This window comes from Serinicoccus hydrothermalis (assembly GCF_001685415.1).
Classification (GTDB): domain Bacteria; phylum Actinomycetota; class Actinomycetes; order Actinomycetales; family Dermatophilaceae; genus Ornithinicoccus; species Ornithinicoccus hydrothermalis.
In genome coordinates, this window is sequence record NZ_CP014989.1 from 1,587,636 (window position 1) to 1,643,809 (window position 56,174).

Annotated in this window: 51 protein-coding genes, 1 tRNA gene and 1 pseudogene (2 of these 53 cut by a window edge); 15 read left to right on the forward strand and 38 right to left on the reverse strand. The window is 73.1% G+C overall.

Translation table 11 applies throughout. The features are described from left to right. The 3 genes in view from SGUI_RS07300 to SGUI_RS07310 are tightly spaced (at most 33 nt apart) and all read right to left on the reverse strand, a layout consistent with a single transcriptional unit that may run on beyond the window. A protein-coding gene (locus tag SGUI_RS07300) for a proline dehydrogenase family protein (protein ID WP_066638181.1) crosses the window boundary here: on the reverse strand, positions 1-41 show its start. Its footprint begins 925 nt before the window's first position; the window shows 41 of its 966 coding nt (coding positions 1-41); it begins with the start codon at positions 39-41; its stop codon lies beyond the left edge, outside the window. Positions 42-74: 33 nt separating this feature from the next. Continuing rightward, positions 75-890, reverse strand: a complete 816-nt coding sequence (locus tag SGUI_RS07305) for a sugar phosphate isomerase/epimerase family protein (RefSeq protein ID WP_066638184.1) — start codon at positions 888-890, stop codon at positions 75-77. Continuing rightward, positions 887-1,813 (reverse strand): Ppx/GppA family phosphatase, encoded by a 927-nt coding sequence (locus SGUI_RS07310; protein ID WP_066642984.1) that lies wholly within the window; start codon positions 1,811-1,813, stop codon positions 887-889. The genes SGUI_RS07305 and SGUI_RS07310 overlap by 4 nt, the downstream gene beginning before the upstream one ends. A gap of 81 nt (positions 1,814-1,894) precedes the next feature. Here SGUI_RS07310 and radA point away from each other — a divergent pair, with 81 nt between their 5' ends. The 3 genes from radA to SGUI_RS07325 all read left to right on the forward strand — a co-directional run bounded on the left by radA (position 1,895) and on the right by SGUI_RS07325 (position 5,420). Further along, positions 1,895-3,313: a DNA repair protein RadA gene (gene radA, locus SGUI_RS07315; protein ID WP_066638187.1), complete on the forward strand. Its 1,419-nt coding sequence runs from the start codon at positions 1,895-1,897 to the stop codon at positions 3,311-3,313. 108 nt (positions 3,314-3,421) lie between these two features. After that, a complete protein-coding gene (gene disA, locus SGUI_RS07320; RefSeq protein WP_066638190.1) occupies positions 3,422-4,504 on the forward strand; it encodes a DNA integrity scanning diadenylate cyclase DisA in 1,083 nt (360 codons plus the stop codon). 1 nt (position 4,505) lies between these two features. Further along, positions 4,506-5,420, forward strand: a complete 915-nt coding sequence (locus SGUI_RS07325) for an HhH-GPD family protein (RefSeq protein ID WP_066638193.1) — start codon at positions 4,506-4,508, stop codon at positions 5,418-5,420. Positions 5,421-5,560: 140 nt separating this feature from the next. Here SGUI_RS07325 and SGUI_RS07330 read toward each other — a convergent pair whose 3' ends face one another. Continuing rightward, entirely contained in the window at positions 5,561-5,962 is a 402-nt protein-coding gene (locus SGUI_RS07330; RefSeq protein WP_066638195.1) for a VOC family protein, read from the reverse strand. A gap of 110 nt (positions 5,963-6,072) precedes the next feature. On the opposite strand from SGUI_RS07330, the gene SGUI_RS07335 reads away from it, so the two are divergent. Then, positions 6,073-7,119 carry a lipid II:glycine glycyltransferase FemX gene (locus tag SGUI_RS07335; protein WP_066638197.1) on the forward strand — a complete coding sequence of 349 codons (1,047 nt, stop codon included), beginning with the start codon at positions 6,073-6,075 and terminating at the stop codon, positions 7,117-7,119. Positions 7,120-7,126: 7 nt separating this feature from the next. Here the strand turns inward: SGUI_RS07335 and SGUI_RS07340 are convergent, their stop codons facing one another. From SGUI_RS07340 to ku, 4 genes are all read right to left on the reverse strand, one after another. After that, entirely contained in the window at positions 7,127-8,404 is a 1,278-nt protein-coding gene (locus SGUI_RS07340; RefSeq protein WP_066638200.1) for a carboxylate--amine ligase, read from the reverse strand. 49 nt (positions 8,405-8,453) lie between these two features. Beyond that, positions 8,454-9,932 carry a C40 family peptidase gene (locus SGUI_RS07345; RefSeq protein WP_191090963.1) on the reverse strand — a complete coding sequence of 493 codons (1,479 nt, stop codon included), beginning with the start codon at positions 9,930-9,932 and terminating at the stop codon, positions 8,454-8,456. A gap of 451 nt (positions 9,933-10,383) precedes the next feature. Further along, positions 10,384-12,909, reverse strand: a complete 2,526-nt coding sequence (locus tag SGUI_RS07350) for an ATP-dependent Clp protease ATP-binding subunit (RefSeq protein ID WP_066638206.1) — start codon at positions 12,907-12,909, stop codon at positions 10,384-10,386. A 167-nt stretch (positions 12,910-13,076) separates the two neighbouring features. Next, positions 13,077-14,018, reverse strand: a complete 942-nt coding sequence (gene ku, locus SGUI_RS07355; RefSeq protein ID WP_066638211.1) for a non-homologous end joining protein Ku — start codon at positions 14,016-14,018, stop codon at positions 13,077-13,079. Between the two features lie 18 nt (positions 14,019-14,036). On the opposite strand from ku, the gene ligD (SGUI_RS07360) reads away from it, so the two are divergent. Both ligD (SGUI_RS07360) and ligD (SGUI_RS07365) read left to right on the forward strand, forming a co-directional pair. After that, positions 14,037-15,023 (forward strand): non-homologous end-joining DNA ligase, encoded by a 987-nt coding sequence (ligD, locus tag SGUI_RS07360; RefSeq protein WP_066638218.1) that lies wholly within the window; start codon positions 14,037-14,039, stop codon positions 15,021-15,023. Then, positions 15,020-15,868, forward strand: coding sequence for a non-homologous end-joining DNA ligase (ligD, locus tag SGUI_RS07365; protein ID WP_066638221.1), 849 nt, complete (start codon positions 15,020-15,022; stop codon positions 15,866-15,868). The genes ligD (SGUI_RS07360) and ligD (SGUI_RS07365) overlap by 4 nt, the downstream gene beginning before the upstream one ends. Before the next feature lie 86 nt (positions 15,869-15,954). Here the strand turns inward: ligD (SGUI_RS07365) and SGUI_RS07370 are convergent, their stop codons facing one another. The 9 genes and pseudogenes from SGUI_RS07370 to SGUI_RS18390 all read right to left on the reverse strand — a co-directional run. Further along, positions 15,955-16,287 carry a histone-like nucleoid-structuring protein Lsr2 gene (locus SGUI_RS07370; RefSeq protein WP_066638224.1) on the reverse strand — a complete coding sequence of 111 codons (333 nt, stop codon included), beginning with the start codon at positions 16,285-16,287 and terminating at the stop codon, positions 15,955-15,957. A gap of 148 nt (positions 16,288-16,435) precedes the next feature. Next, positions 16,436-16,648, reverse strand: coding sequence for a hypothetical protein (locus SGUI_RS07375; protein WP_335675531.1), 213 nt, complete (start codon positions 16,646-16,648; stop codon positions 16,436-16,438). Then, a complete protein-coding gene (lysS, locus tag SGUI_RS07380) occupies positions 16,648-18,150 on the reverse strand; it encodes a lysine--tRNA ligase (RefSeq protein ID WP_066638234.1) in 1,503 nt (500 codons plus the stop codon). The genes SGUI_RS07375 and lysS overlap by 1 nt, the downstream gene beginning before the upstream one ends. A 69-nt stretch (positions 18,151-18,219) precedes the next feature. After that, the gene (locus tag SGUI_RS07385; RefSeq protein ID WP_066638242.1) at positions 18,220-18,726 is read right to left on the reverse strand and encodes a methylated-DNA--[protein]-cysteine S-methyltransferase; all 507 of its coding nucleotides are present in this window, start codon (positions 18,724-18,726) and stop codon (positions 18,220-18,222) included. Beyond that, positions 18,723-20,273: a DNA-3-methyladenine glycosylase 2 family protein gene (locus tag SGUI_RS07390; protein ID WP_269465839.1), complete on the reverse strand. Its 1,551-nt coding sequence runs from the start codon at positions 20,271-20,273 to the stop codon at positions 18,723-18,725. The genes SGUI_RS07385 and SGUI_RS07390 overlap by 4 nt, the downstream gene beginning before the upstream one ends. A 49-nt stretch (positions 20,274-20,322) precedes the next feature. Next, positions 20,323-21,447 (reverse strand): calcium/sodium antiporter, encoded by a 1,125-nt coding sequence (locus SGUI_RS07395; RefSeq protein WP_066638245.1) that lies wholly within the window; start codon positions 21,445-21,447, stop codon positions 20,323-20,325. A gap of 61 nt (positions 21,448-21,508) precedes the next feature. After that, positions 21,509-21,865: a hypothetical protein gene (locus tag SGUI_RS07400; protein WP_066638246.1), complete on the reverse strand. Its 357-nt coding sequence runs from the start codon at positions 21,863-21,865 to the stop codon at positions 21,509-21,511. Beyond that, positions 21,862-22,260, reverse strand: a complete 399-nt coding sequence (locus SGUI_RS17985; protein WP_066638249.1) for a DUF4386 family protein — start codon at positions 22,258-22,260, stop codon at positions 21,862-21,864. The genes SGUI_RS07400 and SGUI_RS17985 overlap by 4 nt, the downstream gene beginning before the upstream one ends. 107 nt (positions 22,261-22,367) lie before the next feature. Then, positions 22,368-22,601 (reverse strand): annotated as a pseudogene (locus SGUI_RS18390) (hypothetical protein); the annotation flags it as partial. A 64-nt stretch (positions 22,602-22,665) separates the two neighbouring features. Between SGUI_RS18390 and SGUI_RS07410 the strand changes: the two are divergent. From SGUI_RS07410 to SGUI_RS07420, 3 genes are read left to right on the forward strand one after another with little or no spacing between them, the layout of a single operon-like run. Continuing rightward, complete coding sequence (locus SGUI_RS07410) at positions 22,666-23,394, forward strand: TetR/AcrR family transcriptional regulator C-terminal domain-containing protein (RefSeq protein WP_066638252.1); 729 nt, start codon at positions 22,666-22,668, stop codon at positions 23,392-23,394. Then, entirely contained in the window at positions 23,391-24,458 is a 1,068-nt protein-coding gene (locus tag SGUI_RS07415; RefSeq protein ID WP_066642990.1) for an SAM-dependent methyltransferase, read from the forward strand. Before SGUI_RS07410 ends, SGUI_RS07415 begins: the two co-directional genes overlap by 4 nt. 9 nt (positions 24,459-24,467) lie before the next feature. Next, a complete protein-coding gene (locus SGUI_RS07420; protein ID WP_066638255.1) occupies positions 24,468-25,637 on the forward strand; it encodes an NADH-quinone oxidoreductase subunit D in 1,170 nt (389 codons plus the stop codon). Between the two features lie 11 nt (positions 25,638-25,648). Here the strand turns inward: SGUI_RS07420 and SGUI_RS07425 are convergent, their stop codons facing one another. From SGUI_RS07425 to ftsH, 6 genes are all read right to left on the reverse strand, one after another. Beyond that, a complete protein-coding gene (locus tag SGUI_RS07425) occupies positions 25,649-26,290 on the reverse strand; it encodes a class I SAM-dependent methyltransferase (RefSeq protein WP_083190831.1) in 642 nt (213 codons plus the stop codon). Between the two features lie 125 nt (positions 26,291-26,415). Next, a complete protein-coding gene (locus tag SGUI_RS07430; RefSeq protein WP_083190558.1) occupies positions 26,416-26,910 on the reverse strand; it encodes a DUF3180 family protein in 495 nt (164 codons plus the stop codon). Between the two features lie 5 nt (positions 26,911-26,915). Next, a complete protein-coding gene (folB, locus tag SGUI_RS07435; RefSeq protein WP_066638261.1) occupies positions 26,916-27,818 on the reverse strand; it encodes a dihydroneopterin aldolase in 903 nt (300 codons plus the stop codon). Further along, the gene (gene folP / locus SGUI_RS07440; RefSeq protein WP_066643000.1) at positions 27,815-28,633 is read right to left on the reverse strand and encodes a dihydropteroate synthase; all 819 of its coding nucleotides are present in this window, start codon (positions 28,631-28,633) and stop codon (positions 27,815-27,817) included. The genes folB and folP overlap by 4 nt, the downstream gene beginning before the upstream one ends. A 32-nt stretch (positions 28,634-28,665) precedes the next feature. Next, positions 28,666-29,340: a GTP cyclohydrolase I FolE gene (gene folE, locus SGUI_RS07445; protein ID WP_083190559.1), complete on the reverse strand. Its 675-nt coding sequence runs from the start codon at positions 29,338-29,340 to the stop codon at positions 28,666-28,668. Continuing rightward, positions 29,318-31,369, reverse strand: a complete 2,052-nt coding sequence (gene ftsH, locus SGUI_RS07450) for an ATP-dependent zinc metalloprotease FtsH (protein ID WP_418314012.1) — start codon at positions 31,367-31,369, stop codon at positions 29,318-29,320. Before ftsH ends, folE begins: the two co-directional genes overlap by 23 nt. 212 nt (positions 31,370-31,581) lie before the next feature. Between ftsH and SGUI_RS07455 the strand changes: the two genes are divergently transcribed. Further along, positions 31,582-32,403, forward strand: coding sequence for an LLM class flavin-dependent oxidoreductase (locus SGUI_RS07455; protein ID WP_066638263.1), 822 nt, complete (start codon positions 31,582-31,584; stop codon positions 32,401-32,403). Here SGUI_RS07455 and hpt read toward each other — a convergent pair. The 4 genes from hpt to SGUI_RS07475 form a co-directional block, all read right to left on the reverse strand. Continuing rightward, on the reverse strand, positions 32,394-32,945 hold the full coding sequence (gene hpt, locus SGUI_RS07460; RefSeq protein WP_066638265.1) for a hypoxanthine phosphoribosyltransferase: 552 nt from the start codon (positions 32,943-32,945) through the stop codon (positions 32,394-32,396). The two genes, SGUI_RS07455 and hpt, sit on opposite strands and share 10 nt — an antisense overlap. A 77-nt stretch (positions 32,946-33,022) precedes the next feature. Further along, positions 33,023-34,060: a tRNA lysidine(34) synthetase TilS gene (gene tilS, locus SGUI_RS07465; protein WP_066638267.1), complete on the reverse strand. Its 1,038-nt coding sequence runs from the start codon at positions 34,058-34,060 to the stop codon at positions 33,023-33,025. A 14-nt stretch (positions 34,061-34,074) separates the two neighbouring features. Continuing rightward, the gene (locus SGUI_RS07470; RefSeq protein WP_066638269.1) at positions 34,075-35,217 is read right to left on the reverse strand and encodes a zinc-dependent metalloprotease; all 1,143 of its coding nucleotides are present in this window, start codon (positions 35,215-35,217) and stop codon (positions 34,075-34,077) included. A 76-nt stretch (positions 35,218-35,293) separates the two neighbouring features. Next, positions 35,294-36,799: a D-alanyl-D-alanine carboxypeptidase/D-alanyl-D-alanine-endopeptidase gene (locus SGUI_RS07475; RefSeq protein ID WP_066643004.1), complete on the reverse strand. Its 1,506-nt coding sequence runs from the start codon at positions 36,797-36,799 to the stop codon at positions 35,294-35,296. 94 nt (positions 36,800-36,893) lie between these two features. On the opposite strand from SGUI_RS07475, the gene SGUI_RS07480 reads away from it, so the two are divergent. The 3 genes from SGUI_RS07480 (at position 36,894) to SGUI_RS07490 (ending at position 39,353) form a co-directional block, all read left to right on the forward strand. Continuing rightward, positions 36,894-37,412, forward strand: a complete 519-nt coding sequence (locus tag SGUI_RS07480) for an inorganic diphosphatase (protein ID WP_066643009.1) — start codon at positions 36,894-36,896, stop codon at positions 37,410-37,412. A gap of 183 nt (positions 37,413-37,595) precedes the next feature. Continuing rightward, positions 37,596-39,128 (forward strand): DUF3352 domain-containing protein, encoded by a 1,533-nt coding sequence (locus SGUI_RS07485; RefSeq protein WP_066638272.1) that lies wholly within the window; start codon positions 37,596-37,598, stop codon positions 39,126-39,128. A gap of 148 nt (positions 39,129-39,276) precedes the next feature. Beyond that, positions 39,277-39,353, forward strand: a tRNA-Thr gene (locus SGUI_RS07490). A 50-nt stretch (positions 39,354-39,403) separates the two neighbouring features. Here the strand turns inward: SGUI_RS07490 and SGUI_RS07495 are convergent. From SGUI_RS07495 to SGUI_RS07535, 9 genes are all read right to left on the reverse strand, one after another. Then, positions 39,404-40,984, reverse strand: a complete 1,581-nt coding sequence (locus SGUI_RS07495; protein ID WP_066638275.1) for an alpha/beta hydrolase — start codon at positions 40,982-40,984, stop codon at positions 39,404-39,406. Between the two features lie 16 nt (positions 40,985-41,000). Continuing rightward, positions 41,001-42,164 (reverse strand): DNA polymerase III subunit delta', encoded by a 1,164-nt coding sequence (locus SGUI_RS07500; RefSeq protein WP_066638278.1) that lies wholly within the window; start codon positions 42,162-42,164, stop codon positions 41,001-41,003. Beyond that, complete coding sequence (tmk, locus tag SGUI_RS07505; RefSeq protein WP_066638281.1) at positions 42,161-42,823, reverse strand: dTMP kinase; 663 nt, start codon at positions 42,821-42,823, stop codon at positions 42,161-42,163. Before tmk ends, SGUI_RS07500 begins: the two co-directional genes overlap by 4 nt. Positions 42,824-42,890: 67 nt before the next feature. Next, positions 42,891-43,517 carry a hypothetical protein gene (locus tag SGUI_RS07510; protein WP_066638284.1) on the reverse strand — a complete coding sequence of 209 codons (627 nt, stop codon included), beginning with the start codon at positions 43,515-43,517 and terminating at the stop codon, positions 42,891-42,893. Between the two features lie 112 nt (positions 43,518-43,629). Further along, positions 43,630-44,403: a MerR family transcriptional regulator gene (locus SGUI_RS07515; protein WP_066643011.1), complete on the reverse strand. Its 774-nt coding sequence runs from the start codon at positions 44,401-44,403 to the stop codon at positions 43,630-43,632. A gap of 43 nt (positions 44,404-44,446) precedes the next feature. Then, a complete protein-coding gene (locus tag SGUI_RS07520; RefSeq protein ID WP_066638287.1) occupies positions 44,447-44,956 on the reverse strand; it encodes an Lrp/AsnC family transcriptional regulator in 510 nt (169 codons plus the stop codon). Positions 44,957-45,037: 81 nt separating this feature from the next. Further along, on the reverse strand, positions 45,038-50,161 hold the full coding sequence (locus SGUI_RS07525) for a cell wall-binding repeat-containing protein (RefSeq protein ID WP_066638290.1): 5,124 nt from the start codon (positions 50,159-50,161) through the stop codon (positions 45,038-45,040). Beyond that, a complete protein-coding gene (locus tag SGUI_RS17650) occupies positions 50,134-50,367 on the reverse strand; it encodes a hypothetical protein (protein WP_191090964.1) in 234 nt (77 codons plus the stop codon). Before SGUI_RS17650 ends, SGUI_RS07525 begins: the two co-directional genes overlap by 28 nt. Before the next feature lie 63 nt (positions 50,368-50,430). After that, the gene (locus SGUI_RS07535) at positions 50,431-50,952 is read right to left on the reverse strand and encodes a winged helix-turn-helix domain-containing protein (RefSeq protein WP_083190561.1); all 522 of its coding nucleotides are present in this window, start codon (positions 50,950-50,952) and stop codon (positions 50,431-50,433) included. 168 nt (positions 50,953-51,120) lie between these two features. Between SGUI_RS07535 and SGUI_RS07540 the strand changes: the two genes are divergently transcribed. Next, a complete protein-coding gene (locus SGUI_RS07540) occupies positions 51,121-52,326 on the forward strand; it encodes a trans-sulfuration enzyme family protein (RefSeq protein ID WP_066638301.1) in 1,206 nt (401 codons plus the stop codon). Between the two features lie 27 nt (positions 52,327-52,353). On the opposite strand, the gene topA is transcribed toward SGUI_RS07540, so the two are convergent. Continuing rightward, a complete protein-coding gene (topA, locus tag SGUI_RS07545; RefSeq protein ID WP_066638302.1) occupies positions 52,354-55,056 on the reverse strand; it encodes a type I DNA topoisomerase in 2,703 nt (900 codons plus the stop codon). 140 nt (positions 55,057-55,196) lie between these two features. Here topA and SGUI_RS07550 point away from each other — a divergent pair, with 140 nt between their 5' ends. Then, entirely contained in the window at positions 55,197-55,943 is a 747-nt protein-coding gene (locus tag SGUI_RS07550; protein WP_066638303.1) for a hypothetical protein, read from the forward strand. Between the two features lie 6 nt (positions 55,944-55,949). Here the strand turns inward: SGUI_RS07550 and SGUI_RS07555 are convergent, their stop codons facing one another. After that, on the reverse strand, positions 55,950-56,174 hold the 3' end of the coding sequence (locus SGUI_RS07555; RefSeq protein WP_237141473.1) for a DUF7059 domain-containing protein. It continues 1,179 nt past the right edge of the window; 225 of the gene's 1,404 nt are visible here — the last part of the coding sequence; its start codon lies beyond the right edge, outside the window — the gene reads right to left on this strand; the stop codon is at positions 55,950-55,952.

Sequence of the window (56,174 nt, forward strand, 5' to 3'; positions counted from 1 at the left end):
TGGCGCATGAGGGCGGAGGGGTTGAGGTCGGCGAGCTCCATGGGCGACAGGCTACGCCCGGGAGGCCCCTGCGCTCACGCCGGGCGGGCACCCGGCAGGTCGGTCTGGCCCAGGTGCTGCCGGGCGAAGGCGAGCGACTCGGCCAGCGCCTTCTCCCGGTCCTGCGAGCTCATCTTGCGCGTCCCGACCTCCAGGCTGACCACGCCGCCGAAGCCCGTCTCGACCAGGTGCTCCAGCACCTCCTTGCACCTCTGCTCGCCGCGGCCGGGCACGAGGTGCTCGTCCTTGAAGGACCCGAAGGAGTCACCCAGGTGGACGTGCCGGACCCGGTCGCCGAGGTCGCGGACCATGTCCAGCGCGTCCTCGCCGGCCGTGGCGGCGTGGCTGATGTCGAAGGTGACGTCGGTGTAGGGGAAGTCCCGCGGGTCGGGACCGGGCAGGTAGGCCTGCATGGCCGAGGCGGACGAGCCGGCGCGCCACGGGAACATGTTCTCCACGGCGATGGGGATGCCCCACCGCTCCTGCCGCTGCGCCACCCCCTCGACGAAGCCCTCGGCATACCCCCGCTGCCAGCGGAACGGCGGGTGGACGACGACGCACTGGGCGTCGGTGTCGCGGGCCAGGTCGAGCGCCCGCTCGATCTTGCCCCACGGCTCCCAGCCCCAGAGCCGCTGCGCGAGCAGCAGGGTGGGGGCGTGGATCGCGCCGATGGACAGGCCGTGCAGCCGGGCGAGCGCGCTGAGCGCTCCCGCCTCCTGGGTCACCGGGTCGGTCCAGACCATGATCTCGACGCCGTCGTAGCCCAGCCGCTGCGCCAGGTCGAAGGCGTAGGCGGCGTTCTCCGGGTAGACCGAGGAGGTCGACAGGTGGACCGGGATGTGCCCGCTCATCGGCCCAGCCCGTCCAGGAAGCGCAGGATGAGCCCCTCGCGCAGCGCCCATGGGCTGACCGCCAGCTCGTCCACCCCGCTGAGCTCGAGCACCGCCTCGAGCACGAGCGCGCCGGCCGCGAGCTGGTGGGCGCGGGAGGCCGAGACCCCGGGCAGCCCGGCCCGCTGGGCGGCAGTCATCCGCAGCAGCCGCGGGGTGAGCTCGGCGAGGTCCTCGAAGCGCAGCACCCGCGGGACGTACAGCCCCTCGCCGCGCGGCGCGGCGCCGCAGGCACGGGCGAGGGAGCGCACCGTCTTGCTGCTGCCGGCCACGAGCTGCGGGGTCCCGACCTTGGTCAGCGCCGGCTGGGCGGTGGCGATCTCGGACCGTATGCGCTTGCGCAGCGCCTTGACCTCGGCACGCTCCGGCGGGTCGTGCTCGAGCGCCCGGCTGAGCCGTCCGGCGCCGAGCGGGAGGGAGATCGCGGCGTCCGGCTGCTCGTCGAGGCCGGCGGCCAGCTCCAGCGAGCCACCCCCGATGTCGACGTTGAGCAGGCGCCCCGCGGACCAGCCGAACCAGCGCCGCACGGCGAGGAAGGTCGCGCGGGCCTCCTCCTCGCCGGGCAGGATGTCGAGCTCCACCCCGGAGGTGTCGCGGACCAGGTCGAGCACCGCCTCGGTGTTGCCCGCCTCCCGGATCGCGCTGGTGGCGAAGGGCAGCAGCTCGGTGGCGCCACGGCTCTCGGCGACCTCGACGCAGTCGGCGACGAAGCCGGCCAGCGTGCGCGCGCCCTCGTCGCTGATGTCCCCCTCGGGGGTGAGGTGCTCGGCGAGCCGCAGCTCCACCTTGTGCGAGTAGTCGGGCGTGGGGTGCCCACCGGGCTGCGCGTCGACCACGAGCAGGTGGACCGTGTTCGATCCGACGTCGATGACACCCAGGCGCATGGGCGCCATGATGCCTTACCGCGTCCGCCGCGCCGCCACCGCGAGGGTGGGGCTGTCGGTGCCCGCGCCTACCCTGGCAGCGTGGCGAAGGCGAGCAGAGCGGCATACCGGTGCACCGAGTGCGGCTGGCAGGGGGTGAAGTGGGTGGGGCGCTGCCCCGAGTGCCAGGCGTGGGGCACGGTCTCCGAGGTGGGGGCCCGCACCACCGTGCGCACGAGCGCGGTGTCCCCCAGCCGGCCCGCGGTGCCGATCCGCACGGTGGACGCCGACGCGGCCCAGGCCCGCTCCACCGGGGTGGGCGAGTTCGACCGGGTCCTCGGCGGCGGCATCGTCCCCGGGGCCGTGGTGCTCATGGCCGGCGAGCCCGGGATCGGCAAGTCCACCCTGGCCCTCGACGTGGCGGCGCGGGCGGCCCGGGAGGGGACCTCCGTGCTCTACGTCTCCGGCGAGGAGTCCGCGGCCCAGGTCAAGCTGCGCGCGGAGCGGATCGGCGCGGTCGCGGACACCCTCTTCCTCGCGGCCGAGACCGACCTGGCCACGATCCTGGGCCAGATCGAGCAGACCGACCCCGAGCTGCTCGTGGTCGACTCGGTGCAGACCGTGGCCAGCGCCGACGTCGAGGGCGCGCCGGGCAACGTCGGCCAGGTGCGCGAGGTCGCCTCGGCCCTCATCCAGGCGGCCAAGACACGAGGCACCGCCGCCGTGCTCATCGGGCACGTCACCAAGGACGGCGGGATCGCCGGGCCCCGGGTGCTGGAGCACCTCGTCGATGTCGTGGTGGCCTTCGAGGGCGAGCGGCACAGCCGGCTGCGGCTCGTGCGCGCGGTGAAGAACCGCTTCGGCCCGACCGACGAGGTCGGCTGCTTCGACCTCGGGGACTCCGGCATCGTCGGACTGGCCGACCCCAGCGGGCTCTTCCTCTCCAGCCGCGACCGCCCGGTGCCCGGCACCTGCGTGACGGTCACCCTCGAGGGCCGACGGCCCCTGGTCGCCGAGGTCCAGGCCCTGGTCAGCGAGGCCTCCGCCGGGTCGCCCCGGCGCACCACCAGCGGCCTCGACCCCTCCCGGCTCGCGATGGTGCTGGCCGTGCTCGGGCAGCGCGGGGGCGTCCCGCTCGGCAAGGACGACTGCTACGCCGCCACGGTCGGCGGGGTCCGCCTCTCCGAGCCGGCCGCCGACCTCGCCCTGGCCCTCGCGCTGAGCAGCGCCAAGGCCGACCTCGCCCTGCCGGTAAGCACGATCGCTGTCGGCGAGGTCGGGCTGTCGGGCGACCTGCGCCCGGTCACCGGCGCGCCGCGCCGCCTCACCGAGGCCGCCCGCATCGGCTTCACCGAGGCGGTCATCCCCCTCGGCTCGCTGGCAGAGGGACGTCCGCCGTCGGGCATGCGGGTGCACGAGGTCGCCACCCTCAGCGACGCGGTGGCGCTGGTGCTCGCCGCCGCGAGCGCCACCGCCCGCCAGGGCGGCCGCTCCGACGAGGCGCTGATCAAGAATCTGTAAAGATCTGCACCGGGCAGGGGTGTGCGCCGCCACGGCAAATAGGATCGGCGGCACCGGGCACGCGCAGGGCAGGCGCCGGACGGACGTGGGCCGGTGAGGGAGGCGAGCATGTCGGAACGCAGCGACGAGGAGCTCTTGCGCGCGACCCTCGGCGCCGTCTCCCCGGGGACCGACCTGCGCGACGGGCTGGAGCGCATCCTGCGCGGGCGGACAGGGGCACTCATCGTGCTCGGCAGCGACCGGGTCGTCGACTCGATCAGCACCGGTGGTTTCGAGCTGGACGTGGAGTTCTCCGCCACCCGGCTGCGCGAGCTGGCCAAGATGGACGGCGGGATCGTGCTCACCCGCGACGGCACCCGGATCGTGCGTGCCGCGACCCAGCTCGCCCCGGACCGGACCATCGAGACCCGGGAGAGCGGCACCCGGCACCGCACCGCCGAGCGGACCGCCAAGCAGACCGGCTTCCCGGTCATCTCGGTGAGCCAGTCGATGTCGATCATCGCGCTCTACGTCGGCGACATCCGGCACGTGCTCGAGGAGCGCGGGCAGCTGCAGGCGCAGGCCAACCAGGCGCTGCAGACGCTGGAGCGCTACCGCGCCCGGCTGGACGAGGTGAGCGCCAGCCTGTCCGCGCTGGAGATCGAGGACCTCGTCACCGTCCGCGACCTCGCCCAGGTCCTGCAGCGGCTGGAGATGGTCCGCCGGATCAGCGCCGAGATCGAGCAGTACGTCGTGGAGCTGGGCGTCGACGGCCGCCTCACCGGGCTCCAGCTGGAGGAGATGACCGGCGGGGTCGAGCGCGAGCGCGAGCTCGTCGTGCGCGACTACATCGGGGCGGCCGAGGCGGGCCGCGACCCGGCCCAGGTGCAGGCGGCCCTGGCAGCCCTGGACAGCACCGAGCTGCTCGACCTCGCCGCCGTCGCCCGGTGCCTCGGCATCACCGTCGTCGGCGACGGGATGGACCACCAGCAGCTCAGCCCCTCCGGCTACCGGCTGCTCCACCGCATACCCCGGCTGCCCGGGGCGATCGTCGACCGGCTGGTCACCCACTTCGGCAGCTTCCAGCAGCTGCTCTCCGCCGGGCTCGAGGACCTCATGCAGGTCGACGGCGTCGGTGAGGCGCGCGCCCGCGCGGTGCGCGAGGGACTGTCGAGGCTGGCCGAGAGCTCGATCCTCGAGCGCTACGTCTGACGTGCGGGCGACCGACGTCGCGGCGCTGCACGACAGCGTCCTCACCTGGTATGCCGCGCACCGGCGCGACCTGCCGTGGCGCGCCCCCCACCGGACGCCGTGGGGGGTGCTCGTCTCCGAGGTCATGCTGCAGCAGACCCCGGTGGTCCGCGTGCTGCCCGTCTGGGAGCGGTGGATGGACGCCTGGCCGACCCCGGCCGACCTCGCCGCCGAGCCGAGCGGCACGGCGGTGCGGGAGTGGGGCCGCCTGGGCTACCCCCGGCGGGCGCTGCGCCTGCACGCCGCCGCGACCGCGATCCGCGACCTGCACGGGGGCGAGGTCCCCTCCGACGAGGAGACCCTGCGGACGCTCCCTGGCATCGGCGACTACACCGCCGCGGCGGTCGCCGCCTTCGCCTTCGGGCGTCGGGCCACGGTAGTCGACACCAACGTGCGCCGGGTGCACGCCCGGGCCCTGACCGGCACCGCGCTGCCCGCACCGTCCCTCACCCGGGCGGAGGTCGCCCTCGCGACCAGCCTCCTGCCGCAGGACGACGCCGAGGCCGCGACCTGGAGCGTCGCGGTCATGGAGCTGGGCGCCCTGGTGTGCACCGCCCGCGCCCCGCGCTGCGGCGAGTGCCCCGTCGCCGGACGCTGCGCCTGGCTCCGGGCGGGGTCACCCGCCCACGACGGGCCGGCACGTCGCGGCCAGGCCTGGGCGGGCACCGACCGCCAGTGCCGCGGCACCCTCCTGCAGGTGCTGCGCGAGGTCGACGGGCCGGTGCCGGGTGAGACCCTGCGCGCGGCCTGGCCTGGGCGCGGCGCGGCCCGTGACGCCTCCCATGAGCTGCAGCGCGACCGCTGCCTGGACGCCCTCGTCGCCGAGGGCCTGGTCGAGCCGCTCGCGGGGGACCGCTACCGCCTGCCCGGCACCTGAGCCGATCGGTCCCGGCGACACGCCCGACCCGAACGGCTCCGGCGTTCACGTGAACGCTGCAGCCGTTCGCGTCCGGCCTATCGGCGGGACGCGCGAGGGCCGGCCCGTCGCAGGCAACCTTCCCGGCCGACGGGGGCCGGTCATCTCGGTCGCGGGCCGAAGACACGGAACCGGTTGCCGTCGGGGTCGCGCATCTCGATCCACCGCACCCCGCTCTCCTCCCGGTCGGCCACGCGCTCGGCGCCGAGGGCCTCGGCCCGTTCGGCGACCTCGTGCCAGGCGTCGGCGTCCTCGGCGCCGATGTCCAGCCCCAGCGGGTTGGTCCCGGTGACGGGCTCGTCGGTGCGCTCGAAGATCCAGGTCTGCGGGGCGACCTCGTGGTGCAGGTCGAGCATGACCACCTCGTCGGAGGGCTCCGGTGCCGTGGGCAGCTGCATCAGCCCGGCCCAGAACTCGGCCAGGCGGCGCGGGTCGGTGCTGAAGAAGGAGTACATCCCCACGACGGGGCGCACGCTGTCGGTCGGGTCGTTCGAGATATCCATGAGGGGGTAGACCCTCTCGGCGGCCCGGACTCATCGCCGAGGTCGCCCGGGCTTCCCGGGCACCCGTGTTCCCCCCGGGAGCGGGCAGGGCCAGCCGTTACGATCCCGGTATGACGCTGACCTGGGTGGAACCGCAGTCCAACGCCGCGTGGCGCGAGCGCCTGCTGGCGACGCCGGGCCAGCCCTCGATGTTCCAGACGCCGGAGTTTGCGCAGGTCAAGGCCATGATGGGGTGGACGCCCAGGTATGCCGACATCGACGGCTTCCCGGTCACCGTGCACGAGCGGCGGGCCCTCGGCTTCGGCAAGGTCTGGTACCTCCCCAAGGGCCCGGGCGTGGCCACCCTGGAGCAGCTCGAGCCGCTGCTGCCGCCGTTGCGCGAGGCCGCCCACCGCGAGGGCGTCTTCCTCGTCAAGCTCGAGCCCGAGATCGTCGAGAGCCCGGAGACCCTCGCCGGCCTGGACCGTCTGGGCCTGCTCCCCTCCGGCCGGATCCAGACCAACAAGAACACCGTCTTCGTCGACGTCACCGGCACCCCCGACGACCTCATGGCCCGCTTCCCGTCCAAGACGCGCAACACCATCCGCCGCGGTATCAAGCAGGGCGTGGTCGCCGAGGCCGCCCCGCTGGAGGAGTCGACCTACGAGCGCATGTGGACACTCTGGATGGAGGTGGTGCAGGACCAGGGCATCACCCCGCGGGGGCACGACTACCAGGTCGCCATGTGGCGCACCTTCTGCGACGCCGGCCTGGGCCGCGTCTTCCTCGCCCAGCACGAGGGCCGCGACGTCGCCGGGGCCTTCGTCACCGTGGTCGGCCACGTCGCCTGCTACCGCGACGGCGCCAGCGTGCGCGAGCGCCCGGTCCGCGGTGGCAGCCACGCGCTCCAGTGGGCGGCGATGCAGTGGGCGCAGAGCCAGGGCGCCACGACGTACGACATGGCCGGGACCCCGCACTCCACCAAGGTGGACGACCGCGACGACCCCTACTTCGGCATCGGCGAGTTCAAGCGCAGCTTCGCCAAGGAGGTCACCGACTTCGTCGGCACCTACGACCTCGTGGTCCGACCCCGCCGCTACGACCTCTGGCAGCGCATCGGCCACCGCGTCACCGCGAAGGTCGTCTCCCGCGGCCGCTCCGGCGCGACCTTCTACTGAGCGCCGCTCAGAAGCCGGAGGCCGAGGGGCGGCGGTAGAACGTCGCCAGCTTCTTGGCGTGGTTGAGCCGGTTCGCCGCGACATACGCGCGCCGGCGCCAGTTGCCGCGTTCGTAGAGCAGCGGGTGGACCACCTTGCGACGGGCTGCCGCGAGCACCCGGCGGCGCAGCGCCGGGTCCCGGACGTAGTAGGGCAGCACCAGCGGGCTGACGATGCTGTAGAGCACCTCCTCGGTGCCGCGCACCGGCTCGCGCTCGACGCCCCGGACGACGTCGTCGACCACAGCACCGGCGAGGTCGGCCCCCGCGGCGGTGGCGTAGAAGCTGTTGCGCCCCATCCGCGGGTTGACCTCCATGTAGTAGATCGTCCCGGTCCTGGGGTCACGCTTGGCGTCGATGTTGGCGAAGCCCCAGTAGTCCACCGCGCCCAGGATCCGCTCCGCCGCGTCCATGAGGTCGTGCATCGGGGTGGTGATCATGGCGATCGGGTTGCCGATCGTCGTGGGGTCGTGCTCGCCGAGCAGGACCTGCGCGGTCGCGCACGCGGTCATCCGCCCGGTGCGGTCGACGTAGGCGACGATGGAGAGCTGGTGGGTGTCGTCACCGGGGATGTGCTCCTGCACGAGGAAGTCCTGCCGCACCCCACCGTCCCGCAGCGTCAAGACCAGGTCGTCCCACTCCTCCGGGGTCTGCAGGAACCACACCTTCTGCGCCCCCGGGAAGCGCAGGTGCTCGAAGTGGGCGCTGTTGGCGGGCTTGGCCACGACGGGGAAGGAGATGTCGATCGGGTCCGGCTCCCACGCCGGGTCGTCGGCCTCGGCGAAGGGCACCACGACCGTGCGCGGCGTCGGCAGGCCGAGGCGCTCGCAGATCTGCCCGAAGCTCTGCTTGTCGGCGATCTGCTCCAGGGTCTGCGACGACATCCGCGGGAAGGCGAAGTATGCGCCGAGCTCCTCGGCGTGCTCGGCGATCAGCTCGGTGTGCGAGTCCGAGTTGCAGCCCAGCAGCAGCGCCACGTCCGGCTCCCGCTCCCGGGAGGCCCGCCCCTCGTCCAGCAGCGTCCGGAGCAGCTGCGCCCGGTCCGTGTTCTCCCCCGCCTCGACGTTGTCGAGGATGCGGGAGTACGCGATGGGACCGGTCTGCCCGCGCGAGACGATCGTCGTGCGCACGCCGTACTTCTCGTGCAGCGCCCGCGCGAGCCCGTAGGTGCCGGGGTCGGTGCCCAGGAAGACCGGCCGCAGGGCCACCTCCGGGGCAGGCGAGGAGGAGGGGAGGTCGGTGGGCATACCGAGGATGCTAGTGCACCCCTGGCGCCGTCACCGGCACCGCGGCGGCTCAGCCGACGCCGTTGACGACCCCGTAGCCGGACACGCCGCTGAAGATCGCGCGGTACTGCGTCGGGACGCCCGGGCGGCCGGTGTCGTACATCATCCCGTTCCCGGCGTAGATGCCCACGTGGTAGGCCGGGTAGCCGAAGAAGACCAGGTCGCCCGGCTGCGGGTTGTTCGTGGGCGTCGCCGCCGCCTGCTGGGTGGCCGCGGTCCGCGGGATCGACAGGCCCACCTCGGCGAAGACGTAGGAGGTGTAGCCGGAGCAGTCGAAGCCCTCCTGCGGGTTGTTGCCGCCGTACTTGTACGGGGTGCCGATGTACTGCGCGGCGGTGTTGAGGATCTCCTGGCGGGTGGTCGAGGGGGCCGGGGCGGGAGCCGGCTCGGCGCCGCCGCCACCACCACCGCCACCGCCGGGGTTGCTCGCGGTGAGCACCGAGCCCGCCATGTACTGCGAGCCCGACATCTTCAGCCAGCCGTTGCTGGTGAGCGTGCCGGTGACCTCGGTGCCGCGCGGCATGCTGCCGACGACGGAGTATGACGTCGAGGGGCCGGAGCGGACGTTCGCCGACGCGGCGCTGACCCAGCGGGTCACCTCGTTCGGGGCGGGGTCCGGCTGCTCGCCACCGCCACCACCGCCGCCGCCGGGGTTGGTGCCGGTGAGGATCGAGCCGGCGATGTACTTCCCGCCGCCGATGTTGAGCCAGCCGTTGCTGGTCCAGGTGCCCGTCACCTTCGTGCCCTTGCGCATCGTGGTGACGACCGGGTGACCCAGGCCGGGGCCCGAGCGCACGTTGCCGACCGAGGCCTCCATCCACTGCGTCACGCGCTGGCTCCCGCCACCGCCGCCACCGGGGTCGGAGCCGCCGCCACCGCCGGGGTTGGTGCCGGTGAGGATCGAGCCGGCGATGTACTTCCCGCCGCCGATGTTGAGCCAGCCGTTGCTGGTCCAGGTGCCCGTCACCTTCGTGCCCTTGCGCATCGTGGTGACGACCGGGTTGCCCAGGCCGGGGCCCGAGCGCACGTTGCCGACCGAGGCCTCCATCCACTGCGTGACCCGCTCGGCGCTCCCGCCACCGCCGCCACCGCCGCCGGGGTTGCTGCCGGAGGACCGGGTGAGATTCCAGGCGGCGACGAACTTGTTGTTGCCGACCTTGAGCCAGTTGTTGGACGTGAGCGTGCCGGTGAGCTTGGCCCCGTTGCGGTAGCCGCCCACGATGCCGTAGGAGGTCGACGGACCGCTGCGGGCGTTGACGCCGGCAGCGGCGTTGACAGTCATCGTGACGGTCGAGATCGGGGCGGGGGTCGGGAGGACCCGGGGGGTCGCGACGGGCGTGGTCGGCGTGGCCGGCAGCAGCGGCTGCTGCGGCAGCTGCGGGGTGCCGGAGGGCGCGGCGTGGGCCGCGGGCGCGAGCGACACCACCGGGGCGGCGGCGGCGGTCACGGCGATCATGGTTCGCGACAGGCGACGGGTGCTCAGGGTCATCAGTGATCCGTACGTGTGTGGCGGGGCAGGACGCAGAGGTATCCGGCAGGGTGCGGAGACCGGTGTTTCTGGGACGACCCTCAGGTGGGCCAGGAGCAATGAAACCCACCCCTGACCTGCGGCGCAACCCCACCCCCACCCCAGTGAGTGCATTTCCCGGGGGCATGACAAGCGTGTAGTTCGTGATGTTGCTCACACACTCTCAGGGTTGATGCAGGTCAGCCCGGATATCACAAGGGTGTAGTTCGCTGACCAGCACTTTTCTCGATTTTCACACCTTTCTCGGGCGCCCCTCCGAGCACGTGATCTGAGTGAACTCGGCGTGTCTGAGTGGCACCTGTGAAATGCGTCAGGAGAGGGTCATCGGCCTACCTTTCCCAGACGCAGAACGGGCGGGACGCGGCGCACGTCGTGCACCACGTCCCGCCCGTGCGGGTGGGTCAGCTGCGGGTCAGCCGGCCTGCTCCTCCACCGGCACCGTGTCGGGCACCTCGGAGGGCTTGTCCTGCCCGCGGAAGGTGAAGACCTTGTCGCGGTTCTTGTCCTCGCCGACCGGGTCCTCGACGTCCACGATGACGATCTGACCGGTGCCGAGCTCGCCGAACAGGATCTTCTCCGAGAGCTGGTCCTCGATCTCGCGCTGGATGGCCCTGCGCAGCGGCCGGGCGCCGAGCACGGGGTCGTAGCCGCGCTTGGCCAGGAGCTCCTTGGCGGCCGAGGTGAGCTCGATCGCCATGTCCTTGTCCTTGAGGCGCTCGTCGAGACGGGCGACCATGAGGTCGACGATCGCCACGATCTCCTCCTGCGTGAGCTGCGGGAAGACGATGGTGTCGTCGACACGGTTGAGGAACTCGGGACGGAAGTGCTGCTTGAGCTCGTCCGTGACCTTGTTCTTCATCCGGTCGTAGTCGCTGCGGGTCTCCGGCCCGGCGGAGAAGCCGAGCGAGACACCCTTGGCGATGTCGCGGGTCCCGAGGTTGGTCGTCATGATGATGACGGTGTTCTTGAAGTCGACCACCCGGCCCTGGGAGTCGGTCAGGCGACCGTCCTCCAGGATCTGCAGCAGGCTGTTGAAGATGTCCGGGTGCGCCTTCTCGATCTCGTCGAAGAGCACCACGGAGAACGGCTTGCGCCGCACCTTCTCGGTCAGCTGGCCACCCTCTTCGTACCCGACGTAGCCGGGGGGCGAGCCGAACATCCGCGAGACGGTGTGCTTCTCGGAGTACTCCGACATGTCGAGCGTGATGAGGCTGTCCTCGTCACCGAAGAGGAACTCGGCGAGCGTCTTGGCCAGCTCGGTCTTGCCGACACCGGTCGGTCCGGCGAAGATGAACGACCCACCGGGGCGGCGGGGGTCCTTGAGGCCGGCGCGGGTGCGGCGGATGGCCTGGGACAGCGCCTTGATGGCGTCGTTCATGCCGATGATCCGCTTGTGCAGCTCGTCCTCCATGTTGAGCAGCCTGGAGGACTCCTCCTCGCTCAGCTTGAAGACCGGGATGCCGGTCGCCGCGGCCAGCACCTCGGCGATGAGCTCCTCGTCGACCTCGGCGACGACGTCCATGTCACCGTTCTTCCACTCCTTCTCCCGCTCGGCACGCGCCTGGGTGAGCTTGTGCTCCTCGTCGCGCAGCCGGGCGGCCTTCTCGAAGTCCTGGCCGTCGATGGCCGACTCCTTCTCGCGCTTGGCGTGCGCGATCTTCTCGTCGAAGTCGCGCAGGTCCGGCGGCGCGGTCATCCGACGGATGCGCAACCGGGCCCCGGCCTCGTCGATCAGGTCGATCGCCTTGTCCGGCAGGAAGCGGTCGTTGATGTAGCGGTCGGCCATGGACGCGGCCGCGACGAGGGCGCTGTCGGTGATGGTCACCCGGTGGTGCGCCTCGTAGCGGTCGCGCAGACCCTTGAGGATCTCGACGGCGTGCTTGAGCGTGGGCTCGGACACCTGGATGGGCTGGAAGCGACGCTCCAGCGCGGCGTCCTTCTCGATGTGCTTGCGGTACTCGTCCAGGGTGGTCGCACCGATGGTCTGCAGCTCGCCGCGGGCCAGCATCGGCTTGAGGATGCTGGCGGCGTCGATCGCGCCCTCGGCGGCACCCGCACCGACGAGGGTGTGGATCTCGTCGATGAACAGGATGATGTCGCCGCGGGTGCGGATCTCCTTGAGCACCTTCTTGAGGCGCTCCTCGAAGTCACCGCGGTAGCGCGAGCCGGCGACCAGGGCACCGAGGTCGAGCGTGTAGAGCTGCTTCTCCTTGAGCGTCTCCGGCACGTCGCCCCGGACGATGTCCTGGGCCAGGCCCTCGACGACGGCGGTCTTGCCGACGCCGGGCTCGCCGATGAGGACGGGGTTGTTCTTGGTGCGGCGGGACAGCACCTGCATGACCCGCTCGATCTCCTGCTCGCGCCCGATGACCGGGTCGAGCTTGCCCTCGCGGGCGGCCTGGGTGAGGTTGCGGCCGAACTGGTCCAGGACCAGGGAGCCGGACTGCTGGCCCTCCTGCTGGCTGCCGGCGCCGACGCCGGCGGTCGCCGACTCCTTGCCCTGGTAGCCCGAGAGCAGGGTGATGACCTGCTGGCGGACCCGGTTGAGGTCGGCGCCCAGCTTGACCAGCACCTGGGCGGCCACGCCCTCTCCCTCGCGGATGAGGCCGAGCAGCAGGTGCTCGGTGCCGATGTAGTTGTGGCCCAGCTGCAGGCCCTCGCGCAGCGAGAGCTCGAGGACCTTCTTGGCGCGCGGGGTGAACGGGATGTGCCCGGTCGGGCTGTTCTGCCCCTGGCCGATGATCTCCTGCACCTGCTGGCGCACCGCGTCCAGCGAGATGTCCAGCGACTCCAGCGCCTTGGCGGCCACGCCCTCACCCTCGTGGATCAGGCCCAGCAGCAGGTGCTCGGTGCCGATGTAGTTGTGGTTGAGCATGCGCGCCTCTTCCTGCGCGAGCACCACCACACGTCGAGCCCGGTCGGTGAACCGTTCGAACATGCTCTTCTCCTCCACTGTGGGCGTCCGCCCACTCTACGTGCGTCTGATCCAGATCAACGCCGAGATCCGCCACCGATGTTCCGTGTTCGCCCCCGGCGGAATGCGGGCCGCGCGCCCCGCTGCGCGGTCACCACCGGCGTGCGCGCCGGGCAGGACGAGGTATGCGCTCAGCCGGCCTTCTTGGTCGTCGACCGCTTGGAGGAGCTCGACTTCTTCGCGGCGGGCTTCTTCGCCGAGGACTTCTTGGACGTCGAACCGGAGGACTTCTTCTTCGTCCCCGAGCCGCTCGAGCCACCCTCGTCGGCGTCGCCCTCGCCGCGGCCCTTCTTGGCCCGGTCCACCGAGCGCTGCAGCGCGGCGAGCAGGTCGACCACCTCCCCGGAGTCGGCCTCGTCCTCCTCGTCCGGGCTCTCGGTGACCTCGCCGCCGCTGATCTTCTTCTCGACCAGGGCGTCCACGGCCTCCTTGAAGTCGTCGACGTGCCCCTCCGGCTCGAAGTCCCCGGACATCGAGTCGACGAGCATCCGCGCCATCGCGACCTCGTCCTTCTTGGGCTCGCTCACCTCGTCGAGGTGGTCCAGCTGGTCCGAGGCCCGGATCTCGTCCGGCCACAGCAGCGTCTGCATGACGATCGCGTCGTCGTCCTCGCGCACCCGCAGCACCGCCATGGTCATCCGGGTGCGCACCGAGACCGTCACCACCGCGACCCGGTCGGACTCCCGCAGCGCCTCCCGCAGCAGGCCGTAGGCCTTGGCGCCCATCGCGTCCGGCTCCAGGAAGTAGGCCTTGTCGAACAGGATCGGGTCGATCTGCTCGCGCGGGACGAAGCGCTCGACCGAGATCTCCTTGCTGCTGCGGTTGGGCAGGCTCGCGAGGTCCTCGTCGGTGAGCACCACGGTCTTGCCGTCGTCGGTCTCGTAGGCCTTGGCGATGTCCTTGTAGGCGACCTCCTCGCCGTCGGCCTGCGCCACCCGCTTGTAGCGGATCCGGCTGCCGTCGCTGCCCCGCACCTGGTGGAAGCTGAGGTCGTGGTTCTCGGTCGCCGAGTAGAGCCGCACGGGCACGTTGACCAGCCCGAACGACACGGCACCCTTCCAGATCGCTCTCACGCACCCCAGGATGGACCCATGCGCCCCATGCTCGCCACCCCGGGACCCGTACCGGAGGGGCCTCCTGCCGGCCCGGGGTGGGTGCACGAGATCAAGTGGGACGGGATCCGCCTCCTCGCCGACGTCCGCGAGGGCACGCTGCGGCTGACCACCCGCGGCGAGCGGGACATCGCGGTCGCCTTCCCCGAGCTCACCGCGCTGGCCGGGGTGGCCGACGACCTGCTGCTCGACGGCGAGGCGGTGGTGCTCGTGGACGGGCTGCCCTCGTTCGGGCACGTCGTGGAGCGGGTGCACACCTCGACCGCCGCCGCGGCCCGGCGGCTCGCGAGCGCCTCGCCGGCCACCTACGTCGCCTTCGACCTGCTCCGCCTCGACGGGCTGGACCTCACGCCGCTGCCCTGGACCGCGCGCCGGGAGGCGCTGGAGGAGCTGCTCGACGGGGTCCCGCAGACCCAGCTCTCCCCGGTCTACGACGACGGCGCGATGCTGCTGGCCGCGACCCGGGAGCAGCACCTGGAGGGGGTCGTCAGCAAGCGGCGGTCGGCGGCATACCGGGCCGGGCAGCGCAGCGCGGACTGGCTGAAGTTCCCGCACCGTGCGCAGCGCTCGGTGGTGGTGGGCGGCTGGCGTCCCGAGACCGGTCGCCCGGGGCGCATCGGGGCCGTGCACGTCGGCCTGCCCGTCCCCGACGCCGACGGTATGCCCGTGCGCACCGACGACGGCACCCTGCTCCTGCGCTACCGGGGTCGGGTCGGCAGCGGGCTGGCCGGGCGCGCCGGCGAGCAGCTGCAGCGGCTGCTCGCGCAGGTGCCGCGGGCGGCATACCCCTTCGACGCGCCGATCCCCGCGGTGGAGGCGCGCGGGTCGACCTGGCTGGAGCCGCAGGTGGTGGTCGAGGTGGCCTCCCTGGGGCTCGGCGCGCAGGGACGGCTGCGGCAGCCCTCCTTCCAGGGGGTCCGCGCCGACCTGGCGCCGACGGACCTGCTGCACGAGGACCTGGCGTGAGCAGCCAGCAGGTCAGCGTCGCCGGGCGCACGCTCAAGGTGAGCAACCTGGACAAGGTGCTCTACCCCGCCACCGGCACGACCAAGGGCGAGATCCTCACCTACTACGTCACCCACGCCGAGCAGATCCTGCCCGAGCTGGCCGACCGGCCGGTCACCCGGATCCGGTGGCCGGAAGGCGTCGCGCAGGCGCACTTCTTCGAGAAGAACCTCCCCTCCGGAGCACCCGACTGGCTGCCCCGGGTCGTCGTCCCCACGCCCGGGTCCTCGCGCGGGCACACCCACCTGACGTTCCCGCTGGTCACCGATCTGGCGGACCTGGTCTACCTCGTCAACCTCGGCAGCCTCGAGCTGCACGTGCCGCAGTGGCGGATCGACGGCGACGGCGTCCCGCAGGACCCGGACCGGCTGGTGGTCGACCTCGACCCGGGTCCCGGCGCCGGGCTCGCCGAGTGCTCCCGGGTGGCGCTGCTGGTGCGCGACCGGCTGGGTGCGGTGGGGCTCGAGGCGCGCCCGGTCACGAGCGGGTCCAAGGGCATGCAGCTGTATGCCGCGCTCGAGGGCACCCGGAGCTCGGACGAGGTGAGCGCTGTCACCAAGGCGCTGGCCGAGAGCCTGGCCGAGCAGCACCCCGACCTGGTGACGGCGCGGATGACCAAGGCGGTGCGGCCCGGGAAGGTCTTCCTCGACTGGAGCCAGAACAACGGGGCGAAGACGACGATCTGCCCGTGGTCCGTGCGGGGCAGGGAGCGGCCGCAGGTGGCCTTCCCGCGCGACTGGGACGAGGTCGAGGGCGCCGCCGAGGGGGACGAGGAGCTCGTGCAGGTGCTCATCGACGAGGTGTAACGCCGTCACGGACGCCCGACGGGACGAGAACGGGGCCGGCACCCTCGTGGGTGCCGGCCCCGTGCGTCACGCCCGGGGGCGTGAGGTCAGTTCGCCGCCGCGTAGGCGTCCTGGAGCTGCTGCGACACGCGGCCGCGCGAGCTCACCTGGAAGCCGTTCTCACGGCCCCACTCACGGACCTTCGCGAGCTCGTCGCTGCGACCGCTCGAGGTGCTCGAGCCCTTGCGCCGGGTCTGACGCCGACCGCCGGAGCGACGGGCCTGACCGATCCACGAGGCGAAGTCCTCACGCAGCTTCGCGGCATTCTCGTCACTGAGGTCGATCTCGTACTGAACCCCGTCCAGGGCGAACTCCACGGTCTGGCTCGCCTCCCCGCCACTGAGGTCATCGACAAGGATGACCTGCACACGCTGTGCCATTTTCTTCTCCTTTTTGAGACCATGCGCCGCCAACAGGATGCGGCGCGAAAGCAGACTAGCGCTTTTCCCTGGGATTGCGAACCCGGTATCCCATCACGAAGGTCACAGGACAATCACAGTGCCCCCGGACAATGGGAACGTCGAGCGGTTAGGACGTCGGTTGCTGGTCCGGCTTCGCCGGGCCGTCGGAACCGTCGGGGTGTGCGTCCCGCTCGGCCTGCTCGGCCGCCCGCAGCGCGGCCCGCTCGCGCCGGTCGCCCTCCACGACGTGCTTCATGACGACGTAGAAGAGATAGAGCAGACCGATCGAGGGCAGCAGCGCCGCCAGGATCATCCAGCCCTCGTAGAGCAGCCCGCTCATCAGGCCTCCGGCTTGAGGAAGGGGAAGAGGATGGTCTCGCGGATCCCCGTCCCGGTGAGCAGCATGAGCACCCGGTCCAGGCCCATGCCCAGACCGCCCATGGGCGGCGCGGCATACTCCAGCGCCCGCAGGAAGTCCTCGTCCAGCTGCATCGCGTCCTCGTCGCCACCCGCGGCCAGCAGGGACTGCTCGGTGAGCCGCGCGCGCTGGACCTCGGGGTCGACGAGCTCGGAGAAGGCGGTGCCGCGCTCCACCCCGCCGATGACGAGGTCCCACGCCTCGACGAGCCCGGGCTCGCTCCGGTGCGGCCGGGCCAGCGGCTGCGCGAGCGCCGGGTAGTCGCAGACGAAGGTCGGCTGGATGAGCGTCGGCTCGACGACGTCGCCGAAGATCTCCATGGCGATCTTGTCGGCGCCCCACTCGGGCTTCACCGGCACCCCGTGCGCGTCGGCGAGACGACGCAGGTCCTCCTCCGAGGAGTCGACGCCGACGCTCTCCCCCATGGCGCTCGAGAGCCCTTCGTAGAACGGCAGCCAGGACCATTCCCCGTCGAGGTCGACCGGCCCGGCCGGGGTCTCGAGCGCTCGTCCTCCGAGCTCGTCCGCCGCCGCGAGGATCATCCGGCGCATGAGATCGGCCATGGTGAACTGGTCGCCGTAGGCCTGATAGCACTCGAGCATCGTGAATTCCGGCGAGTGGGTGGAATCGATCCCCTCGTTGCGAAAGATCCGGCCGATCTCGTAGACGCGTTCCACGCCCCCGACGACGGCCCGCTTGAGATAGAGCTCGAGCGCGATCCGCATCGTCATCGGCAGGTCGAAGGCGTTGAGGTGGGTGTTGAACGGCCGGGCGTTGGCCCCGCCGTGGACCGCCTGCAGCACGGGCGTCTCGACCTCGACGTAGCCGTCCTGCTCGAGGACCCGGCGCACGGCGCGGGTCAGCGCCGCCCGGTCCACGACCATCTGCCGCGCCTCGTCCCGCACGATGAGGTCGACGTAGCGCTGCCGGACCCGCTGCTCCTCCGACAGGTCCTTGTGCAGCACGGGCAGCGGCCGCAGCGCCTTGGCCGCCATCTCCCACCTGCTGGCCATGACGGACAACTCGCCCCGCCGGGAGCGGATGACCCGGCCCTCGACGAAGACGTGGTCGCCCAGGTCGACCCAGGCCTTCCACCGGTCCAGGGACTCCTGGCCGATCTCGGCGAGCGAGAGCATGCCCTGCAGCCGGGTGCCGTCACCGGCCTGCAGCGAGACGAAGCAGAGCTTGCCGGTGTTGCGGACGAAGACGACCCGCCCCGCGACCCCGACGACGTCCTGCGTCTCCTCGCCGGTCTCCAGCCCGTCCCACTGCTCCCGCACCTGGGGGATGGTGTGGGTGAGCGGCAGGTGGACCGGGTAGGGGTCGACCCCCGCGTCGAGCATGGCCGCACGCTTGCCCTGCCGGACCGCGATCTGCTCGGGCAGGTCGGTCTCCGGGACGGGCTGGGGGCTGGGGTCGCTCACTCTCTCAAGAGTAGTCGCCCGCCCGCGCCCTCTCGGCACGGCGTCGGTCGTGCGGGAGCCCGCACCGGTTCAGCCGAAGAGCGCCGGGGTGCCGGCCCTGCTCTCCAGGTCGAGGAGCGCCTGCTTGCGCTCGACCCCGCCGCCGTAGCCGGTGATCGCGCCGGAGGACCCCACGACCCGGTGGCAGGGCACGACGATGGAGATCGGGTTGCGCCCGTTCGCCAGGCCCACGGCCCGGGAGGCGCCGGGCTGGCCGAGCGCGCGGGCGAGGTCGCCGTAGGACCACGTCTGGCCGTAGGGGATGGCGCGCAGCACCGCCCAGACCCGCTGCTGGAAGTCGGTGCCGGCCGCGGCCACGGGGAGGTCGAAGTCGGTGCGCTCGCCGGCGAGGTACTCCCGCAGCTGCCGTGCCGCGGCGAGCAGCACCGCGGGCGCTGCTGCCTCCTCGACCTGGTGCCCGAGGTCCTTCGGCGCGTGCCGGTGCTCGGCGAAGTAGACCCCGGTGAGGTGCTCGCCGTCGCTGGCGAGGCGCAGCGGCCCCAGGGTCGAGTCGATGATCAGGTGCACGGTGGTCATGGTGTCTCCTCAGGGGTGGGGTATGCCGGCAGCCGCGCCGCCGCGTGGTCGGAGGCGGCCCAGAGCAGGGCCGTGGCATAGCTGCGCCAGGGGCGCCACCCCGAGGCGTGCTGCACCAGGGCGCGGCCGCCGGGCAGCCCGTGGGCGCGAGCCGTGACCTGCACGCCGAGATCGGTGGCGGGGAAGGCGTCCGGGTCGCCCATCCCCCGCAGCAGCACCATCTCGGCCGTCCACGGCCCGACACCGGGCAGGGCCAGCATCGCCTCCCGGGCGGCGGACCGGTCGGCGCCGGCGCCGAGGTCGAGCTCGCCGTCCGCGAGCGCGGCCGCCACGGTGCGCAGCGTGCGCTGGCGGGAGGCGGGCGTACCCGGCAGGTCGTCGTCGGCCGCAGCAGCGACCGCCTCGGCCGTGGGGAAGAGGTGGGTCACCGGACCGGCGAGCTGCTCCGGCAGGGGCTCCCCGAGGCTCGCCACCAGCCGACCGGTCAGCGTGCCGGCCGCGACCGTGGACACCTGCTGGCTGAGGACGACGCGCAGCGCGAGCTCGTCGGGGTCGGGGCTGCCGGGCAGGCGCACGCCGGGGTGCGCCGCGACGAGCGGGGCCAACGCGGGGTCGTCGGCGAGGTGCTCGTCGACCGCGACGGGGTCGGCGTCGAGATCGAGCATCCGGCGGCAGCGGCCGATCGCGGCGGCAAGGTCGCTCGTGTCGGTGAGCCGCAGGGTGACGTGGACGTGCCGGTCGCCGGCCGCGCTGGGGCGCAGCTGCGCGACAGCCGGGCCGGCCGGGAGGCGCAGGGACCGGACGAGCGCCCCGTCGGTCCAGGCCTCGATCCCCGGCACCGCGGTGGCGACGAGGTGGCCGAAGAGGCTGGGTGCGTGCAGGGGGCCGCGGAAGGGCAGCCGCAGGGTGAGGGTGGTCGGTGCCCCGGTCACCGGCGCTCGGTCGGGGCCGTGGTGCTCGGCAGCGCGGCGGCGTGCCCCGGCCCGCAGCTGGGAGGGGGTGGCGGCATACACCTCGCGGACGGTGTCGTTGAAGGACCGGATGCTGGAGAAGCCCGCGGCGTGCGCGACATCAGCCATCCGCAGCGTCGTCCCCTCCAGCAGCAGCCGCGCCGCCTGCGCCCGCTGCGCCCGGGCGAGCGCCAGCGGGCCGGCCCCGAGCTCAGCGCTGACCAGCCGCTCCAGCTGCCGGGTCGAGTAGCCCAGCCGCCGGGCGAGACCACCGACCCCCTCGCGGTCCACCACCCCGTCCGCGACGAGCCGCACCGCCCGGGCCACGACATCGCCCCGGACGTGCCAGAGCGGCGATCCCGGGGTGGCGTCCGGCAGGCACCGCTTGCAGGCCCGGAAGCCGGCGCCCTGGGCCGCGGCGGCGCTCGGGTAGAAGCGGAGGTGATGCACCTTCGGGGTGATGGCCGGGCAGCTGGGGCGGCAGTAGATCCTCGTGCTGAGCACCCCGGTGACGAACCACCCGTCGTAGCGGGGGTCCTTGCTGCGCACGACCGCCGCGCAGCGGTCGTGGTCGAGGTGGATGGCCGAGGTGCTCACCCCCCCATGGTGCCGTGCGCCGCGGCGCAGATCTAGCAGAAAAGCGACATCACGGTACGGACTCGCCAGCCTCCACGCGCTCACGCACCCGGCGGCGCTCGGCGAGGACCCCCACCTCGAAGGTCGAGGTGACGAGCAGGGTGATCCCGACGAGCGGCAGCACGAAGAGGACCATGACCAGCTCGAAGCCCTGCAGCGCCTCGTGCCGGGTGGCGTTGAGCACGACGAAGGTCGTGTAGGCGGCGTAGAGGAGGACGAACATGCCGCCCTCCCAGCGCGCGACGGTGAAGCCGGTGAAGACGACAGGGACGAGCGCGACACTCGTGGCGATCATGAACGGGATGTCGAGGGCGATGGCGGGGTGCGGCACCGGCAGCCCACCGGAGGAGATGATCGCCGGCAGGCCGAGGACGAGACCGATGTTGGCGATGCAGCTGCCGACGACATTGCCGACAGCCAGGTCCCTCTGGCCGCGCGCGGCCGCGATGACCGAGGCGGCGAGCTCGGGCAGCGACGTGCCGACAGCGACCACGGTCAGCCCGACGACGAGACCGCTGATGCCCAGCGCCTCGGCGATGTTGACCGCTCCCGCCACGAGCAGGTTGGCCCCGGACACGAGGAGCACGACACCCACGACCAGGAGGAGCAGCGCCAGCGGGGTCCGCATCGGCTCACCCTCGCGCGGCGCCGGGGCACGCCGCTTGCGCAGCTCCTTGCGGTGCGCCCGCCTGCTGACGACGACGGTGACCACGGTGTGCGCGATCATCGCCGCGAGCAGGAGGCACCCCTCGGCGGTCGAGATCTGCCCGTCGAGCGCCACCAGCAGCAGCGCCACCGAGAGCCCCACCATGACCGGCACGTCGACCTTGACCAGCTGCTCGCGCACGACGAGCGGCAGGACGAGGGCCGCGACACCGAGGATGAGCAGGACGTTGGCGATGTTGGAGCCGACCACGTTGCCGACCGCGAGGTCGGGCTGCCCGTCGAGGACAGCTCCGACCGTCACCGCCAGCTCGGGGGCCGAGGTCGCGACCGAGACCACGGTGAGGCCGACGACGAGGGGGCTGATGCCGATCCGGGCGGCGAGGTTGGAGGCACCCCGCACCAGCAGCTCGCCGCCCCCCACGAGCAGGATCAGGCCGCCGACGATGCGCGCGATGTCGAGAAGGTCCACGACCGGACAGCCTACGGCCTGCGCGCCGCGCGGCTCGGTGGATCAGGGGACGACCGGTCGGTCACGTCGACCCGCAGGAGCAGCGCCTCGCGGATCCCGAGGACCCGGCCGGCCAGCAGGTCGGCTGCCCCGCGCCGACCGGGCAGCGTCGTGACGGGGACCACGCTCTCCGGGCCGGCGGTGACGGCATACCGTCGCCCGTCGAGCTGGAGCTCCGCCCGGTGTGCCGCACCACCGCCCAGGGTGCGCCGGGCGTGCCGACGGTCCGCAGGTTGCGGGGGTTGAGGCTGCGGCGCTGCCAGGCGATCAGCGGACGCAACAGCCGCGCGTCGCGGGCGCGGAAGACCCGCACCAGGACACCGCCCCCGAGCAGCGCCGCGCCGAGACCCACCCCGGCGAGCAGACCGAGGCGGCTCATCGCCGGCCGCCTCGCGCCAGCAGCCAGACGGCGAGGACGAGCTCCCCGGCGGCGGCGCAGACCGAGACGACCGGGACCAACCCGGTCATCACGGCGGCGTCGGCCCCGAGCGCGGTGCGGAGCACCCCGTCCACCGCGTAGGCCGTGGCGCCCAGACCCAGCAGACCTCCCAGCCACGTCGGCAGCGCGGGAGCCCCGACGAAGGCCACCGCCAGCACGGCCAGATGGGTGGCGAAGACCACCAGGCCGAGCCGCCAGCACGCGCTGGCCGCGGACGCGGCCAGCACGGCGGTCGGGGCGTCGGCCCCGGGCGCCCCGCCGGTCTCCACCGCCACGAGCAGCAGCGCGATCGCGACCACGAAGACCGCGACGTAGGTGAGGCGCAGGGCGACCACGAGGGTCGCCAGCCCCGGGGCGGGGTCCAGCAGCAGCCGCCCCAGCCCCAGGCGACGACGACGTCGAGCACAGCGACGGTCAGCAGCCCGAGGACCCCCAGGCGCAGGGCGGCCTCCCGCGTGGCGAGGGCCTGGGCGACGGCCTGCGGGTCGGCGCCCAGGGCCGGCTGCAGGGCCAGGTTGGCAGGGATCGCCACGAGCGCCATGAGCAGCAGGGACAGGCCGGTGACCACGGCCGCGGCACGTCCGGGGGAGCGTCGGCGCGCAGGTGCGGCGGAGCGTGAGGTCGTGGTGCTGCGCGTCGGGGTCATGGGCGGGTCGTTGCCGGAGGGCACGATCATGGCAGGAGTTGTTTATCTTGTAAACAACGTCGCTCGTCTACGCTGACGCCGGAAGGAGACAGCCATGCCACGCACCCGCGCCGGCCGCGCACCGCTGTCCCGGGACCGGGTCGTGGAGGCGGCCTCGGACCTCGCCGACGCCGTCGCGACCGGACGGCTGACGATGCGCCTGGTGGCCGACCGGCTCGACGTCGAGGCGATGGCGCTCTACCGCCACGTCGCCGACAAGGACGACCTGCTCGACGCGCTGGCCGAGCGGGTCGTCGAGCGGCTCAACGAGCGTGCTGCGCAGCTGGACCCGCCCGCACCGGGGACACCGTGGACCGGGGTCGCGCGGGAGCGTGTCCTGGCCGCCCGCCAGGTGCTCCTCCGGCACCCCTGGGCCGCCCGCCAGGTGCACGAGCGAGGGACCATGGGCCCGGCGACGCTGCGCTGGTTCGACGACCTCAGCGCTGTCCTGTTCGCCGGCGGTTGCTCGGCCGACCTCGTGCACCACGCCGTCCACGCCCTCGGCACGCGGGCGATCGGCTACAACGCCGAGCTCCTGGACGTCGCTCCCCCGGGCGAGGAGGAGGGGCAGGACATGCTGGCGGCGATGGCCGCGATGTCGCAGACCTATCCCGCCATCGCCCGGATGGTCGGCGAGATCTCGCACGACGCCTCGACGGCCCTCGGGTGGTGCGACGACCAGGAGGAGTTCGAGTTCGGGCTCGACCTCCTGCTCGAGGGCATCGAGCGACGTCGCCGTGCCGAGGCCGGGCAGCCGGCTGCTCCGCCCGGACCGTGCTCGTGACCGCACGTCCCTGGGAGGAGGCGTGGCAGCACGCGCTCTACGGCACCGACGGGTTCTACCGGCGGGGCGCCCCGGCCGAGCACTTCGCGACCTCGGCCCAGGGCATACCGGGGGCGGGTCGGGTCCTGGCCGAGGCGGTCGCCGAGCTCTGCGCGCGGCACGGCTGCGACCGGGTCGTGGACGTCGGGGCGGGACGCGGCGAGCTGCTGCGGTCGCTGCGCGAGGTGGCTCCCGGGCTGCACCTCACCGGGGTCGACGTCGTCCCGCGGCCCGAGGGGCTCGACGTCGACGCCTGGCTCGTCGCCCCGGGCGGGGCCGCGCTGCCGGACGCGCTGCGGGACCTCGGCTCGACCCTCGTCCTCGCGCACGAGTGGCTCGACGTCGTCCCGTGCCCGGTGGCGGAGCGGGACGAGCAGGGGGTATGGCGTGAGGTCCGGGTGCGCAGGTCCGCCGAGGGGGCGTGGCGCGAGTCGCCCGGGCCGGCGCTGGGCGGCGACGACCTCGCCTGGGCGCAGCGGTGGCTGGAGCCGGCCCCACTCATGCCGGGAGATGATTCCTCTGCGGTGATGCATCAGCGCAGAGGAACAGCATCTGCGTACGAGTCGGTCGTGCGCGGCGAGATCGGTCTGCCCCGCGAGGCAGCTCTCATCGACCTGGTGGGACGGATCCGCAGCGGGCTGGTGGTCGTCGTCGACTACGGCCACACCGCCGCCGACCGGCCTCGGCACGGCACGCTGACCGGCTTCCGCGACGGCCGGGAGGTCGAGCCCGTGCCCGACGGCAGCTGCGACCTCACCGCCCACGTCGCGGTCGACGCCCTCGCGGCCTCGCTCCCCTCCCCGACCGGACACCCCTTGGCTCCGCAGCGTCAGCGGGAGGTCTTGCTCGACCTGATCGGCGACCCGAGCCCTCCGGTGCCGCACGACCTCGCGCGGGAGCGGCCGCAGGCATACCTCGAGGCGCTCGCGCGCCGCGCCGCGCTGCGGGCCCTGACCAGCGGCGCCCTCGGCGACTTCTGGTGGCTGGTGGTGGAGGTCGGCGAGCAGCCACCGGGTCGGGCTTAGGCTGGCCGGGTGAGCACCCGCGACCTGGACGTGAGCCTCGGCGCCACCGGCGTCGGCGGGCTCTCCACCACCGAGATGGTGCTCAACATCGGCCCCCAGCACCCGGCCACCCACGGCGTGCTGCGGCTGCGCATCACCGCGGACGGCGAGCGGATCACCGCCGCCGAGCCGGTCATCGGCTACATGCACCGCGGCGCGGAGAAGCTCTTCGAGGTCCGCGACTACCGGCAGATCATGGTGCTGGCGAACCGGCACGACTGGCTGTCCGCCTTCAACAACGAGGTGGGTGTCGCGCTCACCGTCGAGCACCTGCTCGAGATGGAGGTCCCCGAGCGCGCGACCTGGACCCGCACCCTGCTGTGCGAGCTCGGGCGCGTGCTCAACCACCTGATGTTCCTCGGCTCCTACCCGCACGAGCTCGGGGCGATCACCCCGATGTTCTACGCCTTCCGCGAGCGCGAGGAGATCCAGGCGGTCATGGAGGAGTACTCCGGCGGCCGGATGCACTTCATGGCGACGCGGGTCGGGGGGCTGCTGCACGACCTGCCGGAGGGCTGGCTGGACCGGGTCGACGCAGCCGTGGCCTCGGTGCGCTCCCGGCTCCCCGACCTCGTCGGGCTGGTGCTGGGCAACGAGATCCTGCAGGCCCGCACCCGTGGGGTGGGGGTGCTGGACCTGGACCAGGTGCTGGCCTACGGCGTCTCGGGGCCGATCGCCCGGGCCTCGGGGCTGGACGTCGACCTGCGGCGGGACGAGCCCTACCTCGCGTATGCCGAGCTCTTCGGCGAGGACGGCCCCGGGCGCGTGGTGACCCGGGAGGCCGGCGACTGCCTCGCCCGGCTGGAGGTGCTGGTCGAGCAGGTCGAGGTGAGCCTGGACCTCGTGCTGGCCTGCACCGCCCGGCTGCGCGAGCTCGGGCCCGGGCCGGTCAGCACCCGGCTGCCGAAGAAGCTCAAGGTCCCGGCCGGCGAACACTACTGCGCGAGCGAGAACCCGCTGGGCTTCAACGGCTACTACCTCGTGAGCCGCGGCGACACCGTGCCGCACCGGCTCAAGCTGCGCTCGGCGTCCTTCAACAACGTCCAGGTGCTGCGCGAGATGCTGCCCGGCGCGGTCGTCGCCGACATGGTGGCGATCCTGGGCTCGATGTTCTTCGTCGTCGGGGACATCGACAAGTAGCGGCGAGGCCGTCAGGCGCGCAGCACGCTGACGCAGAAGTCGGCGTCGGTATGCCAGGGGCGCAGGTCCCAGGTGGCGAAGCGGTGCTCGAGGCGCAGCCCGGCGGCCCCGGTCGCCGCGTCGAGGTGGGCCGGGGTGAAGCCGCGGACCACCCGGCAGCCGACGACGAGGAAGCCGCCGGCGCGCAAGTGGGCCCGTAGCCGGGAGAGCACCTCGCCCCGGTGCGGCTCGGCCACGAAGTCCATGACGTTGCCGGCGACCAGCGCCCCGTCGAAGGGCTCGGGCTCGCCGAGGGCCGCCAGGTCGAGCGTGGCGAGATCGCCCACGAGCCAGGTGGCGCCGGGGTAGTCCTCGCGCGCCGCCCGGATGAGCGCCGGGTCGATGTCGACGCCGACGACGGTATGCCCGAGCCGGGCCAGGTGACCGCCGTGCCGCCCGGGCCCGCACCCGGCGTCCAGCAGCCGGGCGCCGCGCGGCGCGAGCACGTCCACCAGCCGCGACTCGCCCTGCAGGTCCTGCCCGTCGGCGGCCATCGTCCGGAACCGGTCGACGTACCACCGCGAGTGCTCGGGGTCCTCCAGCCCGGGCCACAGCGTGGTGTCCCGCACGCCGGGCGTCGGCTCGATCGGGACCTGCGGGTCGCGCTCGCTCATGACGGTCACTGTAGGGGCGGGCCGGGGCACGCTTGTGCGGAAGGTTGCGTCACACCGGTGCCCCTCGGCACGCCTGCGACACGAGGAAGCGCACCACCTCACGCACAACGGTGCTCGGGCGGGTCTCAGCCGTAGGCGAGGTCCCCGTCGGCCACGCCGTCGTCGTCATCGTCGTCGTGCTCGGTCGGCGGGATGCGGCACCACGCCTGCCCGACGAAGCCGGCGGCGGCGAGCGCGAGCGCCGCCACCGCGTGGACCACGCCCCAGACCAGCTGCACCCGCTCGCTCGGCACGTCGGCGTTGGGCAGGTGGACCAGCGCGTTCGCGGCATACCAGCCGAGCAGCGCGGCACCGCCCAGCGCCGCCGCCTGGGCACCCACGAGGGTCCCGCGCCCGCGCTGCGGGCTGGGCCGCAGCGTCCCCCTGCCCTGCAGGTAGCGTCGGATCTGCCGGCACATGACGAGCACGAGCAGCGTCACGGCCACGAGGGGCACGAGCCCGAGCCAGGAGATCACCGGGTATGCCCCGCCGAGGGAGCGCACCACCTGCAGCAGCAGCCAGCTGGCCATCCCGGCGAGCACGGCGACGACCACGCCGGTGCGCACACGCACGCCGTCCATGCCCCTCACCGGTCCTCCTCCATCGGGCGCACGGGCTGGTCCTCGACCGCCGGTATGAGCTCGCGCACCGCCACGACGTCCTCACCCCGGCGCAGCGTCGCCGCGGCGTCGATCTCGGCCCAGGGGACGAGGACGAAGGCGCGCTCGTGGGCGCGCGGGTGCGGCAGCAGCAGAGCGTCCTCCTCGCCGACGACGTCGGTGCCCGCGGCGGGGTCGCCGTACTGCACGAGGTCCAGGTCGAGCGTGCGGGCGCCCCACCGGGCCTCGCGGGTGCGGCCGAAGTCGTCCTCGACCCGGTGCAGGTCCGCGAGCAGCGAGGCGGGCGAGCGGCTGGTGCGCGCGAGGGCGACGGCGTTGACGTAGTCCGGCTGGCCGGCGACGGCCTCGCCCCCGACCGGGGCGGTGACGAAGGAGCGGGAGGTGCGCACGCCACGCAGCCCGCGCAGCCGGCGCAGCCGCTGGACGGCCGCCCGCACGGTCGCGGCCGGCTCGGCACCGTCGGTCCCGGCGAGGTTGGCGCCGACCGCGATGACGACGGGCACGTCCGTGCGGCGGCGCACCACGACGGCGACGTCGCCGAAGGGCACCCCCACCGGGGCCTGCGGCTTGTGCACCGTCACCTCGACCGTCTCGACGAGCGGCCGCGCGAGCACCGTCGCGGCGATCTCCTCGGCCACGGTCTCGATGAGGTCGCGCGGCTCGCCCTCGACGACAGCGACGACGTCGGCGGCGACCTCCCCGTAGTGGACGGTGCGGGCCAGCTCGTCGGTCGTGCCCGCTGGGCGCAGGTCGAGCTCCATCGTCACGTCGACGACGAAGTCCTGGCCCTCGCGCCGCTCGTGCTCGAGGACGCCGTGGTGACCCCGGGCGCGCACGCCGGTGAGCCGGATCTCGTCGCCCGCCCTCATCGCGCCGCCCCCTGCGTCAGCTGCCAGACCGCGAGCGCGTCCCGCGTCGGCGGCACCTCGTGCACCCGCACCGCCCAGGCCCCCGCCTGCGCGGCGAGCAGGCTGGTCGCCGCTGTCGCGGCGTCGCGCTGCTCGGGCGGGGTGGGCTCGGCGCCCTCCGCCGGATCCTCGCCCGGGCGGGTCGGCAGGCGACCGAGGAAGCGCTTGCGGGAGGTCCCGACCAGCACCGGCAGCCCGAGCGCCACGACCCGGTCCAGCCCCGCCAGCAGCGTCCAGTTGTGGCCTGCGTCCTTGGAGAAGCCGAAGCCCGGGTCGAGCACGAGCTGCTCGGTGCGCACGCCCTGGCCGACCAGCTCCTCGACCCGCGCCGAGAGCTCGGCACAGACCTCCCCCACGACGTCGTCGTAGTGGTGCGTGGCGGAGGCGTCGCTGAGCAGCCCGCGCCAGTGCATGACGACGTAGCGGGCGCCGGTCTCGGCGATCATCGGCCCCATCCGCGCGTCCCCCAGCCCGCCGGAGACGTCGTTGACGAGCACCGCCCCGGCCCGCAGCGCCGCCTCCGCGACGCCGGCGCGCATGGTGTCGACGGAGACGGCATACCCCTGCTGCGCGAGGGCGGAGACGACCGGCAGGACCCGCTCGGCCTCCTCCTGCTCCGGCGGTCGCGTGCTGCCCGGCCGCGTGGACTCGCCTCCTACGTCGACGATCTGCGCCCCCTGCGCCGCGAGCTCCTGCCCGCGCGCGACGGCGACGTCCGTGTCGAGCCAGCGCCCCCCGTCGGAGAACGAGTCGGGGGTGACGTTGACCACCCCCATGATCTGGGTATGCGCGGTGCCCACCACAGCCCCTACCGCCCGGTGATCAGGCTCATCGCCTCGGCGCGGGTCGCCTGGTTGCGCAGGTGGCCGCGCACGGTCGAGGTGATGGTGCGGGCGCCGGGGCGGCGGACGCCGCGCATCGACATGCACAGGTGCTCGGCCTCGACCACGACCAGGACGCCGCGCGGGGCGAGGTGGTCCACCAGGGCGTCGGCGACCTGCGTGGTGAGGCGCTCCTGCACCTGCGGGCGCCGGGCATACACGTCGACGAGCCGCGCCAGCTTGGACAGGCCGACCACCCGGCCGTCCGGGCCGGGGATGTAGGCGACGTGGGCCGAGCCGTGGAACGGCACGAGGTGATGCTCGCAGACGCTGTAGAGCTCGATGTCCTTGACCAGGATCATCTCGTCGTGGTCGACGTCGAAGGTGGTGCCGAGCACCGCGCTCGGGTCCTGGTCGATCCCGGAGAAGATCTCGGCGTAGGACCGCGCCACCCGGGCCGGGGTGTGCAGGAGCCCGTCGCGGTCGGGGTCCTCCCCCACGGCGAGCAGGATCTCCCGGACGGCGGCCTCGATCCGTGCGTGGTCGACGGCGCGGCCGACCGCGTCGTGCGGTCCGAGGGCGCCCTCGTCCGGGTCGGGACCGGCGCCCGCCGGGGCGGGCCTCACGCCCGCCGCGGCCTCAGGCGTGCCCGGGGTCGACATGGCCGCCTTCGGGCACCTGGACCGTCTCGGAGGGCGGGTTGTCCTCGCCGTCGGACTCGGTGAGCGGGTTGTGGCCGTTGGACATCGCCCGCTTCTCGGCGTCGGTGAGCACCGGCCCGGCCTCGTGGATGGTGCGCGCGTCGGAGGAGAGCCAGACCGGGCGGACCGGCCGCTTGCGGATGTCCTGGAAGACCTCGGCGATCGCCTCGGCGTTGAGCGTCTCCTTCTCCAGCAGCTCGAGCACGAGCGCGTCGAGGATGTCGCGGTTGTCGTTGAGGGCGTGCCACGCCTCGTCGTGCGCGGCCTCGATGAGCCGGCGCACCTCCTGGTCGACGACGCCCGCGAGGTTCTCGGAGTAGTCCCGCTCGTGGCCCATGTCGCGGCCGAGGAAGACCTCGCCGCCGCCGGAGCCGAGCTTGACCGCCCCGACGCGCTCGGACATACCGAACTGCGTCACCATCTTGCGGGCCAGGCCGGTCGCCTTCTCGATGTCGTTGGCCGCGCCCGTGGTCGGGTCGTGGAAGACCATCTCCTCGGCCACCCGGCCGCCGAGGGCGTAGGCGAGCTGGTCGAGCAGCTCGTTGCGGGTGGTGGAGTACTTGTCGTCCGCCGGCAGGACCATCGTGTAGCCGAGGGCACGGCCGCGGGGCAGGATCGTCACCTTGCTCACCGGGTCGGTGTGGTTCATCGCCGCGGCCACGAGCGCGTGCCCGCCCTCGTGGTAGGCGGTGATCTTCTTCTCCTTGGCGCTCATGACCCGGGTGCGCTTCTGCGGCCCGGCCATGACGCGGTCGATCGCCTCGTCCATGTCGCCGTCGGTGACGACCTGCTGGTCCTTGCGGGCGGCCAGCAGGGCCGCCTCGTTGAGGACATTGGCCAGGTCGGCGCCGGAGAAGCCCGGCGTCCGGCGGGCGACGGCCATGAGGTCGACGCCGTCGTCCAGCGGCTTGCCCTTGCCGTGCACCTGCAGGATGTGCAGCCGGCCGAGCATGTCCGGGGCCTCGACCGCGATCTGCCGGTCGAAGCGGCCCGGGCGCAGCAGCGCCGGGTCGAGGATGTCCGGGCGGTTGGTCGCGGCGATGAGGATGACGTTGGTCTTGACGTCGAAGCCGTCCATCTCGACGAGCAGCTGGTTGAGGGTCTGCTCGCGCTCGTCGTGACCGCCGCCGAGACCGGCACCACGGTGGCGGCCGACCGCGTCGATCTCGTCGACGAAGATGATGGCCGGGGCGTTCTCCTTGGCCTGCTCGAAGAGGTCACGGACGCGGGAGGCGCCGACACCGACGAACATCTCGACGAAGTCCGAGCCGGAGATGGAGTAGAACGGCACGCCCGCCTCGCCGGCGACCGCGCGCGCCAGCAGCGTCTTGCCGGTGCCGGGAGGGCCGTAGAGCAGGACGCCCTTGGGGATCTTGGCGCCGACCTCGAGGAACTTGCGCGGCTCGGAGAGGAACTCCTTGATCTCGTGCAGCTCCTCGACCGCCTCGTCCGACCCGGCGACGTCGGCGAAGGTGACCTTGGGCATGTCCTTGGTCGCGAGCTTGGCCTTGGACTTGCCGAACTGCATGACGCCGCGGCCGCCGCCCTGCATCCGGGTCATGAGCCAGAGGAAGAGCGCCAGGATGAGCAGCAGCGGCAGGAAGTTGACCAGGATCGAGACGAAGACGTTCTGCCGGGCCGGGTCGTCGTTGAGCCGCTCCGAGGGCGGGTTCTCGTTGAGCGCCTCGATGACCTGCGGGCCGCGCGCGTCGACGTAGAAGGCCTGGACCTGCTCGGTCTCGCGCACGTCGTCGCTGGAGAAGGGCTGGCCCTCCTTGAGCGTGAGGTCGATGCGGTCCGGCGTCACCACCGCCTCGGCCACCTGGCCGTCCTCGATGAGCTGCAGCGCGTCGGCGGTGTCGATGCGGCTGTAGGGGCTCTGCGCGAGCAGCGAGTACCACAGGATGCCCAGGCCCAGGAAGAGGAAGACCCACATCCAGGGGCTGGGCTTCGGCCGTTGCTTGGGCCGCTTGTTCGGGGCAGTGCTCATGTCAGTGACGTTCGGGGTGCCACGGGGACTCCCCGGTCCTCCTGGTCGACTCGATCCGGCGGTGTTCTCCGTGCGGCTCAACGCACGGCGCAAGGTCAGTGTTCCACCTTGCCCGGGTGCTCGGTCCCGGGCACCCCTGACGTGCCTGGGGCGCGGCGACGGCATACCTGTCGCTCGTGGGCGTGTCGGGACCAGGGGCTACGGTCTCGGGTATGACGCATGTCGGGGTGATCTTCCCGCCGGACCAGCCGCCGGAGCGGCTCCGCGAGGTGGCCCAGGCCGCCGAGGCCGCGGGGCTGGACGAGCTGTGGTTGTGGGAGGACTGCTTCAAGGAGGCGGGGATCTCGGCAGCGGCCGCGGCCCTGGCCTGGACCACCCGGCTCAAGGTCGGGGTGGCGCTGCTGCCGGTGCCGCTGCGCAACGTCACGCTCACCGCCATGGAGATCGCCACGCTGGCCCGCCTCTTCCCCGGCCGCTTCCTGCCCGCCGTGGGCCACGGCGTCCTGGACTGGATGGGGCAGGCAGGGGCGCGGGTGGAGTCCCCGATGACCCTGCTGCGCGAGTACGTCGAGGCGCTGCAGGCCCTGCTCGCGAGCGAGACGGTGACGGCCTCCGGCCGCTACGTCCGGCTCGACGCGGTGGCGCTGGACTGGCCGCCCGAGCAGGTGCCGCCGGTGCTGGTCGGCGCCTACCGGCCGAAGACGCTGGCGCTGGCCGGCGAGCTGGGCGACGGCGTCGTGGTCGACCGTGCCGAGGCGCTGCCGGACGCGGTGGCGCAGGTCCGGGCCGCCCGGGAGGCGGCCGGACGCGACGGGGAGCCGGAGGTGCTGGTCTTCCAGACCGTGAGCGTGGGGACGCCGGCGGAGACGGTCGCCGAGCAGATCCGGGAGCGGGCCGCCGAGGGCGCCCACCGCGTGGCGCTCGCCGTCGTGCCGACAGAGGGTGCCCCGCCGGAGGCCGGGCCCGCCCTCGTGGACGTGCTGCCGGTGCTCGGCCGCGCGGCGGAGCAGGTCAGGGACGGACGTCAGCTGTAGACGTGCGGGGCGAGGGTGCCGATGACCCGCAGGTTGCGGTACTTCTCGTCGTAGTCCAGCCCGTAGCCGACGACGAAGGCCTCGGGGATGTCGAACCCGACGTAGCGGGTGTCGATCTCGACCTTGGCCGCGGTGGGCTTGCGCAGGAGGGTGCAGATCTCCAGGCTCGCCGGACCGCGCGAGAGCAGGTTGGTCCGGATCCACGACAGGGTCAGGCCGGAGTCGATGATGTCCTCGACGATGAGCACGTGCCGGTCGGTGATGTCGGTGTCGAGGTCCTTGAGGATCCGCACGACACCGCTGCTCTTGGTGCCCGAGCCGTAGCTCGAGACGGCCATCCAGTCCACCTCCGCCGAGCCCGGCAGCGCGCGCATGAAGTCGGCCATCACCATGATGGCCCCCTTGAGCACGCCGACGAGCAGGACGTCCTTGTCGTGGTAGTCGGCCCAGACCTCCTCGGCCAGCTCCTCGAGCCGTCCGTGGATGTCCTCCTCGGTCAGCAGCACCTCGGCCAGGTCGTCACCCATGTGCTCGGCGTCCACGCAGCTCGCTCCTCAGGTCCGTGGCGGCTCTGCGCCCACCGGGACCTGGTGGCGCGCTCTCGTCCAGCCTCATTCAACTACGTCCTCCCGCGCAACCACACACCGTCCTCCCCGCGTCCCGCCCGGACCCCGCCGGGCAGGTGCAGCGGGCCCTGGCCGTGCCAGTCGGTGACGAGGGCGTCGACGGCGAGCAGGTGCTCGCTGGTGAGGTCGGTGCCGGAGCTGCCGGCCTCCCGCGCGCAGCGCCGGTAGAGCCGCGTCCGCACCGCGGGCTCCAGCGCGGCCAGCCCCGCGACCGGCCACGGCGGCGCACCCAGGCTCCGGTATGCCTCCTGCGCGGCGGCGTCGAGCGCGTCGGCGTCGTCCCGGAGCAGGTCGGCGGAGCGGGCGAGGTTCGTCGCGAGGCCGGGGCCGAGCTCGTCCTCGAGCAGCTGCAGGGCGCGGCGGGCGCGCACCCGGGCGTAGTCGTCGACCTCGTTGTGCGGGTCGCTCCAGGGGTCGAGCCCCAGCTCGGCGCAGACCCGCTCCGTGTGCTCCCGGGTGATCCCCCCGTCCGGCCCGGCCCGGCGGCTGCGCCGGCCACCGAGGAAGGGACGGCCCAGGAGGATCCTCGTGCCGCCGAAGGACCGGGAGGCCGGCATGCCCGCCAGCGCCCGTGCGCCCGACCCGCGAGCCAGGCCCAGGAGCACCTGCTCGGCCTGGTCGTCCCGCGTGTGGCCCGTCAGCACGGCCGACGCGCCGAGGCGCTGCGCCGCGTCGACAAGGACGGCGTACCTCTCGGCGCGCGCCTGCCCCTCCGGGCCGGCCGGGCCGGCCGGGACGTGCACCCGCTGGACCTCCACCGGGGACCCCGTCGGCAGCAGCTCCCGGCACTGCTCGGCCGCCCGGGCCGCGACCGCGGCGGACCCGTCCTGCAGCCCGTGGTCCACGACGATCGCACCGGCCCGCAGACCCGCTCGTGGGGCCACGAAACCGGTGGCGGCCGCGAGCGCGAGCGAGTCGGCGCCCCCGGAGCACGCGACCAGGACGAGGGAGTCCGGCGCCGGCCCGGTGTCCTCCAGCCAGCGCCGCACCGCGAGACGCGCCGCGGCCACGGCCGCGGGCGGGCCGGGCATACCGGGCTCGACCCTCAGCCGTGGACCCGCGCGACCCAGGCCTGCGGGTCGGCGATCTCGGTCGGCCGCGGGAGCGTCTCCGGGGAGGTCCAGACGCGGTTGAAGCCCTCGACGCCGACCTCGTCCATGACGCCGCGCACGAAGACGGCACCGTCCTGGTACTGCCGCATCTTGGCCTCCATGCCCAGCAGGCGGCGCAGCAGCTTGTCGACGCTGCCGGCGCCCTTGCGGCGCTGGGTGAAGCGCCGGCGGATCTCGGCGACGGTGGGGATGACGCTCGGTCCGACCTCGTCCATGACGACGTCCGCGTGCCCCTCGAGCAGGGACATCACCGCGGTCACCTCGGCCAGCCGCTCCCGCTGCTCCGGGGTCGCGACCACCTGGGTGATGTCCTCCTCGCCCCGGAGCACGCCGGGCAGCGCCGTCGCGATCTCGCGCAGCCGCCGGCCCAGGTCGTCCGGCTCGGGCATGATCCGCGTCCCCATGCTGCGGGCACGCTCGATGAGGTGCTCGCGCAGCCAGGGCACCGCCGTGAACTGCACCCGGTGGGTCTCCTCGTGGACGGCGACCCAGAGCCGGAAGTCGCCGGGATCCACCTCGAGCTCACGCTCCGCGGCCAGGACGTTGGGGGCGACGAACATCAGCGTGGGGTTGCCCTGCGGCGCCAGGTCGTACTGCCCCAGCACCTTGGTGGAGATCCACGACAGCAGCCCGGCGACCTCGGTGCCGGTCACCTTGGCGGAGATCGCCTGCGAGGTGGCGCCGATGTCCGGCAGCTCACGGCCCGCCTGCTGCGCCCGGGCGCGGTCGGCGCTGCGCTTCTTGGCGACGACCTCGTCGAGCACCGGCTCCAGCATCGCCCCCATCGAGGCGCAGTTGGCCCGGATCCACCCGGCCCGGTCCACGACGAGCGCCTCGGGGGTGCCCGGGGGGGTCGACAGCTGCGCGGTCTGCGCCACCGGCTCCACGGCACGGGCGGCGGCCGAGCGCAGGTCGGCCACGAGGTCGGCGATCTCGGCGCGGCTCGCCCGCGGCCCGGCCGGGGCCAGGCGGGTCGCCGTCGCGGCGGCGAAGTCCCAGTCGACCAGGGCGCTGCCCCGGACGTCGTCGACGGGCTCCAGGGGGCGGTCGGCCACGGGCTCCAGGTCCTCGCTCATGACCCGACGGTATGCCGTCGCGCGCCGGCCCGGCGAGCCGGGGCGCTGCCCGTCCTCACCCGTCCGGCGACCCTCGTCACTCCGGCTGGCACCCGCACCGGGCCAGCTCGGCCACCACCTCGTCGAGCACCGAGGCGGCCTCGATCGCGGCCGAACCCTCGTCGAGGTCGTCGGCGGTGAGGGCATACACGAGCAGCCTGCCGTCGCGGGTGACCACCGTCCCGGCCAGCGAGCTGACGCCCGGCAGGGTGCCGGTCTTGGCGCGGGCCACGCCCACGGCGGGGTCGTGCCGGTCCAGGTGGAAGCGGGTGGCGAGCGTGCCGGTGTAGCCGGCGATGGGCAGACCACCGGCCGCGAGGACCTTCTGCAGCGCGGGGTGCGAGCCGTCCGCACCCGCCACGAGGACGTCGGCGACGACGCCGACGGGGATCTGCGTGCCGTCGGAGAGCCCGCTGGCGTCGACGATCTGCACGCCGTCCATGTCCAGGCCGTAGTCCTCGCTCACGGTCTGCCGGATCCAGGCGGTGACGTCCTCCTGCTCGGCGCTGCCGCCGTCGGCGACCGCGGCCTGCCGGGCGAGCTGCTCGACCATGGCGTTGTCGCTCGTGGCGAGGGCCAGGGCGAGCACGTCGCGGGCCGCGGCCGACTCGACGCTGGCGAGCTCGGCTGCGTCCTCGGGCGCCTCGACCTCCTGCGCCTCGGCGCCCTCGTCCCCGGCGCCCACGACCTCGATGCCCTCCTCCGCGAGCGCCTCGCGGAAGACCCGCGCGACCTCCTGCTCGGGCGAGGTCGGGGAGGGGTTGAAGGGCAGCGCGCGGTCGCCGGAGCGGCCCAGCTGGACGATGCGCCCGCTCCACCCCTCGCGGATCCAGTGGTCCGACCACGTCGGCATGGCGTCCGGACCCGCGACGTAGGAGAGGTCGAGCCGGACCCGGACCGTCCCCTCGGGGCCGCCGCCCTCCTCCAGCGCGTCCGCGGTCTGCGCCGCCAGGTCGCCGATGCCGGCGTGCCCGGCGACGGCCTCGGGGTCGCCGGCCCCGTCGGCCAGCAGCATGTCGCCGCCGGCGACGATGATCACCTCGTCCGGCTCGGCGCCCGCCACGACCCGGGTGGTGAAGGTGTGGTCGCCCTCCAGACCGGTGACGATCGCGGCGGCGGACAGCAGCTTGGTCGTGGAGGCCGGGGTGACGAGCCGCGAGGAGTGGCGGTCTGCCAGCGACTCACCAGTGAGGGCGTCCCGGATCGCCACGGCGCGCCGGTTGGTGCCCCCGAGCCAGGTGCTGTCGAGCTCGTCGCTGATCTGCATCGACAGGGCCCCGCGGTCCGGCACCGGCGCGGCGGAGACCGGCGCGACCGGGCTGACGGGGGCGGCGACCCGGGGCCGCACCGCCACCGGGCCGGTCGGCGCCTCGGTCGTGGCGCTCGCCTCGTCGGTGGTGGGCGCGGACGTCGTGCTGGCGGGCTCGTCGGGCGCTGCCGTGGTCGCCGCCGACGGCACGGCGGCACCCGCGAGCAGCGCGACCACCGCGGTCGCCGCGAGGGCGTACCGTGGGACTCGCCGGGGCGCGGGGCGCGGGCGCATCACGAGCGTGCTCCACCTCCGTCGTCGTGACCCTCCGGGATGAGGGACACTGAGGTCCGAGCCTATGCCGTCCCCGAGCCAGAGAGAGCAGCAGATGCAGTTCGACGTGACGATCGAGATCCCGCAGGGCAGCCGCAACAAGTACGAGGTCGACCACGAGACCGGTCGTATCCGGCTGGACCGCATGCTGTTCACCGCGACCCGCTACCCCGCCGACTACGGCTACATCGAGGAGACCCTCGGCGAGGACGGCGACCCGCTGGACGCCCTCGTGCTCCTGGACGAGCCGACCTGGCCGGGCTGCCTGGTCCTGGCCCGGCCCATCGGCATGTTCCACATGCGTGACGAGGCCGGCGGCGACGACAAGATCATCTGCGTCCCCGCCGAGGACCCGCGCAAGATGGGCATCCAGAGCCTGGACGACATCGGCACCCACACCCGCCTGGAGATCCAGCACTTCTTCGAGGTCTACAAGGACCTCGAGCCCGGCAAGTCGGTCGAGGGCGCCCACTGGGCCGGCCGCGAGGAGGCCGAGCAGTGCGTCGAGGAGGCCCGCCAGCGGGCCCAGGAGCACGGCGTCTCCACCGCGCGCTGGCCGATGCCGAAGCACTGACCGCGGACCCCGGTCAGGCGGCGCAGCTCGTCGTCGCAGGGAACCGGGGGGTGGGGTATGCCGTCGTAGCGGTGTGCGGGAGCCGGTCTCCCGCCACCGCCGCGCTACGCTTGACCGCGCAGGGCCACTGGCCGAGGTGGTGACGACGGCGCGGCATTCCGCGCAAAAACTAAGGGGAACGACATGACGACCGTGAGCGAGACGAGCGGGGACGACGTGACCGAGGGGGGCCGCAAGGCTCCGTGGCTGCTCATCGGTGGCGGTGTCGCCGCTGCTGCCGTCATCGGGGGAGGCACCGCGTTCGCCCTCATGATGGGTGGCGGCGGGGACCGCCCGGACAGCGTGCTGCCGGGCGAGGTGGCGGCATACGCCCAGATCGACCTCGACCCCTCCGCGGGCCAGAAGGTCGCCGCGGTGCGCTTCTTCCAGGGGCTGGACAGCGACCTCGAGCAGCGCTTCTCCGACGGAGAGTGGCGCGAGTGGGTGTGGGAGCAGCTCGAGGAGCAGGGCGAGGCGCCCGAGGGAGTCTCCTTCGAGGAGGACATCGAGCCCTGGCTCGGCGACCGCGCGGGCGTCGCCATGATGCCCGCCGGTGAGGGCGAGGAGCCGGCCGTCGCGGTGGCGCTCCAGGTCAAGGACGGCGACGCCGCCACGGCCTTCCTCGACGAGCACCTCAGCGACGACGCCGAGGAGCTCGGCTACTACCTCGAGGGCGACTACGTCGTCTTCAGCCAGGCCGACACCCTGGACGCGGTGCGCTCGGCCGCCGAGGCCGGCTCCCTGTCCGACAACGAGGACTTCACCTCCGACATGGAGGACCTCGGCGAGGCCGGTGTCATGGCGATGTGGGCGGACCTGTCCCAGATCGACGACATCGACGCCAGCGCCTTCGACCCGAGCCTGGAGATGACCGAGGAGCAGCTAGGGATGGGGGCGGAGCAGCCCGAGGTCACCGGCCGGATGGCCGCGACCGTGAGGCTCACCCCGGACGCGATCGAGATGCACGGCGTCAGCCGCGGCGTGGCCGGCATGGAGGTGCCGGCGGCCGGTGACGGCGAGCACCTGGTCACCCAGCTCCCGGCCGACACCGCGGTGGCGCTCTCGCTGGAGAACGGCAGCGACATGGTGCAGGCGATGTGGGACTACTACTCCGAGGACTACGCGGAGCAGCTGCAGGAGGCTGCGGACGCCGCCGAGGCGCAGGGCTTCGTGCTGCCGGACGACCTCAAGGTCGCCCTGGGTGAGTCCATGACCCTGGCCGTCGGCCCGGACGTGGTGGGCGCCTTCGCCAACATGTCGCAGACCGACCCGGGCGTCCCGGAGCTGCCGCTGGCCTACCGCGTGACGACCGACACCGAGCGGGCCCAGCAGCTGCTCAACGACAACGGCATGGGCGCCGGCGTCCTCGTCGTGCGTGACGACGACGGCACGCTGACCCTCGGCACCGACCAGGCGTACGTCGACGGCGTCGCCGAGGTCGACGGCGCGACCCTGGGCGAGAGCGACCTGTTCACCCGGGCCGTCGCCGACGCCGGAGAGGCGCAGTCGACCTTCTTCGTCGACGTGGCGCCGTTCGAGGAGTTCTACCTTCCGCAGGTCACCGACGAGAAGGCGCGCACGGCCCTGGAGAAGCTGGCCGCGGTCGGCGCCTCCAGCGTGGTCGAGGAGGGTGGCGACGGCCACTTCACCATGCGCATGGTGGCCGACGAGGAGTGAGCGACGCCTCTTCGGCGGCGCACCGCTGAGCATCACGAGGACAGCCCCCGGCCGACCGCCGGGGGCTGTCCTCGTCCCGGCCGGACTCAGGTTTGGGCAGGCTCGGCACGTTCGGTATCCTCGTCGGGTTGCCCACCGCGGGCAGCACGCCGCCTTAGCTCAGTCGGCCAGAGCGATTCACTCGTAATGAATAGGTCGGGGGTTCGATTCCCCCAGGCGGCTCCACAGCACCGGCCCAGCGCCCTCGACCCCGGTCGGGGGCGTTCTGCTGTCCCTCAGCAGGTGGTGCCGTCGGCGGGGACGGTGCCCTCCAGCAGGTAGGCGTCCACGGCGTCGTCGATGCACTCGTTGGACCGGCCGTAGGCGGTGTGGCCGTCGCCGTCGTAGGTCAGCAGGACGCCGGAGTCCAGGGTGTCCGCCAGTCCCTCGGCCCACTCGTAGGGCGTCGCCGGGTCTCGGGTGGTCCCGATGACGAGGATCGGGTCGGCGCCGGGCGCAGAGTAGTCCTCGACCGTCTCGGTGGCCTGCACCGGCCACACCCCGCAGGCACCCTCCCCCGCGAGGTAGCGGCCCCACGTCGGGGAGACCTCCTCGAACTGCTGCTCCACCGCTGCCGAGTCGAGATCCTCCTCCTCGGCGCTGGCCGGCCGGTCCAGGCAGTTGACGGCATAGATCGACTGCATGCCGTTGCCCTCGTAGCTGCCGTCGCTGCCCCGGCTGGCGTAGAGGTTCGCGAGGTACATGAGCATGGTCCCGTCCCCGGCGAAGGCCTGCTCGAAGGCCTGGGACAGCACCGGCCAGGCGTTCTCGTCGTACATCGCGACGATGATGCCGTACATCCCCCAGCCCTCGGTCAGCACCGACGCCGCGTCGCCCTCGACCGGCAGCGGTGCGGCGTCGAGCTCGTCGAGGAAGGCCGGTATGCGCGCCATCGCCGACTCCACGTCCGACCCCAGGGGGCACTCACCCCCGGCGACGCAGTCCTCGACGTAGGCCCGGGTCGCGCGCTCGAAGCCCTCGGCCTGACCCAGCCCCATCTCGAGCCCGCTGAGGTCGGGCTCGATGGCGCCGTCCAGCACCATCCGGCCGACCCGGTCGGGGAAGAGCGCGGCATACGTCGTGCCGAGGAAGGTGCCGTAGGAGGCACCGAGGTAGGACAGCTGCTCGTCCCCGAGCGCGGCCCGCAGCACGTCCATGTCGCGGGCCGCCTCCACCGTCGAGACGTGCCCGAGCAGGTCGGGCGCCCGCTCCTCGCACGCCTGCGCGAAGTCCTCGACAAGCTGCTCGGAGGCCTCCTCCTCGGTCGCGTCGTCCGGGGAGGGGTCCGAGGAGAGGAACTCGTCCATCTGCTCGTCCTCGAAGCAGGTGATGGGTGCCGAGCGCGCGACCCCGCGCGGGTCGAAGCCCACGACGTCGTAGGCCTCGAGCACCTCGCTGCTGACCGCCATCCCCGACAGCTTCGCGTAGTCGACGCCGGAGCCACCCGGACCGCCCGGGTTGACCACGAGCGACCCGAGGGTGTCGCCGGACGCCGCGGAGCGCAGCAGGGCCAGGTCGATGGTCTGCCCGTCCGGCTCCTCGTAGTCGACGGGGACGGTGAGCGAGGCGCACTCGAAGTCACCCTCGCAGCTGCTCCACGTGAGCTCCTGGGAGTAGAACTCCTCCAGCCCCTCCGGGGCTCCCTGCGCGAGCGGCGTCGAGGCCGCACCCGCCTCCGGGGCCGCGTCGGCGCTGCTGGTCTGCCCCTCCTGCTCCTGCTCCTCCTGCTGTCCCGGCGTGCAGGCCGCGAGCAGCGAGAACGCGCTGAGCCCGGCCACCATCCTGACCGTCGTCGACGTCCGCACCAGCGATCCCATGCCTTCCCTCGTCGTCTCACCCCCGGGGCGGGAGCAAGCCAATCATCATCGCCTCCAGGACCAGCAGGGGCGCGCCGTTGGCGATGAGCCGCTGCCGTGCCTCACCGATGGTCTCCAGCGCACCGAGCAGCTGCTCCGGGCTGAAAGAACGTGCGAGCCCCTCGATCTGCTCCGGCTCGCTGGCGTTGACCAGGTCCACCCCCGAGCCGGTGGCCACGAGCAGGGCGTCCCGGTAGACCGAGGCGAGGTCGGTGAGCGCGGCGTCGATGCTGTCGTGCTGCTGCCGCTTGGCCTCGGCCTTGAGCCGGTCCTCGAGCCGGCGCAGGTGGGCCCGGACCGAGGGCGGCTGGGTGCGGGCCGAGGCATCGGCGCCGAGCTGCTCCAGCAGCTCGCGCTTCTGCTCCTCGGCGTGGTCGGCCGAGGTGGCCTTGGCGCCCTCACCGGCCTCGTCGACGAGGTCCTGGGCCGCCCGCAGCGCGTCGCCGAGCGAGGTGAGGCCCGTGGGGATGGAGGTGATCTCGCGCCGTCGCGCGCGGGCGTGCTCGTCGACGGCGAGGCGCCGCGCGATGCCAATGTGGCTCTGCCCGGCGCGTGCGGCGTAGTGCGCCATCGCTGGGTCGATGCCGTCGCGCTCGATGAGCAGGTCGGCCACGGCGCGGGTCGGGGGCGTGCCCAGCCGCACGTGGCGGCAGCGCGAGCGGATCGTGATGAGGACGTCCTCGATCGAGGGGGCGCACAGCATCCACACCGTCCGCGCGGTGGGCTCCTCCAGCGACTTCAGCAGCGTGTTGGCGGAGAAGTCGTTGAGCCGGTCGGCGTCCTCGACGATCACCACGCGCCACCGGCCCAGGCTCGGCCGGGCCTGCGCCTCGAGCACCAGCGCGCGCGCCTCGTCGACCTTGATGAAGGTCTGGTCGGTGTCGACGGTCCGCACGTCGGGATGGCTGCCGCCCATGACGAGCCGGCACGGCTGGCACTCCCCGCAGCCGACGGCCCGGGGATCTCCCGGCGCGCGCTCGCACTGCAGCGCGGCCGCGAAGGTGCGTGCGGCCACCGAGCGACCCGAGCCCGGTGGGCCGGTGAAGAGCCAGGCGTGGGTCATCGCCGCGGGGTCCGACGCGGCGCGGCGCAGGGTGTCCACCACGCGCTGCTGACCGACCAGCTGGGCGAAGACGCTCATCGCTGCTGCTCCAGCAGCCTGGCGACCCGCTCGCGGACGGCCGCTCCGATCTCGTCGCGGCCCGCCTGTGCGTCGAGCACGAAGTAGCGCTCGGGCGCCCGCTCGGCGAGGGCGAGGAAGCCCTCGCGCACCCGGTCGTGGAAGTCGTCACCCTCCCGCTCGACCCGGTCGTGCACCAGCCCGCGGCGTCGCCTGCCCTGCTCAGCGCTCACGTCGAGCAGGACGGTGAGGTCGGGCAGCAGTCCCTCGACCGCCCACAGGGACAGGTCGCGGACCTCGTCGTGGCCCAGCTCCCGGGCGGCGCCCTGGTAGGCCACCGAGGAGTCGAGGTAGCGGTCGGTGATGACGACCTCACCCGCCTCCAGCGCCGGCCGCACCACGGTGGCCACGTGGTGGGCCCGGTCGGCGGCGAAGAGGAGCGCCTCGGCGCGCGGGGTGACCGAACCGTCCTCCCCGTGCAGCACCAGCTCGCGCAGCGAGCGCCCCAGTGCGGTCCCCCCGGGCTCGCGGGTGCGGAGCACGGTATGCCCCTGCTCGCGCAGCCAGCCGGCCAGTGCGTCGGCCTGGGTCGACTTGCCCGCGCCGTCACCCCCCTCGACCGCCACGAAGAGCCCCGGCCGACGTCCGCGTCGCGCGTCAGGGCTCGGCTGGTCGGTCACGTGGGAAGCCTACGGGACGGGTATGACGCTCCCTCCCGCCATCCACAGCGTCCTCTTCAGCCCGTGGTCAGGGCGCGTCGCCCGTCGCGGTGCCGTCGTCCGCGGGGGCAGGAGCCTCGGTCACCGTGGCCTCGTCGGCGCCCGGGGTCGCCGTCTGCTCGCTGCCGTCGGCGACCGTCCCGCCGCCGTCGTCGCCGAGCACTGCCCCGAGAACCGTGAAAGCGCCGACGACGAGCACCATGCCGGCAACCCCGAGGACGACCGTTCCCCGAGCGCGCGTCAGCTTGTCCGCGATGACCGAGACGGCTTTGACCGCCTCCGAGACACTCTGCGCCACAAGGTTCCGCTGCCCCGTCCCTGGTGCCTCAGGTGGGGACTCCGCAACCACCCGGCGCTGAGTGACTGCCCTCGCTTCAATGACCGCGAGCACTCCGGTCGCGATGAACACGAGGCTTGCCAACCACAGTGACATCAGGACTACCACGAGGGTCGCTCGCTGAGCGAAAGAGCCGTCGACCCACTGCTCGTCCGCCAGCACGACGCTGCTCGTCGCAAGATCGATCTTCCATGCCGTGCGCCAGAAGAAGAGCGTCGAGACGAGACCGGCCGCCGCACCCACGGCGCAAGCAGCCCCAGCGACGTCACCGCTCCACTCCCCTGGGATGACGAACACCTTCGACGTGTCCTCTGACATGGCACCTCCGGGTCACGGGTCGGGGCGTCCGTGGGCCCAGTGTCCACCCGGCGGCCCCTCACCCACAAGGGTGAGGGGCCGCTGAGTTGCCCGGCCTCGGTCCCGCCCGGCCTCAGCCCCGCGCGGCGTTGGCCACGACGGCGTCCCGGACGAACTGCGCGAGGCCCTTGGCGATGTCCTCGTAGGTCTTGGTGAACCTCGGGTCGTCGACGTACATCTGCGCGATGCTCGCGTGCATACCGCGCGGGCAGTCGTAGAACCACCGGCAGATCTGCTGCCGCGCCTCCTCGGCGGCGTCCATGGCCGCCTCGGAGTCTGCGGGCTCGCCGCCCTCGAGCAGCTCGACGAAGCGGGCGTTGACCTGGTCCTGCTCGACCTTGATCTGCTCCCACTGCTCCTTGGTGTAGCTCTTGGTCCGCTGGTTCGACTGCTTCCAGGCGTCGGTGTCGCCCCAGCGCTGCTCGGCCTCGGCCTGGTAGTCGTCGAAGTTGTCGGTGAAGTTGTCACCGAAGATCTCTCGCTGCTCCTCGCGGGTGATCTGGTAGCCGCTCATCTCTCTCTCCATCGCCGTGTCGATCGACCGCACGAGCTCGGTGAGCTCGCCGATCCGGTCCGTGATCGCGCTCCGCTGCCGACGCAGGTGCTCCAGGACGTCGGCGTCCTGCTCCAGCAGGGCCGCGACCTCCTCGAGCCCGAAGCCCAGGCGGCGGTAGACGACGACGTGCTGCAGCCGCACCAGGTCGGCCTCGGTGTAGAGGCGGTATCCGGCGTGGCTGCGCTCGCTGGGGACCACGAGACCGATCTCGTCGTAGTGATGCAGCGTGCGCACGCTCACGCCGACCTCCTCGGCCACCTGGCCGACGGTCAGCGTCTGCGTCGTCGTCATCTCGATCACGCTCCCGAGCCTGGGGCCTCACGGTGCGTGAGGGTCAAGCCCGATCCGGGACGGCGCCCTCGGCGGCGGTCATCGTGCCCCGCCCGTGCAGGGACTCGAAGATGAGTGAGGTCTCCGCGTGCAGCACCCCGGGCCGGTTGGTGAGGTGGTCCAGGACGAAGTCGCGCAGGGCGTCCGCGCTCGGCACGGCGACGTGGACGTAGTAGTCGATCGCCCCCGAGACGTGGAAGGCGCCGAGCACGCCCGGCAGCTCGGGCACCTCACGGGTGAACTCCTCGAAGTTCGCCCGCCGGTGGCCGCCGAAGCGGATGGCGATCATCGCCTCCACGGGTCGCCCCACGGCGACCGGGTCGATGTCGGCGTGGATCCCGCGGACGACGCCCCGCTCGCGCAGCGAGCGCACCCGCACCAGGCAGGTGGACTCGGCGATGCCGACCTCACGGGCCAGCATGGCGTTCGACATGCGCCCGTCCACCTCGAGCAGGCGTACCAACGCCAGGTCGGTGTCGTCGAGGGGCTTGTCGTCACGAGGATTCTTCGGCACGAGGCCCAGTATGCCCGGACCCACCGCAGATGGCGCAGCCCGGCCGGTCACGGGAGAACGGCCGGGCTGCGGGTCGGTGGGTCACTCCAGGGTCCGCAGCTCCTCCAGGACCGTCTCGGCCACGGCGGTCTCACCGCCGAGGACGCTGATGAGGCCGGGCTCGAGCCGCTCCAGCGCGGTCCAGGTCGCCGAGGGCACCGAGTCCTGCCGCACGAGCAGCAGCGGTGCGTCCTGCGCGCCGGCCGCGGCAGCGCCGGCGAGCGCGTCCGGCCAGTCCTGGCCGCTGGCGACGTAGACGTCCCCCGCGGTGGGGTAGTCCTCGGCGAGGAGGGCGGCCGTGCCGTAGCGGTCACCACCGGAGATCCGGTCCACCTCGCCGAACTCCTCCAGCGCGGTCTCGACGCCGTCCTCGACGACGCCGGTGCCGCCGAGCAGCACGATCTGCTCCACGCCGAGGTCGCGCAGCGCCTGCCGGGTGCTGGACGGCACCGAGTCCGGCCGGACCAGGAGCACCGGGGCGTCGACCGCTCCGGCCCGCGCCGCGCCCGCGAGCGCGTCGGGGTAGTCGCGCCCGGTGGCCACGTAGGCCGTGCCGGACGAGCCGAGCTCCGCCGCGACGAGGGCCGCGGTGGCATACCGGTCGCGTCCCGCCAGCCGCCGCACCGGGGCCTCGGCGGCCTCGGCCGCCTCCTCCACCACGTCGTCCTGGACGGCGCCGTCGCCACCGAGGACGACCAGCTCACCGGGGTTGAGCCGCTCCAGCTCGGCCGCGGTGACCGCGGGCAGCTGGTCGGGCTTGGTCAGCAGGACCGGGACCTCGGCGCTCCCGGCCCAGGCCGCGCCGGCCAGGGCGTCGGGGTAGTCGGCGCCGGTGGCGAGCAGCACCGTCGCGATCCCCGGCTCGTAGGCCTGGGAGAGCTCGACGGCGGTGCCGTAGCGGTGCTCGCCGGCCACCCGGACCACCTCGGGGTGGATCGGGCCGGGGTCGGTGTCGCAGTCCTCGTGCAGGAGCACGAAGTCCTCCTCCACCACCTGGCCCCGGACGGGGTCCACCAGCGCCGACTCCGGCAGGTGCTCCACCGCGGAGGCGATGAGCTCCAGCTCGCCGACCCTCGTGTCGATCCAGCGGGCATACCGTCCCTCGTCGTCGGTGACCCAGCGCCACCTCGGGCCCTCGCCCCGCGTCGGTGAGGCGTCGACGGTCGCGCCGGCCAGCGGGTCGGTGGTGCCGGCGCAGTCGTCCCCGGCCACCAGACCGGTGAGCTTGCCCCACGTGGCCGGCGGGAGCACGGTCATCTCGACCTCGCTGGTCGGCGCCGTGCCGGGCATACCACCCTCCGCCGAGACCCCGGCGGTGTAGAGCCCGGGCTGCGCCACGTCACCGGTGGTCGTGACCTGCACCGTAGCCGACTCACCGGGCGCCAGGGACAGCTCGGTCTCGCTCAGCGAGAGCCACGGCACGTCGACCGGGCCGTCACCGCACAGGTCGTAGCCGGGCAGGAGCTCGACGACGTCGCTGAAGCCGGCGTCACCCTCCCCGCCGATCCGGACGAACCCGCAGGCGCCCGCGCCGCGGAAGCTCGGTTCGTTGGGGTTGGGCAGGTCCGACCAGGCGTCCGCAGCCGGGTCGTAGGCGACGGCCTCGTTGCTGATCGCGCCGTCCAGGAGCCCGCCGGTGACGATGAGCTGGTCGTTCGCCCCGGCGTAGGCCGCGCCCCAGGCGTCGCTCGGCGCGTCGGCGACCTGCGTCCAACTGTCCGCCGCCGGGTCGTAGGCGTAGGCCTCGGTGGTCGAGGTGCCGCCGTCGCCCACACCACCGGCGCAGACGACCCGTCCGTCGACGCCGGCGCAGGACGGGAAGGCCACCGTCCGGGGGTAGTCGGCGAGCGTCGTCCAGGTGTCGGTGGCCGGGTCGTAGGCCGCGGTGACCGCGCTCGTGGGGTCGCAGTCGCCCGTGGTGCAGCCGCCGACGGAGTAGAGCAACCCGTCCAGCGTCGCCTGGCCGGCCCACGCGACGGACACAGGGGCGTCCGAGACCTGGGTCCAGGCGTCGTCCTGCGGTGCGTAGACGTAGGTCTCGGCCCGGGCCGACCCGTTGCTGTCCCAGCCTCCGGCCGCCACGATCTGCCCGTCGACGGTCCCGGCCGTGGGAGCCATGAGCGGCTCCGGCAGCTCGGCGCCCTCGACCCACTCCATCGCCGCGGGGTCGTAGCGGTAGTGGGCCGTCGTGGGCTCGATGCCGTCGAAACCGCCGAAGCTGTGCCAGGCCCCGTCGACCTCGACGACCCGGTTGTCCACGATCGTCGCGGGGACGGGCGTGAGCTCGGTCCACGGCTCCTCGTGCGGCTGCATGGTCGCCTCGCGCTCCGGGGCGTCGTCCGCGGTGAGGTATGCCCCGACCCGCGGCTCGACGTCGACGGTCCGCGTGGGGGCACCCGCCGCCGCGTCCTCGCCGGTCGCGGCGACCCGCCGGCCGTCGGCCCGCAGCAGCGTCGCGTCACCGCGCACCTCCTCCAGCGTGACGTCGGCCGGGCCGGTGCCGCTGTTGGTCACGGTCAGGTCCACGGTCTCGGAGTCCGCACCCAGCTCGACCTCGGTCCTGATGAGACCCGGGTCGAGCTCCAGCAGCCCGCCGTCGAGCACGAAGTCGGCGCGGACCGCACCGCCCTGCTCGACGTCGACGTCCTGCGTGGCCGCGCCGTAGCCCCGGGCCGTGGCCTCGAAGGGGTGCGCGCCGGACACGCTGCTGAAGAGCCAGTAGAAGCCGTCGTCCTGGCCCTCGTCCGCCGGGGTGTCCCGGCTGGTGCCGCGGTCCTCCGGCACGTCCAGGCTGGTCACGGCGGCGCCGCTCACCGCGGAGCCGTCCGCCGAGGCGGACACCGAGCCCACGACATACCCGCCGTCACCGGTCGGGTCGCAGCTGCGGGAGCCGACGACGATGTCGTCCACCTGCCAGAAGTACGCCCACACGGCCTCGTGGTAGTGCCATCGGAGCCGCACGTCCACCTCGCCCTGCGCCATCGGGAGCGGCACCCTCACCTCGACATCCTCCTGCGGGGTCGTCCAGGTCGACACCGTCGTCCAGCTCTCGCCGCCGTCGGTGCTGACGTCGAGGTCGGCGATGTCACCCAGCGGGATGTAGGCCTGCGCGAAGCTGACGCTCGGGTTGTCCAGGGCGCTGAAGTCCATCACCGGCGACACCAGGGAGGTGTCCTGCTGCCCGTCGGGACCGTAGGCGTCGGAGTTGACGTAGGCGAAGGCGCCCTCGCCGCCGGTGAGGTTGCCGATGCCGGCGCCGTCCTCGTCCACGGCCCAGACCTGGCCGTTGTCCAGGTTGTCCTCGATCTCCCACCCGTCGGGCAGCACCCCGGCGTCGAAGCTCTCCGCGAGGACGACGCTGTCGGTGGCGGTGTAGCCGGGTGCCGTGCACGAGTCGGGCAGCACCGTGGGCGAGAGGTCGACCACCGTGTCGGCCTCGACCAGCACCTCCTCCTCGAGCACCTGGTAGCCGGGGTACTGGACCACGGCCTCCAGGCGCACCTGCTCGCCGACCGGGACCTCGAGGGCATACCCGCCGTCGAGGGGGTCGGTGAAGGTGGCGAGCGACTGCCCGGCCACCGACACCTGGGCGTAGAGCGGGAAGCCCGCGCCCGAGCCGTCGGTGACGGTGCCGCTGACCGTGGCCCTCTGCGCGGCCTCGAGGGCGAAGTCCTGGGTGGCCGTCCCGTCCTCGGACACGGTGACGTCGGCGGACTGCTCCAGCCAGCCGAAGCGGGAGGCGGTCAGCGTGTAGTCCCCCGCGCTGACGAGGGCCCGGTAGGCGCCCTCACCGTCGGTGGAGAGCATCCGCTCCACCGGCCCGGCGACCTCCACGTCGACGCCGGCCAGCGGCTCGCCGGTCGCGGCGTCGGTGACCGTCCCCTCGACGACACCGACCGGCCCGCGGGGGGCGGCGTCGAGCAGCGCCAGGGCGTCGAGCCTTCCCTCGCCAAAGACGTTGTTGTCCTCGTCGGTGCCGCCGCACTGGTCGTCCGGGTTGTCCGTCGCGGTCCCGTCGAGCAGTCCCACGGTCGCCTCGACGTCGCCCACGAGCTGCGGGGAGCTCGCCCAGAGCAGGGCGATCGCCCCGGCCACGTGCGGCGAGGCCATCGAGGTGCCGGAGTAGGAGGCGTAGCCGTTGCCGGGCACCGAGGAGCGCACGGCCGTGCCGGGTGCCGAGATGTTGGGCTTGGTCTCGCCGTCCTGACCGGCCCCGCGGCTGGACGTCGGGTTGATCTCGTGCGCCGCGTCGTAGTTGCCGACGGAGTAGTTGATGATGCGGCTCCCGGGTGATCCCGAGCTCTCGCAGCCCGGCCCGATGTTGCCGTTGGCCCACACCCCGAACTGGCCCGCCGCGGCCCAGGCGAGGGAGACGTCCTCCATGAAGGGGTCGTCGGAGGGCGACGTCGTGCCCCAGGAGTTGTTGATGACGTGCGGGCGCATCGCCGGGTCGGGGTCCGAGCCGTCGGTCCGGGTCGGGGCCAGCATCCACTCCCCCGAGCTGATGAGCGCCTCGTCGGTGGGGCAGCAGCCGTTGGCGGAGATCCAGCGCGCACCCGGGGCCACGCCGATCTGGTTGTCGCCGCCGTCGTCACCGACCATCGTGCCGGTGACGTGGGACCCGTGGCCCTCGAGGTCCACCGGCTCGTCCGGGGACACCCCCGCCGCGTCGAACCAGTTGTAGTCGTGGTCGAAGGTCCCGTCCCCGTTGTTGCCGCGGTATGCCCCCACCAGCGCCGGGTGGTCGAACTGCGCCCCGGTGTCGATCGAGCCGACGACGATCCCCTCCCCGGTCACGCCGTACTCGGCCCAGACGTCGTCGGCGTTGATGTCGGCGACGCCCCACTCCACCGCTGCCGGCGCGGGGAGGTCGGCGGGCGCGGGCTCCACCTCGGGCAGCTCGTAGGACACCGTCGGGTAGATCCCCTCGACCTCGCGCTCCCCGGCGAGCTCCAGGGCCAGGTCCTGCGAGCCACCGGTGACGTGGACCGCGTTGGTGATCCAGTGGGACTCGTAGGTGGCGCCCGCCTCGTCGAGCCGCCGGAGCACGTCCTGCTGGCTGGCCTGCGCGGTGCTGGTCAGGGCGTCGTAGACCCCTTGGCCGCGGGCGTCCCAGTCACGGACGTCCTGGAACGGGCTCAGGTCGGCCCGCTCCCCCAGCCGCACCCAGAAGTCGACCCGCTCTCCTCCTGCTCGAACTCCTGGGCCAGCGCCTGCTCGATCTTGTCCTGCGCGTCCGGCGCCGGAGCCGCCTGCACCGGGGAGGCGACGAGCGCGCCGCTGAGCAGCAACCCCGTCCCGCCGATCCCCGCGACCACCCTGCGCCATACCCCTGCACCCATGTCGTCCGCCTCCCGGTCAGCACCGCTCACCCCTGTGGGTGGTGCTGAGACTAGGGAGGGTCGCGGGCGGCGACAACGGGCGGAGCGGGGCAGTTATGGGGCAATCGGCTCGGGAGAGCGCCCCTGGTCGGCGACCGTGCAGACCGCCTGGAAGCCGGCCCCGCGGACGGTCCGGATCTCCAGGGGCATACCGGCCAGGGCCAGCTTGCGGCGCAGGCGCTTGATGACCGAGCGCACCTGGGCCCCGTCGCCGACGTAGCCGGTCGCCCAGACGTCCCGGGTCAGCTCGGCGATCGACCAGACGTGCCGGCGGTCCGAGCTGAGCAGACCCAGGGTCTCGAACTCCAGGGGCGTGAGCCGCAGGACGCGCCCGCCCCACACCACGGTGCGGTGCTCGGCGTCGAGGTCGACGCCCATCCCCATCCCCGGTGACGGGTATGCCGCGCCCCCCGCACCGGAGCGCAGCAGCTCCCCGGCGTTCTCGCGGGAGGTGGCCAGCACGACCGCCACGTCGCCGGGCAGGCTCGCGAGCAGCCGCTCGCGCTCGCGCCGGGTCGCCGCGACGACGACCACCATCGGCCGATCCGCCGTCGACCTCCGGGATGAGACCGTCATCCGCTTCCCCTCCGCCGATCGAACCTGACTCTAGGGGCACTTCGGCTCGCCCCGCCAGACCTGCGGTCGACGACCCCGTCCTACGCAGTTATCCCCGCACTTAGGCCATCATGACGTAGATTCAGCGTCGTTCTTGATTTGAGTGCGCAGATTCTGCATCCTGGGTCCATGAACCCGCAGCACCCCGAGCTCGACACCCGCGCCGTGCACGCTGGCCGCGCCGACCTCACCGCCCTCGGCGTGCACGTGCCCCCGATCGACCTGTCCAGCACCTACCCGCTGCCGGACGTCGAGAGTGGCGGCGAGGCCTACGACCAGATGGCCGGCGGGGGCCGGCGGCTCGAGGGCCAGTCGGCGGTCTACCAGCGGCTCTGGAGCCCCGGGGTGGCGCGCTTCGAGGAGGCGCTGGCCGAGCTCGAGGGGGGCGAGGCCGGCATCGCCTTCGCCTCTGGCATGGCGACCCTGAGCGCGGTCCTGCTCGCCTGCGTCGGTGCCGGGACCCCGCACGTCGTCGCGGTCCGCCCGCTCTACGGCGGCTCGGACCACCTGCTGGCCACGGGTCTGCTCGGCACGCGCGTCACGTGGGCGGACGCGGGCGGGGTGGCTGCCGCGATCGAGCCGGACACCGGGCTGGTCGTCGTCGAGACGCCGGCCAACCCGACCCTCGACCTCGTGGACCTGCAGGATGTCGTGGCCGCCGCCGGCGACGTGCCCGTGCTGGTGGACAACACCTTCGCGACGCCGGTGCTGCAGCGCCCGCTCGAGCTCGGTGCCACGCTGGTCCTGCACTCGGTGACGAAGTTCCTCGCCGGGCACGGCGACGTGCTGGCCGGTGCCGTCGTCACCTCCGAGGCCTGGGCGCAGCGCATCCGCCCGGTGCGCGCCGTGACCGGCGCCGTCCTCCACCCCCTGTCCGCCTACCTCGCGCACCGGGGCCTGCAGACCCTGCCCCTGCGGGTGCGGGCCCAGCAGGAGGGCGCCCAGGTCCTCGTCCGGTGGCTGCGGGGGCATCCGGGCGTCGAGCAGGTCTTCTACCCCGGCTCCGACGGCGACCCGACCCGGCTGATCGGCCGTCAGATGGCCGGTCCCGGCGCGGTGCTGGCCTTCGACCTCGGCAGCTACGAGGCGGCCGCCGCGGTGGCGGGCTCCTGCCAACTCATCACGCACGCGGTCTCCCTCGGCGGGGTGGACTCGCTCGTCCAGCACCCGGCCGCCCTCACCCACCGCCCGGTGGCCGACGAGGCCAAGCCGGGCGCCGGCATACTCCGGCTGTCCGTGGGGCTGGAGGCGCCCGAGGACCTCATCGCGGACCTGGACCAGGCGCTGCTCGAGGCGCGCCTGGCCCCGCGCGAGATGGAGACGGCCTCCCGCTGACCGGTCCGGGGGCGGGTGCGCCCGCCCTCAGGACTTCTTCGCCGGGGCCTTCTTCTTCGCCGGTGCCTTGCGGGTGGTCTTCTTGCGCGTGGTCGGTCCCTTGGAGCGCTTCTCGGCGATGAGCTCGAAGGCCCGCTCCTCGGTGAGCGTCTCGGGGTCGTCGCCCCGGCGCAGCGTCGCGTTGGTCTCCCCGTCGGTGACGTAGGGCCCGAACCGGCCGTCCTTGACGACGACCTTCTTCTTCGACACCGGGTCCTCGCCGAACTCGGCCAGCGGCGGCTTGGCGGCGCCACGGCCGCGCTGCTTGGGCTGGGCGTAGATCGCCAGCGCCTCGTCCAGCGTGATGTCGAAGATCTGCGCCTCGGTCTCCAGCGACCGGCTGTCGGTGCCCTTCTTGAGGTAGGGGCCGTAGCGGCCGTTCTGCGCGGTGATGTCGACACCCTCCGCGTCCTGGCCGACCACGCGGGGCAGCGACAGCAGCCGCAGCGCCTGGTCCAGCTCGATGGTCCCGAGGTCCATGCCCTGGAAGAGGGAGCCGGTGCGCGGCTTGACCTTGGCCTTCTTCTTCGTGCCCTTCCCGCCGCCGTCGCTCTCCTCGCCCTCGATGACCTCGGTGACGTAGGGGCCGTACCGGCCGTTCTTCGCGATGATCTCGCGCCCGGTCTCGGGGTCGGTGCCGAGCACGCGGCCGTCGTCGGCCGCGGCGGCGAGCAGCTCCTCGGCCTTGGCCGCGGTCATCTCGTCCGGCGCGATCTCGTCGGGCACGGTGGCGCGGCGCGGGCTCTCGCCGTCCTCGCCGGGCAGCTCGACGTAGGGGCCGTAGCGCCCGACCCGCACGACGGTGCCGTCGCTCGTGGTGACGGCCGAGATCGCGCGGGCGTCGATCTCGCCGAGGTCGGCCACGAGGTCCCGCAGGCCCTCGGTGGAGGTCGCCTGGTCACCGAAGTAGAAGCGCTGCAGCCAGGCCACGCGCTGCTCCTCGCCGTGGGCGATGCGGTCCAGGTCGGTCTCCATCGAGGCGGTGAAGTCGTAGTCCACCAGCCGCGGGAAGTGCTGCTCCAGCAGCTGGGTCACCGCGAAGGCGAGCCACGTCGGGACCAGCGCCGAGCCCCGGCTGTGCACGTAGCCACGGTCCTGGATGGTGCCGACGGTCGCGGCATACGTGGACGGGCGGCCGATGCCGCGCTCCTCCAGCGCCTTGACCAGGGTCGCCTCGGTGTAGCGCGCCGGCGGGCTGGTCTGGTGGCCCTGCGCCTCGGCGCGCAGCGTCTCCAGCGACACCCCCTCGCTGAGCTTCGGCAGCCGCATCCCCATGGCGCTGTCCTCGCCGTAGCGGCTCTCGTCCCGGCCCTCCTCGTAGGCCGCGAGGAACCCGCGGAAGGTGATGACCGTCCCGGACGCGGAGAACTCGGCGCTGGAGTATGCCGTCCCGCCCGCCCGGGTGCCCTCCGGCAGCGTCGCGGTGAGCTTGACGCTGGCGGTGGAGCCCTTGGCGTCGGCCATCTGGGAGGCGACGGTGCGCTTCCAGATCAGCTCGTAGAGGGCATACTCGCCGCCGCGGATCTCCCCGGCCACCTGCGCGGGCGTGCGGAAGGAGTCGCCCGCGGGGCGGATCGCCTCGTGCGCCTCCTGCGCGTTCTTGGACTTCTTGCCGTAGACGCGCGGGGTCTCCGGCACGAAGTCGGCGCCGTACATGTCCCGCGCCTGGCTGCGGGCAGCGCTCACGGCCTGGCTCGACAGGTTCGTCGAGTCGGTGCGCATGTAGGTGATGTAGCCGTTCTCGTAAAGGCGCTGCGCCGTGCGCATCGTGCTCTGGCTGTTCATCCGCAGCTTGCGCGAGGCCTCCTGCTGCAGCGTGGAGGTCGTGAAGGGCGCGGAGGGGCGACGGGTGTAGGGCTTCTCCGAGACCTCCCGCACGACGACGTCCGCCTCACGGGTGCCCTGGGCGATGGCCTCGGCCGCGGCCGCGTCGAGCTGCACGGCGTTCTTGGTCCGCAGCGTCCCGTCGTCGGCGAAGTCCCGGCCGCTGGCGACCTTGGACCCGTCGACCCCGGTGAGCTTGGCCTCGAAGCCCTGCCCGCTGTTGCCGCCCGGCGCGAACTCGCCCTCGACGTCCCAGTAGGACGCGACCTTGAAGGCCATCCGCTCGCGCTCCCGCTCGACGACGAGCCGGGTCGCGACCGACTGCACGCGCCCGGCGGACAGCCCCTGCTTGACCTTGCGCCACAGCACCGGCGAGACCTCGTAGCCGTAGAGCCGGTCGAGGATGCGCCGGCTCTCCTGGGCGTCGACGAGGTCGGTGTCCAGCTCGCGGGTGTCGGCGACGGCGCGCTGGATCGCCTCCTTGGTGATCTCGTGGAAGACCATGCGACGGACCGGCACCTTGGGCTTGAGCACCTCCATGAGGTGCCAGGCGATGGCCTCGCCCTCGCGGTCCTCGTCGGTCGCGAGGAAGAGCTCGTCGGCGTCCTTGAGCGCCCGCTTGAGCTCGGTGACCTTCTTCTTCTTGTCGCCGTCCACCACGTAGTAGGGGTCGAAGCCGTCGTCGACGGCGATGGCGAACTTGCCGTAGGGCCCCTTCTTCATGTCGGCGGGGAGCTCGGAGGGGTTCGGCAGGTCGCGGATGTGACCGACGCTCGCGTCCACCCGGAAGTCCTTGCCGAGGTACTCGCCGATCTTCTGCGCCTTCGCCGGCGACTCGACGATGACCAGCTTGCTGCCTGTTGCCACGCGTGCGCTCCTTCGCCCCGTGTGCCGCGGATTCGTCGCGACGCCCGACACGGGGACCTCGGGCAGCACCGTAACGCATGCACGGCCAACGGCTACGCTGACTTCTCATGACGGGTCGCGGCTCGAGGCGGAGGACAGGTATGCACGGTGCACGGCGGCTGCGCCCCGGCGCTGCGGCACTGGCGGTCGCGGCGGTGCTGCTCACCGGGTGCGACGGCGAGGACGGCGGGCAGGACACGCCCGACGGCGGGGCGAGCACCCAGGGCGAGCAGGAGGGTGCTCAGGGGTCGGGGTCCGAGGACCAGACCGACGACGCCGCCGAGGGTGAGGCCTCCGGCGAGAGCGAGGAGGAGGCCGAGCCGGCACCGCCGCCCACGGAGCCGGCCGACATCCAGCCCGCGGCCGGGGACCGCAGCGTCAGCGAGGACGGCGGGACGATCACCGTGCAGGGCGACAGCGCCGCCTTCGTGACGCCCAGCGGCAACATCGCCTGCGTGCTCAACGGCCCGAGCGCCACCTGTCAGCTGCTGGACAAGACCTACGACGCCAACGCCGAGCACCTCGTCGACGACAGCCTCGGGGACTGCGACATCGCCTCGGCCGACGCGATGGTGCTCACCGACGCCGGCGGGGTCTGGACCTGCCCGCCCGAGCCGCTGGCCCCCGCCGCCGGTGCCGTCGCCGGCGGGTGGTGGGCCGACGAGGTGGGCGCGCCGACCACCGGCGTGGAGGACACCGACGCCGCGGTGCTGGAGTACGGCCGGACGCTCGCCGTCGAGGGCGCCTCCTGCCAGTCCAGCGAGGACGGGGTGACCTGCCGCAGCTCCGAGCTGGGCCGGCAGTTCTTCATCGCCCGCTCCGCCTACCGCTTCGGCCAGGCGCGCTGATCTCCCTCAGCGCAGCAGGCCGTCCCTGACCAGGTCGCGCAGGGTCGGCAGCACCGCGGTGTGGATCGTGCCGGGCTCCTGCTCGGTGAGCACCGCGAGACCAGCACACAGCTGTCGGGCGGTCAGCTCCCCGTCGCACGCGCCGACCAGCCCGGCCCCGAGCGTGTCCAGCCGCACGGTCCGGCGCAGGCCGCCGCCCTGCCGCACCTGGATGACCTGCGGGTCGACTCC

Excerpts from the sequence above, each read along its gene's own strand:
- SGUI_RS07305 (WP_066638184.1), bottom strand. The coding sequence starts at position 890 with ATGAGCGGGCACATCCCGGTCCACCTGTCGACCTCCTCGGTCTACCCG.
- SGUI_RS07310 (WP_066642984.1), bottom strand. The coding sequence starts at position 1,813 with ATGCGCCTGGGTGTCATCGACGTCGGATCGAACACGGTCCACCTGCTC.
- disA (WP_066638190.1), top strand. The coding sequence starts at position 3,422 with ATGTCGGAACGCAGCGACGAGGAGCTCTTGCGCGCGACCCTCGGCGCC.
- SGUI_RS07330 (WP_066638195.1), bottom strand. The coding sequence starts at position 5,962 with ATGGATATCTCGAACGACCCGACCGACAGCGTGCGCCCCGTCGTGGGG.
- SGUI_RS07335 (WP_066638197.1), top strand. The coding sequence starts at position 6,073 with ATGACGCTGACCTGGGTGGAACCGCAGTCCAACGCCGCGTGGCGCGAG.
- SGUI_RS07340 (WP_066638200.1), bottom strand. The coding sequence starts at position 8,404 with ATGCCCACCGACCTCCCCTCCTCCTCGCCTGCCCCGGAGGTGGCCCTG.
- SGUI_RS07345 (WP_191090963.1), bottom strand. The coding sequence starts at position 9,932 with ATGACCCTGAGCACCCGTCGCCTGTCGCGAACCATGATCGCCGTGACC.
- SGUI_RS07350 (WP_066638206.1), bottom strand. The coding sequence starts at position 12,909 with ATGTTCGAACGGTTCACCGACCGGGCTCGACGTGTGGTGGTGCTCGCG.
- ligD (WP_066638218.1), top strand. The coding sequence starts at position 14,037 with ATGCGCCCCATGCTCGCCACCCCGGGACCCGTACCGGAGGGGCCTCCT.
- SGUI_RS07370 (WP_066638224.1), bottom strand. The coding sequence starts at position 16,287 with ATGGCACAGCGTGTGCAGGTCATCCTTGTCGATGACCTCAGTGGCGGG.
- SGUI_RS07375 (WP_335675531.1), bottom strand. The coding sequence starts at position 16,648 with ATGAGCGGGCTGCTCTACGAGGGCTGGATGATCCTGGCGGCGCTGCTG.
- SGUI_RS07385 (WP_066638242.1), bottom strand. The coding sequence starts at position 18,726 with ATGACCACCGTGCACCTGATCATCGACTCGACCCTGGGGCCGCTGCGC.
- SGUI_RS07400 (WP_066638246.1), bottom strand. The coding sequence starts at position 21,865 with ATGAGCCGCCTCGGTCTGCTCGCCGGGGTGGGTCTCGGCGCGGCGCTG.
- SGUI_RS07410 (WP_066638252.1), top strand. The coding sequence starts at position 22,666 with ATGCCACGCACCCGCGCCGGCCGCGCACCGCTGTCCCGGGACCGGGTC.
- SGUI_RS07425 (WP_083190831.1), bottom strand. The coding sequence starts at position 26,290 with ATGAGCGAGCGCGACCCGCAGGTCCCGATCGAGCCGACGCCCGGCGTG.
- SGUI_RS07430 (WP_083190558.1), bottom strand. The coding sequence starts at position 26,910 with ATGGACGGCGTGCGTGTGCGCACCGGCGTGGTCGTCGCCGTGCTCGCC.
- folB (WP_066638261.1), bottom strand. The coding sequence starts at position 27,818 with ATGAGGGCGGGCGACGAGATCCGGCTCACCGGCGTGCGCGCCCGGGGT.
- folP (WP_066643000.1), bottom strand. The coding sequence starts at position 28,633 with ATGGGGGTGGTCAACGTCACCCCCGACTCGTTCTCCGACGGGGGGCGC.
- folE (WP_083190559.1), bottom strand. The coding sequence starts at position 29,340 with ATGTCGACCCCGGGCACGCCTGAGGCCGCGGCGGGCGTGAGGCCCGCC.
- ftsH (WP_418314012.1), bottom strand. The coding sequence starts at position 31,369 with ATGAGCACTGCCCCGAACAAGCGGCCCAAGCAACGGCCGAAGCCCAGC.
- SGUI_RS07455 (WP_066638263.1), top strand. The coding sequence starts at position 31,582 with ATGACGCATGTCGGGGTGATCTTCCCGCCGGACCAGCCGCCGGAGCGG.
- tilS (WP_066638267.1), bottom strand. The coding sequence starts at position 34,060 with ATGCCCGGCCCGCCCGCGGCCGTGGCCGCGGCGCGTCTCGCGGTGCGG.
- SGUI_RS07470 (WP_066638269.1), bottom strand. The coding sequence starts at position 35,217 with ATGAGCGAGGACCTGGAGCCCGTGGCCGACCGCCCCCTGGAGCCCGTC.
- SGUI_RS07475 (WP_066643004.1), bottom strand. The coding sequence starts at position 36,799 with ATGCGCCCGCGCCCCGCGCCCCGGCGAGTCCCACGGTACGCCCTCGCG.
- SGUI_RS07480 (WP_066643009.1), top strand. The coding sequence starts at position 36,894 with ATGCAGTTCGACGTGACGATCGAGATCCCGCAGGGCAGCCGCAACAAG.
- SGUI_RS07485 (WP_066638272.1), top strand. The coding sequence starts at position 37,596 with ATGACGACCGTGAGCGAGACGAGCGGGGACGACGTGACCGAGGGGGGC.
- SGUI_RS07495 (WP_066638275.1), bottom strand. The coding sequence starts at position 40,984 with ATGGGATCGCTGGTGCGGACGTCGACGACGGTCAGGATGGTGGCCGGG.
- SGUI_RS07500 (WP_066638278.1), bottom strand. The coding sequence starts at position 42,164 with ATGAGCGTCTTCGCCCAGCTGGTCGGTCAGCAGCGCGTGGTGGACACC.
- SGUI_RS07510 (WP_066638284.1), bottom strand. The coding sequence starts at position 43,517 with ATGTCAGAGGACACGTCGAAGGTGTTCGTCATCCCAGGGGAGTGGAGC.
- SGUI_RS07515 (WP_066643011.1), bottom strand. The coding sequence starts at position 44,403 with ATGACGACGACGCAGACGCTGACCGTCGGCCAGGTGGCCGAGGAGGTC.
- SGUI_RS07535 (WP_083190561.1), bottom strand. The coding sequence starts at position 50,952 with ATGACGGTCTCATCCCGGAGGTCGACGGCGGATCGGCCGATGGTGGTC.
- SGUI_RS07540 (WP_066638301.1), top strand. The coding sequence starts at position 51,121 with ATGAACCCGCAGCACCCCGAGCTCGACACCCGCGCCGTGCACGCTGGC.
- SGUI_RS07550 (WP_066638303.1), top strand. The coding sequence starts at position 55,197 with ATGCACGGTGCACGGCGGCTGCGCCCCGGCGCTGCGGCACTGGCGGTC.